The organism is Dokdonella sp., assembly GCF_019634775.1.
In the GTDB taxonomy this organism is placed as follows: Bacteria; Pseudomonadota; Gammaproteobacteria; order Xanthomonadales; family Rhodanobacteraceae; genus Dokdonella.
Window position 1 is genome coordinate 229,645 of sequence record NZ_JAHCAS010000002.1, and the last position, 57,671, is coordinate 287,315.

Genomic DNA, 57,671 nt, shown 5'->3' on the forward strand with positions numbered 1-57,671 from the left:
CGGCAATTTCGACGCCCAGATCGTCGGCCGCAACGGTGAAGTCCATTTCCCGATGGCCGACGTGGAAGCGAACTTCTATGGCGGCCCGACGCTGACCAAGCTCAACGGCAACTTTGCCGGCGGTTCGCCCACGACCGTCTATTACGACGATCGCGGCTACCGCGCTGCCAACGGCTTCCTCGTTGGCGTGCTCAACGGCCACCTGTGCGGTGCCACCAGCCCCATTTCCCAGCCCGCGCCGACCCACTCGCTGGTGGGCGTGGATTCCGCCGACCCCAACCTTGCGGGCCCCGGCAAGTACTACCGCTGGTGGACCGGCACGAGCGACACCAACACCGATTGCGCTGCCAGCGCGAACGAGTTCTTCGGCACCGCCAAGACGCTCGACCTGTGGGCGCTCGAAAAGACCGTCGAGTACTACCCGGAGATCGAGATCATCGACGCAGCGACCGGCGTGGATGTCGGCACGGCGGTAGCGGTCAGCCCGCTGGTGCTGCCGGGTGATACGGCATACGGCACCTTTACCTTCTACAACGCCGGCGACACCACGGCGACCGGCGTGACCTACGGCGTCACGATCGGCAATCCATCCTTGCCGGCCACGTGCCCGGCCAGCGTCAATATCACCGTGCCGAACCCGCCACCGGGCATCACCTACACCTACAACCCGGTGACCTGCGTAGTCACGCTGAACAACATGCCGGGGTCGCTGGCACCGGGTCAGACGTTGGGTTTCAGCTTCAACTATGTCGTCGCGCCGGCCAACCCGGGTCCGATCCCGGTCAACACCACGATCAGTGCCGGCAACGAAACCTGTGTGATCGTGAACGACTGTGCGCCCAACCAGGCACAAGCAATCACCAACATCGCCAAGCCGGTCATCAACGTCAGCAAGAGCTCCGTGCCGGCGCCCGGTACCAATGTGCTGATCGGCGACACCATCACCTACACGCTGACCGTCAACATCAGCAATGCGCCGCTGACCGGCAATCTCGTGCTGACCGACACGCTGGGCCCCGGCCTGAGTTTCGGCTCGGTGACCGCCAACCCGGGCAGCCATTTCACGCCCGACGTCTCCAATGCGCCGTTGCTGGAATTCGTCCTGCCGACTGGCAAGGGCATCGGCACGTACACCATCACCTACACCGCCATCGTCAACAGTTCGGCCGGGACGACGGTGGCGAATCAGGTCACCGCAATCGGCGGCGTCGATCCCAGCGACCCGAATCCCCCGCAACCGACCTGCGGTCCGTGCTCACTTGAGCACGATGTGCTGCGGCCAACGGTGACGGTATCGAAGGCCTCCAATCCGGCCAGCGGCACGGCGGTGAGCCCTGGCCAGACGATCACCTACACGGTGACGGTGGTGGTGGCGAACGCGGCGACGAATGAAGACGCGACGATCACCGACACGCTGAGCGCGAACCAGACGTTCGGCTCGGTGACGAGTTCGACCGGGTTCACCGGCTGCGTGGGCGCACTGACCTGCACGCTGCCTGCGGGCACGCTGCCGGGCACGTACACCCTGGAGTACACGGCGACGGTGAATGCCAACGCGACGGGTACGGTGGGCAACAACGTGGTGGCGACCAACCCGCCGGGTGGCGATCCGGACCCGACCTGTCCGACGACCTGCTCGACGACGCATCCGCTGGTTCCTGCGGTGACGGTGTCGAAGGCCTCGAACCCGGCCAGCGGCACGGCGGTGAGCGCGGGCCAGACGATCACCTACACGGTGACGGTGGTGGTGGCGAACGCGGCGACGAATGAAGACGCGACGATCACCGACACGCTGAGCGCGAACCAGACGTTCGGCTCGGTGACGAGTTCGACCGGGTTCACCGGCTGCGTGGGCGCGCTGACCTGCACGCTGCCTGCGGGCACGCCGCCGGGCACGTACACCCTGGAGTACACGGCGACGGTGAATGCCAACGCGATCGGTACGGTGGGCAACAACGTGGTGGCGACCAACCCGCCGGGTGGCGATCCGGACCCGACCTGTCCGACGACCTGCTCGACGACGCATCCGCTGAATCCGGCGGTGACGGTGTCGAAGGCCTCGAACCCGGCCAGCGGCACGGCGGTGAGCGCGGGCCAGACGATCACCTACACGGTGACGGTGGTGGTGGCGAACGCGGCGACGAATGAAGACGCGACGATCACCGACACGCTGAGCGCGAACCAGACGTTCGGCTCGGTGACGAGTTCGACCGGTTTCACCGGCTGCGTGGGCGCGCTGACCTGCACGCTGCCTGCGGGCACGCCGCCGGGCACGTACACCCTGGAGTACACGGCGACGGTGAATGCCAACGCGACGGGTACGGTGGGCAACAACGTGGTGGCGACGAACCCGCCGGGTGGCGATCCGGACCCGACCTGTCCGACGACCTGCTCGACGACGCATCCGCTGCTCCCGGCGGTGACGGTGTCGAAGGCCTCCAATCCGGCCAGCGGCACGGCGGTGAGCCCTGGCCAGACGATCACCTACACGGTGACGGTGGTGGTGGCGAACGCGGCGACGAATGAAGACGCGACGATCACTGACACGCTGAGCGCGAACCAGACGTTCGGCTCGGTGACGAGTTCGACCGGGTTCACCGGCTGCGTGGGCGCGCTGACCTGCACGCTGCCGTCGGGCACGCCGCCGGGCACGTACACCCTGGAGTACACGGCGACGGTGAATGCCAACGCGACCGGTACGGTGGGCAACAACGTGGTGGCGACGAACCCGCCGGGTGGCGATCCGGACCCGACCTGTCCGACGACCTGCTCGACGACGCATCCGCTGCTCCCGGCGGTGACGGTGTCGAAGGCCTCGAATCCGGCCAGCGGCACGGCGGTGAGCGCGGGCCAGACGATCACCTACACGGTGACGGTGGTGGTGGCGAACGCGGCGACGAATGAAGACGCGACGATCACTGACACGCTGAGCGCGAACCAGACGTTCGGCTCGGTGACGAGTTCGACCGGGTTCACCGGCTGCGTGGGCGCGCTGACCTGCACGCTGCCGTCGGGCACGCCGCCGGGCACGTACACCCTGGAGTACACGGCGACGGTGAATGCCAACGCGACGGGTACGGTGGGCAACAACGTGGTGGCGACGAACCCGCCGGGTGGCGATCCGGACCCGACCTGTCCGACGACCTGCTCGACGACGCATCCGCTGCTCCCGGCGGTGACGGTGTCGAAGGCCTCGAATCCGGCCAGCGGCACGGCGGTGAGCGCGGGCCAGACGATCACCTACACGGTGACGGTGGTGGTGGCGAACGCGGCGACGAATGAAGACGCGACGATCACTGACACGCTGAGCGCGAACCAGACGTTCGGCTCGGTGACGAGTTCGACCGGGTTCACCGGCTGCGTGGGCGCACTGACCTGCACGCTGCCGTCGGGCACGCCGCCGGGCACGTACACCCTGGAGTACACGGCGACGGTGAATGCCAACGCGACGGGTACGGTGGGCAACAACGTGGTGGCGACGAACCCGCCGGGTGGCGATCCGGACCCGACCTGTCCGACGACCTGCTCGACGACGCATCCGCTGCTCCCGGCGGTGACGGTATCGAAGGCCTCCAATCCGGCCAGCGGCACGGCGGTGAGCGCGGGCCAGACGATCACCTACACGGTGACGGTGGTGGTGGCGAACGCGGCGACGAATGAAGACGCGACGATCACCGACACGCTGAGCGCGAACCAGACGTTCGGCTCGGTGACGAGTTCGACCGGGTTCACCGGCTGCGTGGGCGCACTGACCTGCACGCTGCCTGCGGGCACGCCGCCGGGCACGTACACCCTGGAGTACACGGCGACGGTGAATGCCAACGCGACCGGTACGGTGGGCAACAACGTGGTGGCGACCAACCCGCCGGGTGGCGATCCGGACCCGACCTGTCCGACGACCTGCTCGACGACGCATCCGCTGAATCCGGTGGTGACGCTGAGCAAGAGCGCGAACCCGGCCAGCGGCACGGCGGTGGCGGCGGGCCAGACGATCACTTACACGGTGAGCGTGAACGTGGCCAATGCGGCGCTGCTGAGCGATGTGGTGGTGACCGACGCGATCGGTGCCGGCCTGACCTTCCAGAGCGTCTCGAGCTCAACCGGTTTCATTAACTGCCCGACGGGCGCCCTGACCTGCACGCTGCCCACGGGCACTGCAGTGGGCACGTACACCCTCGTCTACACGGCGACGGTCGATGCGGATGCAGTGACCAGTGTCAGCAACAGCGTCACTGCAACCGGCGGCGGCGATCCGGGCGATCCGAACAATCCGCAGCCTGGCTGCACGACACCGACCGGTTGCGCCACCAACCACCCGCTCAAGCCGACCGTGACGCTGAGCAAGAGCGCGAACCCGGCCAGCGGCACGGCGGTGGCGGCGGGCCAGACGATCACCTACACGGTGAGCGTGAATGTGGCCAATGCGGCGCTGCTGAGCGATGTGGTGGTGACCGACACGATCGGTGCCGGCCTGACCTTCCAGAGCGTCTCGAGCTCGACCGGTTTCATTAACTGCCCGACGGGCGCCCTGACCTGCACGCTGCCCACGGGCACTGCAGTGGGCACGTACAACCTCGTCTACACGGCGACGGTCGATGCGGACGCGACGGTGAGCGTGAGCAACAGCGTGACCGCGACGGGTGGCAACGATCCGAACGATCCGGCCAACCCGCAGCCGTCCTGCACGACGCCGACCGGTTGCGAGACCGAGCACCCGCTCGTCGCCAACGTGACGATCGTGAAGTCGGGTCCGGCCGAAAGCGGCGGCACGTCGAACGGCGTGGCCGAGCCGGGCGAGACGCTGACCTACACCATCACCCTGTCGAACAGCGGTGGGGTGAACTTCACGAACTACGGGTTTGTCGAGAACGTGCCCAATGGCGCGACGCTGACCTCGGTCACGGGCGCGGGCGTGACCGCGTGCGTGACGCCGGTGGTCGGCGTGGGTACCTGCAACATCACGGTTGCCAGCGTGCCGGCTGACGGTTCGACGACGGTCACGGTAGTCTTCCAGGTCGCCGACCCGATCCCGGCGGGCGTATCCGCGATCACCAACCTGATCACCGGTGGTGACATCCCGCCGAACTGCCCGAGCCCGAACGTCTGTACGGTGACGACGCCGACCGAAGGTCGCGTGGCGATCGCCAAGACCGTCGCCGATGCCAACAGCAACGGCATCGCCGAGCCTGGCGAGACGCTGACCTGGACGATCACGCTGACCAATGACGGCGGCGCGGCGGTCACCGGCTACGGCCTGACCGATCCGCTCGATCCGAACACGACGTTCAGCAGCGCGACCAACGGCGGCTCGCACAGCGCCGGCACGGTGACCTGGACGGGCCTGACGGTTCCGGCCCAGGGCACGCTGGTGCTGACCGTGGTCACCACGGTCAACAACCCGATCCCCGATGGTGTGACCGTGATCTCCAACCTGGTCCACGAGACCGGTGGCACGCCGCCGGATTGTTCGGCCACGCCGACTCCGGCGAACTGCGCATCGATCCCGACAGCGGCGAACGTGACGGTGGCCAAATCGCTGAGCGGCGAGAGCATCACCGCGGACGGCATCGCCGAGCCGGGCGAGCAGCTGACCTACACGATCACCCTGCGCAACCACGGCGGCACGGCTGCGATGAACGTGATCGTCAACGAGATCGTTCCATTGCACACGGTCTTCGTGTCCGGCACGCCGGGCTGGAGCTGCGTGGCGGGTTCACCGGCCGGCACGGCATGCGATTCGGTGGTCAACGTACCCCCTGCGGATGCTGGTGGCAGTCCGGGCGTGACGACGCTGACCTTCACCGTGCAGGTGGTCAATCCGCTGCCCGCTGGCGTCACCGAGATCGCCAACGCGGTTGCCATCGATGACGGCACGCCGCCGAACTGTGCAGTCACGCCGAATGATCCGGCCTGCGTGGTCACGCCGACGATCAACCTGAACTTCGTCAAGAGTGTGGAATCGGTGACGGCGATCGGCCCGGGCACCTTCTGGGTGGCCTATCGCATCGATCTGGCCAATACCGGCGGCAGCCCGATCACCTACACGCTGACCGATACCCCGGACTTCACGGCGATGGGCGTGACGTTCATCGGCAATGGCATCGCGGCGACCACCAACGGTGTGCTCAACCCGGGTCTGCCGGGCGGGGCCTTCACGGTGGTCAACGGCACGGCCGTGCAGATCTCGGCGAACGCCGTGACGCTCGCGGTGGGTGCATCGCACAGCTATACCGTGCGCATCCCGATCGCGGTGTCGGCGGGTAGTCTCGGCAATGCGGTCTGCACCGGTGCGCCGGGCAATGGCCTGTACAACAGTGCCGCAGTGACCGGTTCGTTCGTCCGCGACAGCAATGCCTGCGCTCCGGTGTCGGGCGACCAGCCGCTGATCCGCCTGGTGAAGTCCGTGCGCCTCGGCGTCGACAACAATGGCGACAACTATGGCAACGTCGGCGACGTGCTGCACTACACGTTCGTGATCAGCAACCCGGGCACGATGGCGCTGAGCGCGATCGACCTGATCGATCCGCGCGTGACCGACCTGCAGTGCGACGCGACGACGGCCTATGGCGAACCGTTGCGTGTGCTGCGAGGTGACGAGCTGTTCCTCGGCGTGTTCGAGGAACTGCTCGGCGGCTCGCTGGCCCCGGGTGACTCGATCATGTGCAGCGCGACGTATACGATCACCGCCCAGGACGTGATGAACCGGCGCGTGGTCAATTCGGCAACCACCCATGGAGCCAGCCCGGACGGTCAGGTCGTATCGTCGACGAGCACGGCGATCTACTCGAACATCCGCTGAGGACACCGGCATGAAGACGAAGATGATGAAAACCCGTTTCCTTGCCCTTGCGTTCTCCACCGCGTTGGCGGCGCCGGCGCTGGCGGCAGACGGCCTCGGCATTGAAGCGAATCGCGGCAGCAGCATGGATGGCGCGTTCAGTTTCACGATCGCCAACGACGGTGTCGATGCGTTGAGTGCAGTGCGCTGGTACCCGGTTTCCGGGTACCGCGCGCAGTGTTCGACGCAGACCACCGGCGGCCGTGGCTTCTCCTCCGATGGCGTGCTGCAATCCGGTGATCGCGTCGACTGCACGATGTGGCCACTCAACACCGCAGCGAACGCCCCGCGCAAGCGCAGTGCGGCCGTGGTCGTTTCCGCCCGCGACGCGGGTGGGGCGGTCAGCTTGCGCCATGCCGGCATGAGTCCGTTCGGCACGATCACTCCGGTACAGGGAGCCGCCGTCGTCATCGGTGGTGCCGTGCATGCGGACACCGACATCGATGGCCAGCTCGATGCCGGCGAGACGATCGCCTACGACTACACCGTGGTGAACGTCGGCACCGAACCGCTCTCGAGTCTGGCCCTGGTCGACATCACGGGGTCGGTTACGTGTTCGGGCACCACCCTCGCCGTCGATGCGTTCATGACATGCACCAGCAGCTACACGGTCAATGCGGGTGATGCCGGCAACGGTTTCGTGCTCGACACGGTCGACCTGACCGGCATGGCGGGCAGTCAGGCCGTGCAGGCGGCGGACGTGATCCTGACCTTGAATTCCGCGGGGACTGCGGGCATTCGCGTGTTCAAGAGCCCGTTGCTGGATGACGATGTCGATGCCAGTGGCTATGCCAGTGCCGGCGACGTGCTTGGTTACACCTTCCTGGTCAAGAACAGCAACGCTCAATCGCTGGCTTCGGTGAATCTGGTCGAGCCCGACCCGACTCTGATCGATGGTCCGATCGTCTGCGAGGGTACGACCCTCGGTGGCCAGGCCTTCGCTGGCCTCGGCAGCGGCACGCTGGCCAGCATGGATGTCCTGCGTTGCCGCGCGCAGCATACGATCACGGCCGCCGAAGCGGCCGCCGGCGAGGCGCTGAACCTGTCCGAAGCATCGGGCGTAGCTGCAGTCGGTGGCACCGTTTGGGGCACGGGCGCGTCCGCTGTCGGCATCCCAGGTGCCGGCCAGCTCGTCGTGACCAAGTCGGTGAACACGCCGACGACGACCTACGGCAACTACGTCACCTATACCATCACCGTGCGCAACGATGGCTCGACGGACATTCAGAACGTCACCATCACCGACCCGATTCCTGCCGGCATCGATTCGTTTGCCTGGACTTGCGTGGGTGCCGGTGTGGCTTGTCCGGCGGCGAGCGGTACAGGCGCCATTTCGGCGGTCATTCCGTTGTTCCCGGCCGGAGCACAGATCACCTACACGGTCAGCGCACTGGTCTCGTTCACCGCGCCGACGACTATCATCAATACGGTGACGGTGACACCGCTGTCGGATGTGCTGTGCGCTCCAGGTGGCAATCCACCGCCGTGCAATGCGACCGTTCCGCTCGGCATCGGCGAGGCCTTTGCGGTGCCGGTGGACGGCCGGATCGCCCTGATCCTCATGGCCGGTCTGCTCGTCCTCATCGCCGCCCCGCGCCTACGCGCACGCCGGCGCTGATCGCTGCGATACCACGCACCCTTCTCCCCGTTGGCGGGGAGAAGGGTGTTTTTGTGTCGACACTCTGCATCACCTCGGGCTCCTGCGGACGTATCCACCGTTGTTTCCCCGAGGTGATCCCCGCGCCAATCCCGTAAACCGGGAGCAGGGCGGTTAGAATGCCCGCGGGTGCCGCGCGGCCATGCTTCGCTCGGCAGGTTTTCGCGCAGGTCGGGCCGCCGCGCGGGAGTCTCGTGCGCATGTTTTCAGATCACCATCGTCCGCCCACGCGTGCCCAGCGCGTCGCCGAACGCGCCTTTCTTGCGGTCGAGCGCTTCCTGCATATCGAAGCGGCCAGCGGCATCGTCTTGCTGGGTGCGGCGATCATCGCGCTGGTCTGGGCGAACTCGCCGTGGGCACATGCCTATCATGCGCTGTGGCACCTGCCGGCCTCACTTGGCATCGGCGAATGGCAGTTTTCGCGCCCGCTGCATTTCTGGGTCAACGACGTGCTGATGACGGTGTTCTTCCTCGTCGTCGGCATGGAGATCCGTCGCGAGATCCACGCCGGCGCGCTGGCCGATCTGCGTTCGGCCGCTTTGCCGCTCGTCGCCGCTGCCGGCGGGGTGGTCGTGCCGGCGCTGATCTACCACGCGCTCAATCCGAGCGGGGCGGCGCTCGCGGGATGGGCGGTGCCGACCGCCACCGACATCGCCTTCGCGGTCGGCGTGCTCGCCCTGTTCGGGCGTTCGATACCGGGCAACGTGCGCGTGCTCCTGCTCGCCCTGGCGATCATCGACGACATCGCGGCTGTGCTCATCATCGCCATGTTCTATTCGGATGCGCTGGTCCATGTCGGTGCATTCGTCGCCGTTGGTGGCATCGCCATGGTGCTCGTGCTGCAGGCCGCCGGGGTCGGTACGGCGTATGCCTACGTGCTGCCGGCGATCGTCGTCTGGACCGGCTTGCTGGAACTCGGCATCCATCCGACTCTGGCCGGAATCGTGCTCGGCCTGATGACCCCGGTGCGCCCCACGCGTTCGCGTGAGGCCCCGCTGCAGATGGCCGTGCGTGCCGTGCAGGACATCGGCGCCACGGCTACCGGCTGGCAGGGCGATGGCATCGAGCATCCGCTGCGTCGCTTGCGCTGGGCGCAGCGCGAACTGCAACCGCCGGTCGTACGCGTGCAGGCAGCGCTGCATCCGTGGGTGGCCTTCGGGGTGATGCCATTGTTCGCTCTGGCCAATGCGGGAGTGAGCCTCGACGGCGTCGATGTCATCCAGGTCGGCACCAGCGCGGTCACGCTCGGTGTATTTCTTGGTCTGGTCGCTGGCAAGCCGCTGGGTATCGTTGCGGCGAGTTGGTTGGCGGTGAAGGCCGGCTGGTGCCGTTTGCCCGACGGCGTGTCGTGGGCCGGCGTGCTCCTGGTCGGTCTGCTCGGCGGCATCGGTTTCACGATGTCGATATTCATTGCCATGCTGGCCTTCAGCGACGAGGCACTGTTGGCGGCGGCCAAGCTCGGCATCCTGCTGGCTTCACTCACCGCCGCGTTGCTCGGATTTGCCTGGGCGATGGTGGCGATGCGGCGACGTGCAGGCTCGTAGGAAACGCCTTCAGGCGTGATGCTTTCTTCTTTGGGGCGTTGTACGGCAGGGGCATCGCGGCTGAAGCCGCTTCCTACAGCCGCTTCCTACAGCCGCTTCCTGCGGCTGCGTGCTGTGGTCGAATGCGCGGCCGATTATGTCTCGGATTTGCCTGGGCGATGGTGGCGATGCGGCGACATGCAGGCTCGTAGGAAACGCCTTCAGGCGTGATGCTTTCTTCTTTGGGGCGTTGTACGGCAGGGGCATCGCGGCTGAAGCCGCTTCCTACAGCCGCTTCCTACAGCCGCTTCCTACAGCCGCTTCCTACAGCCGCTTCCTACGGCCGCTTCCTACGGCCGCTTCCTGCGGCCGATTCCTGCGGCCGCGTCCTGAGGCTGCGTCCTGTGGTCGAACGTGCGGCCGCGTCCTGAGGCTGCGTCCTGTGGTCGAACGTGCGGCCGATTATGTCTCGGATTTGCCTGGGCGATGGTGGCGATGCGGCGACGTGCAGGTTCGTAGGGAGCGCCTTCAGGCGTGATGCTGTTTTCTTTGGGGCGTTGTACGGCAGGGGCATCGCGGCTGAAGCCGCTTCCTACAGCCGCTTCCTACGGCCGCTTCCTGCGGCCGCTTCCTGCGCTCGCATCTGTGGTCGAACGTGCGGCCGATTCCTGCGCTCGCGTCGTGCGCGGTCTCCTCTGGCGGCATCCATGGAAGCGGCTGCTGCGCATTGCCGCATTGCGACCATGGTCGTAGTCCGATGGATCTGGACTGGGCTTAGGATGGATCGTTCATGGTGCTGGAGGAACGGTCATGCGCTACGAGGACGTCTACCGTCGATCGATCGAGGATGCCGAAGCGTTCTGGGCCGAACAGGCTGAAGCGATCCACTGGCACGTGCGCCCGCGTGCGATCCTCGAGTACGACAAGCCACCGTTCCGGCGCTGGTTCGTCGGCGGTGAGACCAATCTCTGCTTCAACGCCGTCGATCGCCACCTCGAAGCGCGCAGCGAGCAGCTCGCGCTGGTTGCCGTGTCGAGCGAGACCGGCATCACGCGCGAACTGACCTACCGCGAGCTGCATCGAGAGGTGAATACCTTCGCCGCGGTGCTGCGCGCGCTTGGTGTCGGCAAGGGCGATCGTGTCGTCATTTACATGCCGAACATGGCCGAGGCGGTGTTCGCGATGCTCGGCTGTGCGCGCATCGGCGCGGTGCATTCGGTCGTTTTCGGTGGCTTCGCTGCGCACAACCTGTCCCTGCGTATCGACGATGCGAGGCCGAAACTGCTGATCGCTGCCGATGCCGGCATGCGTGGTGGCAAGGTGATCCCGTACAAGCCACTCGTCGACGAGGCGATCGGTGCAGCGAAGCATCCGCCGGCGCATGTGCTGGTCGTCGATCGCGGCCTCGATCCGGGCCGTGCCATGGTCGATGGGCGCGATCTCGACTACGCGACGTTGCGCGAACGCCACGCCGGCGAGGATGTGCCGGTCTGCTGGCTCGAGTCCAACGAGCCGAGTTACCTGCTGTACACCTCGGGCACGACCGGCAAGCCGAAAGGCGTGCAGCGCGATGTCGGCGGCCATGCGGTGGCGATGGCACTGTCGATGCGCACGGTTTACGACGTCGGCCCGGGGCAGGTCATGTTCTCGACCTCCGATGTCGGCTGGGCGGTCGGTCATTCCTACAACGTCTATGGCCCGCTGATCGCCGGCGCCACCTCGATTCTCTACGAGGGACTGCCGACAAATCCGGATCCCGGTGTGTGGTGGAGTCTGGTCGAGAAGTACGGCGTGCGCACGATGTTCTCGTCGCCGACCGGCATCCGCGTGCTCAAGAAACAGGATCCGTCATGGCTGAAGAAGCATGACCTGTCGTCGCTGAAATGGCTGTTCCTGGCCGGCGAACCGCTCGACGAGCCGACCGCGCAGTGGATCACCGAAGGAATCGGCAAGCCGGTCATCGACAACTACTGGCAGACCGAGACCGGCTGGCCGGTGCTGACCTTGCTGCCGGGCCTCGACCTGAAGCCGGTCAAGTTCGGATCGCCAGGACTGCCGAACCTCGGCTACCGGCTGCGCGTCATCAACGAGACGACCGGTGAGGATGCGAAGCCGAACGAGAAGGGCGTGTTGGTGATCGTGCCGCCGCTGCCACCGGGCTGCATGACCACGGTGTGGAACGACGACCAGCGTTTCCTCGCCAGCTATTTCGGCCACTTCCGCGAGTTGCTGTACAGCTCGCTCGATTGGGCCGTACGCGACGAGGACGGCTACACATTCATCCTCGGCCGTACCGACGACGTGATCAACGTCGCCGGTCATCGCCTCGGTACGCGCGAGATCGAGGAATCGGTGGCCACCCATCCCGGCGTTGCCGAGGCTGCGGTGGTCGGTGTGCACGATGAGCTCAAGGGCCAGGTGCCGATCGTGTTCGCCACCCTCAAGCAGTCGAACACGGAAACGCCCGAGGAAGTCGCGCGCGGAATGCTCAAGCGGGTCGTCGACCAACTCGGTGGTGTTGCCAGACCGGCGCGCATCTATGTCGTCAATGCGTTGCCGAAGACGCGCTCAGGAAAGCTGCTGCGGCGCTCGCTGCAGGCCCTGGCCGAACAGCGCGATCCGGGCGACCTGTCCACTCTCGACGATCCGAATGCGCTCGAGGAGATCCGCGGCAAGCTCGCGCGCGGACCGGATGGCGGCGGCTGAGCGCCACCCATGAAAAATACCCCGCAGGAGCCCCTTCAGGGGCGATGCCTTTTTCCCGCCTTCGAAAAGCATCGCCCCTGAAGGGGCTCCTGCAGGACTCCTGCCGGCGTGCCATCGGTGGATCAGGGTTCCGCCTTCACAGCCTCGCCTGCGTAGCGCGCGCGTGGGCGGATGAAGCCACCCTGCTCCTGTTGTTCGAGGGCATGTGCCAGCCAGCCGGCGACGCGGCTGGCGGCGAACAGCACGAGCGCGTGCGCAGGACCGAGCGCGTGCGTCCAGGCGATCGCGGCAAGCAGGAAGTCGATGTTCGGGCGCTGGCCGTTGAGGCTTTCGACATGGGTGACGATCGCCTCGACCTGTGCCAGCGCGCGCGAGCGTGGTCGCGCATCACGCAGCATGGCGAGCAACATTGCTGCGCGAGGATCGCCGTCTGCATAGAGGGCATGACCGAATCCGGGCAGGTCGTCACCGCGTCGCCAGCGTGCATCGAGCACGGCAGCGATCGAATCGCCGGCGACGGCATCGGCGATCAGCGCGTGCGCGCGCGCGGTGGCGCCGCCGTGGCGCGGCCCGGACAGTGCAGCGAGTCCGGTGCACACGGTGGCGTGCAGATGCGCGCCGGTCGAGGCGACCACGCGCGCGGCGAAGGCCGAAACATTGAGCTCATGATCGGCGGCGACGACCAGCGCGGCACGCACGAGGTCGGCGAAAAGCGCATCGCGCGGGCGCCAGGCGCGCGCGATCGTTGCGTGCACCGCGCGTGCTTCGACCTCGACGCCGAGGAGGAGCGCGGCATTCTGGCGCAGCAACCGCGCTGCGATGGCGCGGCGCATCGGCATCGCCGCGTCGAAGGAATGGCGTGCATCGAGGGCGAGCAGGGGCATCGCCGCCAGCGTGCGTTCGAGCGGCGGCAGGCGTGCGTTGCCGGCGATGCTTGCGACATGCGCCGACCATGGACCGGCCCGCAGGTCGGTGAACGGGTCGTTCGGGCCGCAATCCCAGAGGATGCGCGTGGCGTCTTCGAAGCTCGCGCCAGCACGAGCCAGCGCGACTGCCGAATGGCCACGGTAGTACGGGCCGTCGGGGCGGATCAGCGAGATGCGCGTTTCCAGCACCGGCAAGCCGCGGTCGAGGCTTTGTGCCGCACCGCGCGCGGCGCCGCGACCACTGCGCTTGCGTTCGGCAAGGCGCTCGATGTCGCGTCGTCGGTATAGGCGACTGCGTGGATCGTCGCCGGGTCGCGATTCGACCAGGCCACGGCTGACGTAGGCATACAGCGTCGCCGCGCTAATGCCCAGCCGGCGCGTAGCCTCACCCGCACTGAGGTAGTCGTCGTGCATGGACGATATATTGATTGAATCGATCAAGATTGATCAATGCATCACTTGCTGCCAGATTGCGTACCCGCACCGCCCATCCGAGGACCCCGTCATGAATCCGCAGGCATCTGCCGGAACCCGTTTCCGCGAAGCGCTCGCCGCCGAGTCGCCGCTGCAGGTCATCGGTGCGATCAATGCCAATCATGCGTTGCTGGCGCGGCGAGCCGGCTATCGCGCGATCTATCTTTCCGGCGGTGGTGTTGCCGCAGGTTCGCTCGGCCTGCCGGACCTCGGCATCAACACGTTGGATGACGTGCTCGTCGACGTGCGTCGCATCACCGATGTCTGTGAGCTGCCGTTGCTGGTCGACATCGATACCGGCTTCGGTCCGAGTGCGTTCAACATCGCGCGAACGGTGAAATCGCTGATCAAGGCCGGCGCCGCGGCCTGCCATATCGAGGACCAGGTCGGCGCCAAGCGCTGCGGCCACCGCCCTGGCAAGGAGATCGTCTCGCAGGGCGAGATGGCCGATCGGGTCAAGGCCGCCGCCGACGCCAGGACTGATCCGGCGTTTTTCCTGATCGCGCGCACCGACGCCATCCAGGTCGACGGCGTGGACGCGGCGATCGAGCGCGCGATCGCCTGCGTCGAGGCCGGCGCCGACGGCATCTTCGCCGAGGCCGCCTACGACCTTGGCACCTACCGTCGCTTTGTCGATGCGGTGAAGGTGCCGGTGCTGGCCAACATCACCGAGTTCGGCAAGACCCCGCTGTTCTCGCGCGACGAGCTGGCCAGCGCCGGCGTGGCGATCCAGCTGTTCCCGCTGTCGGCCTTCCGCGCCATGAACAAGGCCGCGGAGAACGTCTATCAGGCGATCCGCCGCGACGGCCACCAGAAGAACGTGGTGGATTCGATGCAGACCCGCGAGGAGCTGTACGACCGCATCGGTTACCACGCCTTCGAGCAGCAGCTCGATGCGCTGTTCGCGGCGAGTGGCAACAGGGCCGGCAAGTCATGAGCGAGGAAGGCGAGGGCGAACGCCGCAGCGGAGTCGGCTGGAACGGGCTGGCCGCAGTCATCGCTTCGATGATCGGTGCGCTTGCCCTGGGTGTCTCGGCCTACACCGCCTACCTGCAGCGCATGCAGGTGCGTGCGCAGGTCTGGCCGCACCTGATGCTGGTAAATTTCGATACGGAGCTCACGATCAAGGCACTCAACAAAGGGGTGGGGCCCGCGATCGTCAGGAGCACGCGCGTGACGGTGGATGGCAAGCCGATGCGCAGCTGGAGCGAGGTGATGGGGGCGCTCGGTCTCGAGAAGACTTCGTTTCGACTGTCGACCATTTCGAACAATGTCATCGCCGGTGGCGAGGTATTGCCAATCCTGGTGCTCGACGAGGCCGATGCATTTCAACAGGTTCGCATGGCGGCGGAGCAGCGCATTGTGGTCGAGATCTGCTACTGCTCGACATTGAACGAGTGCTGGGTGACCGGCGATGAAGCGACCAGCTCGCGGTGGGCGCAGACCCAGGTCGATGCCTGTCCCGTGATGGGTGCGGGCGAAGCCTTTGCCGACTGATGCGTTGCGAACATTTTCCCGGAAGAGAGAGACGACGATGAGCGATTCCACCACGCCCGGCTTCAAGCCGAAGAAATCCGTGGCCCTGAGCGGCACCGCTGCCGGCAACACCGCGCTGTGCACGGTCGGGCGCAGCGGCAACGACCTGCACTACCGCGGCTACGACATTCTCGACCTCGCCAATGCCTGCGAGTTCGAGGAGATTGCCCATCTGCTCGTGCATGGCAAGCTGCCGACGCTCGCCGAACTGGCCGGCTACAAGGCAAAGCTGAAGGCGTTGCGCGGCATCCCGGCCGGCGTGAAAGCCGCGCTCGAACAGTTGCCGCCGTCGGCACACCCGATGGATGTCATGCGCACGGCGGTTTCCGCGCTCGGCTGCGTTTCCCCCGAGAAGGACGACCACAATCACCCGGGTGCACGCGACATCGCCGACAAGCTCATGGCTTCGCTCGGTTCGATGCTGCTGTACTGGTATCACTTCAGCCACAACGGCAAACGCATTGACGTCGAGACTGACGACGATTCCATCGGCGGCCATTTCCTGCACCTGCTGCACGGCGAAGCCCCGCGCGAGAGCTGGGTGCGGGCGATGCACACCTCGCTGATCCTCTATGCCGAGCACGAGTTCAACGCCTCGACCTTCACCGCGCGCGTCATTGCCGGAACAGGCAGCGACATGCATTCGTGCATCGCCGGCGCAATCGGAGCACTGCGCGGCCCGAAACACGGTGGCGCCAATGAAGTCGCCTTCGAAGTGCAGAAACGCTACGAGTCGCCCGACGAGGCCGAGGCCGACATCAAGGCGCGCGTCGAGCGCAAGGAAGTCGTGATCGGCTTCGGTCACCCGGTCTACACCACCGGAGACCCGCGCAACAAGGTGATCAAGGAAGTTGCGCGCCAGTTGTCGGCCGAGCAGGCCAGCCCGAAGATGTTCGACATCGCCGAACGTCTGGAGTCGGTCATGTGGGACATCAAGAAGATGTTCCCGAACCTCGACTGGTTCAGCGCGGTGAGCTACCACATGATGGGTGTGCCGACTGCCATGTTCACGCCGCTGTTCGTCATCGCCCGCACCTCGGGCTGGAGCGCCCACGTCATCGAACAGCGCATCGACGGCAAGATCATCCGCCCGAGCGCGAATTACACGGGGCCGGAGGATCTCGCGTTCGTGCCGATTGGCCAGCGTTGAGGGCCACGGCTGAAAGAGCCTGAAACACGAGGGACACGAGGGAGAAGCTCTTGATCGAAAGGCTCTTCTCCGCGTGCTCCGTGTTCCAGGCTCCTGCTCCGGTCGCGATCAAGGCGAAAGCCTGAAACACGGAGCACACAGAGCACACGGGGAGCAGCCAACTCCCTGAAATGCTCCCCCTTCGTGTTCTTCGTGTTCTTCGTGTTTCAGTCTTTGCGGGACTTTCGCTCAGTCCATGCCGTTGTCGAAAATGCGATCCGGCAGCAAGGCCGGGCCGCCGACGAAAAGCACGTTGGCGGGATCGTTGCGGTAGTTGCCCTGGCGACTTGCGTCGATGGCGAGTTCCCAGGTCTGTGCGTCGATGCGGCGCGCGCCGGCGAACGTGTACCAGCCGAAGGTGTCGGCGTCGCCCGGCGTGCGTGGGCCGTAGTTACGCCAGGCCCAGGTGTCGTTGAACGCGGCGCCATGGAAGGTGACGCGCACGACGGCCGTGCTGCAGCCGGGCAGGGAGAAACTTGCCAGACCCCAGGGGTCGTGGCTGCCGGGGCCGCCGGTCGGGTCGGGCGGATACAGGGTCGAGGCGAGGCTGCTCGCGTCATTGATCTGGGTGCAGGCGCCGGGCATGAGCACGATCGTCGAGCCGGCGCTGCCGACACCCATGGTCAGCGGATCGGTCGGCCTGGCCATGGTCGTCGGCGCGCCGAGTGAGGCGACGTGGCGCTGCTGCGCGTCGGCGATGCCGTCGTTGTTGCCGTCGCCGCCGAGCACGCTGGATTCGACCGCACTTGGCGAGCCGTCGGCATCCTCGTCCGGCGCGGCGGTGTAGTCCCACACGCCGCTGTTGGTGCCGGCAAGGATGCGCGGTGCGGCGCCGGCGGCGCGTGCCGGCAAAGCCAGTGAGGTCGCTGCATACGCCGGCAGGCCGATGCTCAGCGAGTTCCAGCTTGCTCCGCCATTGGTCGAGCGGTACACGCCGCCACGATTCGCGCCGTCACCGCCGGTGCCGGCATAGATCGTCTCGCCGGTGGGGTCGTTCGGATCGATGAGCAGGGCACGCACGTCCTGGCCTGCGATGCCTGTGCTGGTCTCGAACCAGTTCGCACCGCCATCGGTGGTCTTGTAGACGCGACCATTGATCGGCGTTGAGTACAGGTTTACCACGGCCGCATACAGCACCTGCGGATTGACCGGATTGATAGCCATCGCCAGCACGCTGCCCTGCGAGGTGCCGGGGCCGAACAGGGGCGGCAGGCCGTTGCTGCTGTGTACCCAGTTGGCACCGCCATCGGTCGATTTGAAGACGCCGTTGGCGATGGTCGGATACGGGCCAGCGGCTGCGTCGAAGTACGCGTTGATGAAGGTGCCGATGTAGACCGTCTGCGTATCCGAGGGGTCATACACGATCGGATTGATGCCGCCCATCCAGGCGTAGTAGCCGGAACCGGCTGGAAGCTCCTGGCCGAGTGGCAGGCCAGTCTCCGATGCGGCCCAACTCGCGCCGGCATCGGTGCTCTTGTAGATGCGTGCCGAGCGGTATGGGGCTGTGAACGGGTTGCCGACTACTCCTGCGCCGCCGACGAGCAGAGTACGCAGCGGTCCGCCGCCGACAGGGCAGGGGCCACTTGGTGGCGGTGACAGGCATGAGCGTGGATCGAGCGCGATCGTGCGCACCGTACCCATGTTGGGCACGCCGTGGACGAGGGCAATGCCGTTGTCGATCGTCGTCCAGGTGTTGCCGCCGTTGGTGCTCTTGTACAGGCCGCCATCCTTCGGGCTCGGCCCGAGGTTGCGCTCCGAGTTGCCGACCGCGTAGACGGTGAACGGCTCGGCGGTCAGCGGATCGTTGTCGACCGTGGTGCGATCGATCGCGATCGAGCGGATCTGTTCGGCATTGAGACCCGCAATCGCGTCCTCCCAGGTCATCCCCGCGTCGGGCGACTTCTGGATCGTACGCGTGGTCGTGAACGAATCGCCCTGACCGGCGAGCACGATGCTGCCCGGGCCCGTGTCGAGCGGATGCGCGGCGAGCGCACGGATGTTGACCGACTGGTAGTTGTTGTTGATCGCGCTCCAGCTGGCGCCGCCGTTGGTCGTACGGAACAAGCCGCCGTACTGCGTGCCGACCCACAGGTTCTGAACGGCGGGGAACGAAGGATGGGCGACGACGACCGTCGCCTGCGCGGGATCGACACCGTTCGCGCTCAGGCCGTTGGTGACGCCCCAGGTAGTCCATGCCGGTACGGCAGCCGCGAGGTTGGTCGTTGCGTGGAGGCCGCTCGCACGGCAGGCGACGAACAGCCCCTGCGGATTCGTGGGATGGGAGAAAATGGCGTCGATCCTGATGCAGTTTGCCGCGCCGCCTGGCGCGCCGCGCGTGACCCAGGTCGCGCCAGCGTCGGTGGAGAAGGCGATCGTGGCGCCGTCCGAGAATGCGATGCGCTGGCTGTCGTTGGGCCAGGCCGCCATCGTCATCGCGCCGGACAGCGTGGGTGGCGTGGTCGGCGTACCCCCCCAGGTGATGCCGTCATCCGTGCTGCGGATCACGGCTGCACCGCCGAAAACGCTCGGATCGGGGGAGCTGATGCTCGCATGGAGTGTGCCGTCGGCGGCGTACGTGATGCCGGCAAAGTAGATGTTGGCGGTGCCGGCCGCTGGTCCGGACCAGCTGTTGCCGCCATTGGTCGAGGTGTAGATGCCGTTATCGCTGATGACCGCCAGATGCGTCGTCGAGCCGCGCTTGAGGGCGAGACCTTTTGCGTAGGTATCGGTTGGCAGCGCCGGCAAGGACACCCAGAGGTCGCCGGCGTTGCCCGAGCGGTACATGCGGTTGCCGCTGGCCAGGTAGAGCACCGGCGCATTCGTGGCGACGGCGATGTCGCTGTAGTACGCGCCACTGACCAGGCCAACCTCGATGCGCTGCCATGACGAGCCGCTGCTGACGCTGCGGAACACGCCGCCGCTGCCTGCGGCGAACAGCGTGTTCGGCGCGGCTTCGTAGACCACCACGGCGTTGACCGTTCCTCCATAGGGGCCGGTGGTGCTCCAACTGCCGACGGCGGCAATGGCCGGACCGGCGAGTGCTCCGAGGATGACGGTGGCCAGGCTGAGCCCGGCGTGAGGACGAGCGATCGGATGGCTGGTCATGGGATTCTTCATGGATGTGGTTCCCCAACCTAATACGCAAAACAGCAGGCGACCAAGACAGCATCGATTGGACGAGTGTGATCTGGTCGATATCCGGGTCGCACCGCGGTGCGCAATCGCCTTGCCGGAGACCCTTCAGGGGCGAAGAACGGTGACTCAGCGGGAAAGCATCGCCTCTGCCGAGGCTCCTTCGGCGGATACCACGAAATACTTGCCTTGGGGAGGTCTGATCAACTCCCTTCGCGGCTGAAGCCGTTCCCGCAAGGCCCTGATTTCGCGGGAGGACTTCGGCCGTGAAGGGCATAATCAGAGCATCTCGGGTGCCCTGATTCAGAGTCGGGCCGCCAACCGCGTTCCCTGGTCGATCGCGCGTTTGGCATCGAGTTCGGCGGCGACGTCGGCGCCGCCGATGACGTGCACGTTCATGCCGGTGGCGCGCAGGGCATCGGCCAGGTCGCGGTTGGGCTCCTGCCCCGCGCAGATGACGACGTGGTCGACCGCCAGCACGCGCGGCTCGCCATCGACGCGGATGTGCAGCCCCTCGTCGTCGAAACGCTCGTAGGCGACCCCGCCGAGCATCTGCACGCGCTTGGCCTTGAGCGTGGCCCGGTGCACCCAGCCGCTGGTGCGGTTGAGCCGGCGGCCCGGCGTGCCAGGTGAACGCTGGAGCAGCCAGACCTCGCGCGTCGGCGGTTCCGGCTCGGCAGGATGCAGGCCGCCGCGCTCGTGGTGATCGAGGTCGACGCCCCAGGCTTGGGTCCAGCGCACTACGTCGGTGGTTGGCGACGGGGCGGTGTCGACCAGGAATTCGGCGACATCGAAACCGATGCCGCCGGCACCAACGACGGCCACGCGCGGTCCCGGGACATGGGTACCGCGCAGCACGTCGAGATAGCCGAGCACGCGTGCATCGTCGCTACCCGGCCAGTCCACCGTGCGTGGCGTGACGCCGGTGGCGACGATCGCGGCGTCGAAGCCGGCCTCGACCAGGTCGCCAGCCTCGACATGTGTGCCAAGCTTCACTTCGACACCGGCATCGACGAGGCGATGACGGAAATAGCGGATCGCCTCGTCGAACTCTTCCTTGCCAGGGATGCGCCGAGCGAGGTCGAACTGGCCGCCGATGACCGTCGCGGCGTCGAACAGGGTCACCGCATGGCCGCGCTCTGCGAGCGTGCAGGCGGCGGCGAGGCCGGCCGGCCCGGCGCCGACCACGGCGTAGCGGCGCGCCACCGAGGCTGGCGCGATGACCAGCTCGGTTTCGTGGCAGGCGCGCGGGTTCAGCAGGCAGCTCGCGGTCTTCTGCGCGAACACGTGGTCGAGGCAGGCCTGGTTGCAGGCGATGCAGGTATTGATGCGGTCGCTGCGGCCGGCGCGCGCCTTCGCCACCCAGTCCGGGTCGGCGAGCAGCGGACGCGCCATCGACACCAGGTCGGCTTCGCCGTCGCGCAGGATGCGTTCGGCGACGTCCGGCATGTTGATGCGGTTGGTGGCCACGACCGGGATCGAAACCTCGGGCTTGAGCTTGTGCGTGATCGCGCTGAAGGCCGCGCGTGGCACGGAAGTCACGATCGTCGGCACGCGCGCTTCGTGCCAGCCGATGCCGGTATTGATGATCGTCGCGCCCGCCGCCTCGACCGCACGGGCGAGGGCGACGATCTCGCTCCACGCCTGTGCGTCGTCGACGAGATCGAGCATCGACAGGCGATAGATGATGATGAAATCGCGGCCGACCGCTTCGCGCGTGCGCCGCACGATCTCGACCGGAAAGCGCATGCGCCTCGCGGCGTCGCCGCCCCAGGCGTCCTCGCGGCGGTTGGTGCGCGCGGTGATGAACTGGTTGATGAGGTACCCCTCGGAGCCCATGATCTCGACGCCGTCGTAACCAGCCTCGCGCGCCAGTGCGGCGCAATGGGCGAAGTCGCGGATTGTGCGTTCGATGCCGCCCGCACTGAGTGCGCGTGGCATGAACGGTGTGATCGGCGACTTGATCCGCGACGGTGCGACCGAAAACGGATGGAAGGCATAGCGCCCGGCATGCAGGATCTGCAGGGCGATGCGCCCGCCCTCGGCATGCACGGCGCGCGTCACCTGGCGGTGGCGGGCGACCTGCCAGGGCATCGACAGGCGACCACCGAATGGTTTGAGCCAGCCCTCCATGTTCGGTGCGATGCCGCCGGTGACCATGAGCCCGACCCCGCCGCGCGCGCGTTCGGCGAAATAGGCGGCGAGCCTCGGATAGTCGCGTGCGCGATCCTCGAGGCCGGTGTGCATGGACCCCATCAGCACCCGGTTCGGCAGTGTGGTGAAGCCGAGGTCGAGCGGAGCGAACAGATGCGGAAAGTCCACGCGACGGGCCTGGCACGAACGGGGGGCCAGACTGCCTGTGGATGCGTGTCATTGGCAAGAATCCACCCGTCGCCACGGCACGTTGCCACTCGCCCCTCGCGGCAGGCGACAGCAGCCGATCGCCTGAAACGAGCCCGTGTCCCGGTCGGGCTTCGGGGGCGAAATCCGGCACGGGACGCTTTACAATCCGCGAGGCTGTGGACCGGTGATGCCCCTGGGGCGAAGGTTGGCGAACCGTTCAGCAATCTTTTTGATTTTTCGTTAAAATCCTGTTCGTTTAGTGTACGAGTGGCGTACCATTGACCCAGACAGGGTGACACGACTCCGCGTCGCATGGCGGCGTTCGGGTCTCAAGCAAAACCAAGAACAGAGGAGACTGCAATGAAACACAAGGCTTTGAGTGTGCTCATCGCCGCTGCAATGCTTGGCGGTGGTGCATCCGTCGCGACCGCACAGGATGGCAGCTGGTACCTTGCCCCGCGGGTCGGCGTCGTCGTACCGGACAGCAACCGCAACACCGATGAATCGCTCTACGTGGGCATCGGTATCGGCTGGTGGGTGAATCCGAATTTCGCGGTCGATTTCGAGTACGGCATCAACAACGCCGACTGGGAGAACAATTCTTTCCGCGATGGCCACGAGTGGGAGAGCGTCAGCCTCGGCGTGACTGGTCGCTGGTTCTTCGGTGAGCAGGGCTCGTCGTGGCGTCCGTATGTGCTCGCTGGAGTCGGTGCGCTGCGCCACGCCGGCTATTCGCAGTCCGTGCAGGAGCGCGGCTGGGATCCGATGGCCACCGTCGGTGGCGGTATCCAGTACAGCCTTTCCGACCGAATCGCCCTGCGCGGCGAGCTTGCTGCCCGCTACGACAAGGACAACAACACGCAGCGCGGCCAGTTCGTCGGCGCTGGTGACCACAACCACTACGTCGACGCCATCGCCACGATCGGCCTGACGATCGGCTTCGGTGGTGGTGCGGCCCCGGCTCCAGAGCCGGCCGCTGAGCCGCCGGCTGCCTACACGCCGCCGCCGCCGGCCGAGGAAGCGCCGGTCGCCACCCCGATCACGATTGACCTGCGCGGTGTGAACTTCAAGTTCGACCGTCCGAAGGCCGGTGAGTCGAACATCACGCCGACGCTGCAGGAGCCGACCGCCGACTCGATCGCGATCCTCGACCAGGCCGTCGATGTGCTGACCCGCAACCCGGAAGTCCGTGTCGAGCTCGCGGGCCACACCGACTCGATCGGCAGCGACGAGTACAACCAGAAGCTGTCGGAGCGCCGCGCGCAGATCGTCTACGACTACCTGACCTCGCATGGTGTCAGCGCCAGTCAGATCTCGGGCGTCGTTGGCTTCGGCGAGAGCCGTCCGATCGACACGAACGACACCCGCGAAGGCCGTGCGCGCAACCGCCGCACGGAACTGGGCGTCCAGCAGTAATACCGGCCTTCGGGTCGAGCGTCACGAAAAGGCCCCGCTCAAGCGGGGCCTTTTTTTTGTTGCGGGTGACGCACGGAACGAAGCTGCGTTGGTTGTGCGAGATGGCATGCCGATGATGACGCGGTGAGCGGGTACCGCGAGCGAAGTCGCTGCCGCCGCCAAGGCGTTCCCCGCGGGGATTCGCGTCAGCGAGCCAGCGTGGGGGGCAGTTCGGCGGAGATTGCCTTGACCATGCCGGCGACGACATGGATGCCGCCGGCAACGAGGTTGCCGGTTTCCGGGATGCCGTCGCGCCCGACGAAGTCGCAGTAGCGTCCACCGGCTTCACGCACGAGCAGGCAACCGGCCGCCATGTCCCAGGGCTTGAGGCCGATCTCGAAAAAGCCGTCGTAACGCCCGCTCGCCGCATAGGCGAGGTCGAGCGCGGCTGAACCACTGCGGCGAAGGTCTTCGGCTTCCGCGAGCAGGGCGCGCGTCATGCCGAGTTGGGCATCGAGGTGGGCGCGCTGGCGGTACGGGAATCCGGTCGCCAGCAGGGCGCCGCCGAGTTGCCCGCGCGAACTGGCACGGATGCGCCGGTCATTGAGGTAGGCGCCATCGCCACGACTGGCCGTGAACAGTTCGTCGCGCAGTGGGTCATAGACGACACCGTAGACCGGTTCGTCGTTCTCCAGCATCGCGATCGATACCGAGAAGTGCGGGATGCCGCGCAGGTAGTTGTGCGTACCGTCGAGCGGATCGATGACCCAAGTGTGCTTGGCCTTGCCCTGCGCGCCACTTTCCTCGGCGAGGATCGCGTGCGCGGGGAAGGCTCGCTTCAGCTCGCGTATGATCTCGGCTTCGGCGGCGCGGTCGACTTCCGACGCGAAATCCATGCGCTGCTTCTCGACGACGGCAAGCCCGTCGACGCGGTTCATGTAGCGCAGGATGATCTGACCTGCGGCGCGCGCGGCGCGCACGGCGACATTGACTGCGGGTCTTGCCATGGTCGGGGCGTCGGGTTCGGCTGGAAAAGAGCGCGCGAATGACGACAGCGCGACGGACAAGGGTAGCAAAATCACCTGCCTGCGGCCATGTGCGTGGCGCGTCGGCCGAGCTGGCAGTCTGGTCTGGGCGGAACATTCCGGGGGGGGGCGATGAACACTGACGAGGAACGCAATGCACGCTCTGCACGGGTGCGCTTCGTGCTCGTCAACACTTCGCATCCCGGCAATATCGGCAGCGCCGCACGGGCGATCCGCACGATGGGCTTCGACCGGCTCGGTCTGGTCGCGCCTGAATCGTTCCCACATGGCGATGCCTATGCGCTCGCCGCGGGCGCGCTCGATGTGCTCGATCGCGCCTGCATCTCGTCGACGCTGCAGCAGGCCGTGGCCGATTGCTCGCTTGTCATCGGTGCGACGGCGCGCTTGCGCGGTGTTTCGCTCGAGGAATGGTCGCCGCGCGAGGCTGCGACGCGTGTGCTCGAGGCCGCCGAGCGGGGGCGCGAGGTCGCGCTCGTGTTTGGCAACGAGCGTGTGGGGCTCAGCAACGACGAGATCATGCTGTGCCATGCCGCCGTGCACATCCCGAGTGATCCGGGTTATTCGTCGCTGAATCTGGCTCAGGCAGTGCAGGTGCTCGCCTACGAACTGCGCATGGCGCAGCTCGCAGGCGTTGCTGCACGCGTGGGCAATACCGATGCTCCGGCGACCAGCATCGAACTCGAAGGCTTTTTCACCCATCTCGCCACGACGCTGGACGACATCGATTTCCACAAGGGTCGTTCGCCGCGCACGATCATGCGTCGCCTGCGCAAGCTGTTCCTGCGCGCGCAGCCGGACCAGCGCGAGCTGCGCGTGCTCCGCGGCATCCTTGCCGACGCACAACGAATGGCACGTCTGGCAAAGGAACGGATTGATGATGAGTCCGATTGATCAGGCCCTCGGCTGGTGCAAGCCAGGCCGGTGCAATGCCCGATCGGTAGGCATCGATGGAGCCCCGTGAATATTCCGTCGTTGAGTCGGCGTGGTCGCCGCGTGGCTCGAACCGACCTACTACATCCCGGTCGAGCCGAGGGCCGGCCAGGACGGCGGCCTTGCTGGATGGCTGGCGCTGTCGCCATGCGCATGGCAGGCTCGGCATGTTGCAGACATGGCCCACCGGTGATGAACACCGATCCGCATGCCACCGAGCCCTCGTTCGCGAAGCCGCCCGTGGGCGTGCCAATGCCCGCGGTGCCGATCATCGTCGCCGTCATGGGCTTGCCGGGCGCCGGCAAGAGCATCGCCGCTCGAGCGCTCGAGGAACACCTGGGTCTGCGCCGCATCTGCCGCGACACGATCCGCGCGGCGATGTTTCCGGGCGGCGGTGACAGCTTCATCGAGAAGCGCGCGGCCTGGCGCAGCCTCCTGCTCGGGCTCGAGATCAACTGCATGCTTGGCATCGGTAGCGTCATCGATGGCGCTACCTTCTCCAGACGCAAGGAGCTCGAACGCGTTGCCGCAATCGGTGCGCGCCACCGCATCGTCACGATCCCGCTGTTCGTCGATTGTCCGCCCGACATTGCGCGCGAGCGCGTTGCCCGTGACTTCGCCACACGCAGTCACGTTGCTCGTGATCGCACTCCCGATCTCGTCAACGACGTACTCGCCCGCCGGGAACCACCTCCGCCCGAGGCCTTGCGCATCGATGGTTCACTGGCGGCAGGAGCGCTTCGCCGCGCTGCGGTCGCCGCGGTCCGTGAATCGATTGCCGCTGCGGTTGCAAGCGGAGACGCGCAAGGCTAGGGAATCGATAGCTTGGGGCCGTCCTGTGCGGGCGCAGTTCGGCGTTGCGCCGGCTCGACAGACGGCCAGTTTGCCTTTGCCGTCGCGCCTTGATCCGTGGCCGCACAGGACGGTGACGCCGTTGTGGGATTGATCGGAACACCCCTGGTGGAAAGTCGGCGAGTGAGGGCGCTCCGGCAAGGCATCGATCGAGCTTGGCCGTGATCAGCCCTACGTGGCGATGCAGCGCGCGAAGACGGTGATCTCCTCGCGGTCATGGTAGAGCTGGCGGGCGCGCCAATCGAGGCGACGACCGCTGGCGGCGACGGCTTGCTCGACGAGTCTGCGGCACAACATGACTTCTTCGTGGCGCTTCTTCATTGGCAGCTTCAGGTTGAAGATCGCCTGCCGACACCAGCCACCAACGAGCCATTCGGCCATGCGCTGGGCTACCTTGCGTGGCTGTTCGACCATGTCACAGACCATCCACTCGACCGGCTGCGTCGGGCGGTAGCGGAAACCGTCTTCGCGCAGGTGGGTGACGAGACCACCTGCGAGCAGGGCGGCATCCATTGGCCCGTTATCGACCGCGGTGACGTGCAGGCCGCGGCGGACGAGTTGCCAGGTCCAGCCGCCAGGTGCGGCACCGAGGTCGACGGCATGCAGGCCGGGCCTGAGCCAGCGTTCGCGCTCGCCGGCATCGAGCAGGGTCAGGAAGGCTTCCTCGAGCTTGAGGGTCGAACGGCTCGGTGCCGACGAAGGGAAGCGCAGGCGTGGAATGCCCCCGGGCCAGGGGGCGGCGTCGTCGATGCGTGTCGAACCGACGAACGCGGTGCGCGCGTCGACGAGACAGACGTGCAGGCGGCGCGACGACGTGGATTCGATGAGCCGTTCGCGCTTGAGCGCGGCGATGAGCGCATGGTTCAGCGAGCGGCACAGCGCGGCAAGTTCGCGCGCCGCGTCATTGTCGGGTGCTTCGATCCAGGCATCGCACCATGGTCCGCCGACAGCGCGGATTGCCGGCATCAGCACACCGAGGCGATCCCGCTCGGGCAGGCCGTCGATACGCGCGGCAAGCTGAAGGCGCTGGCGCGCGAACACGAGATCCCGCCAGCGCACCGCGGCATCGAAGCGATTCGCGGTATCGGCGTCGGCAAGGATGAATTCGACGAAGGCGCTGCCGGCGCGCGTGCGCGCGAAGCCACCGCAGGCCAGTGCGCGATCGTGGCCGCCGAGTTCCTGCGCGCACTCGCTCTCGAAGCCGGCGCGGCAATAGGCCAGCACACCATGCAAGCGCGTGACGGCTGCGACAGGATCAGTAGTGGCTGCCATCGCTGTCGCGGTAGAGGTGAAAGACCTCGCGCGCGGTCTGGCGCAGGATGTCGCGGCGCACGCGGATGCCTCTGCGTTCGAGCTCGCCGATCCAGTCGGCGGGCAGGGGGCCTTCGTCGAAGCCGCTCAGCTCCATCACGTCCTCGGCGCGTGCACCGATGAGCAATTCGTCGATACCTGCCCAGAAGCTCGCGCCATAGCACATTGCGCAGGGTTGCGCGCTGGTGGCGAGGATGTGGCGGCTGCCGGTCTCGTTGAGACGGAAGCGACGCAGGCGTGCCTGCGCGCTCATGAAGGCCATCATTTCGGCATGAGCCACCGAACAGGACTGCGGCACCACGCGGTTGACGCCGACCGCGACGAGTTGGCCGTCACCGTTGAACACGGCCGCGCCAAACGGCCCGCCCGTTCGCAACTCCACATTGCGCCGTGCCAGCGTAATGGCGAGGGCGACGCGCGTCTCGTCGTCGGGATAGGTCGCGCTCGAATCGATTTCCTGGTGGATCCACGCCGGCAGCGAGAGTCCGATCTGGGCGAAGAGCATTGGGGTGTTTCCGGTCGTGGTTGCGGATTCATTCGGTAGTGGCGACACGATTGCTGCAGCGGTGCTGTACGCAGGCACAGCCTTCGACGTTCGGGAAGCCGCAGACACCAGCCAGGCCCTTGCGCGCGCACTCGGCCTTCACGCGATCGGGGAACACCCGGCTGTCCCGGTTGACGCAGGCTGGGTAGTGGCCGCAGCAGTTGCCGACATTCTTGACCACGCAATCGCTGTCCACGTTGCAGCGGTAGTCGACTTCGTCGACCGGCATCACCGCTGTCGCGGGACGGGCCGTGCAGCAGAGCAGGAGCAGGACTGCGAAGGTGCGCATGGGAGGATCATAGCGCCGGGCGCGGCAGATGAGATTGGATGCCTCCGCGATTTGTTCTCCCGCAGCACGGGGAAAGCGGAATGGCCGTGCCGCGCAGGAATCGGATCAGCGCCCGGCGGTCCTCGCCCAGGTGTCGCGCAGGGTCACCACGCGGTTGAACACGAGCGCGTTGGCGTGGCAGTCGTGGCGATCGGCGACGAAATAGCCGAGACGCTCGAACTGCCAGGTCGATTCGGGGCTGACGGATGCCAGCGCGGGTTCGAGCCAGGCTCGCACGATGCGCCTGGAGTTCGGATTGAGATGGTCGCGATAGGTCTTGCCGTCGCTGTCATCGTCCGGGTCGGCGACGTCGAACAGGCGGTCGTACAGGCGCACTTCGGCGGCGATCGCATGTGGCGCACTGACCCAGTGGATCGTGCCTTTGACCTTGCGTTCGGCGCCGGATCGACCGGGACGTGTGTCGGCATCGAGTGTGCCGTGCAGCTCGGTGATCGCCCCGTCGGCGCTCTTGACGACGTCAACGCAACGCACGATACCGACGCCGCGCAGACGGACCTCGCCGCCCGGCACGAGGCGGTGGAAGCCCTTGACCGGTTCCTCCATGAAATCCTCGCGCTCGATCCAGAGTTCCCGCGAGAACGGTACTTCGCGGTCGCCGAAGCCATCGTTCTTCGGATGGTTGGGGAATCGCAGTACTTCTGCGTACTCTTCCGGCAGGTTGACGAGCACAAGCTTCAGCGGGTCGATCACACCGAGCCGGCGTGGTGCTTCGGCATCGAGTACTTCGCGCACGCAACCTTCGAGCACGCCGTATTCGATCACGGAGTTCTGCTTGGTCACGCCGGCACGTTCCCAGAACGTGCGCACCGCAGCCGGAGGGAAGCCACGCCGGCGCACGCCCGAGAGCGTCGGCATGCGCGGGTCGTCCCAGCCGTCGACAAGGCCGTCCTGCACGAGGGCCATGAGCTTGCGCTTGCTCATCACCGTGTAGTCGAGGTTGCCGCGGGCGAACTCGATCTGTCGCGGCCTGGCCGGTTCGCAGCTGAACCCGGCCTCGCGCAGCGGTTCGCTGAGCGCACGGTCGTTCGGCAGGTCGAGCTGGTCGAGGAACCAATCGTAGAGCGGGCGATGATCCTCGAACTCGAGCGTGCAAAGCGAGTGGGTGATCCCTTCAAGCGCGTCGGATACGCAGTGCGCGTAGTCGTACATCGGGTAGATCGGCCAGGTGTCGCCGGTATTCTGGTGGCTGAGCTTGCGGATGCGGTAAATGGCCGGATCGCGCATGTTGATGTTGCCGGCGGCCATGTCGATCTTCGCGCGCAGTGTGCGCGTACCATCGGCGAACTCGCCGGCACGCATGCGGCGGAACAGGTCGAGATTGTCGGAGATGCTGCGCTCGCGGAACGGTGAGTCGCGTCCCGGTTCGGTCAGCGTTCCCCGGTACTCGCGCACTTCCTCAGCGCTGAGATCGCAGACATAGGCCTTGCCGGTCTCGATCAGCTTGAGCGCGCAGCGGTAGAACACCTCGAAATAGTCCGACGCGTGGCGCAGTTCGGCCCAGTCGAAACCCAGCCAGCGCACGTCGTCCTTGATCGCTTCGACGTACTCGACATCCTCGCGCGCAGGATTGGTGTCGTCGAAGCGCAGGTTGCAGGTGCCGCCGAAATCACGGGCGATGCCGAAGTTGAGGCCGATGCTCTTTCCGTGCCCCAGGTGGAGATAGCCATTGGGCTCGGGCGGGAAGCGTGTGGCGACACGGCCACCGTGCTTGCCGCTGGCGTTGTCGTCGACGACGATCTGGCGGATGAAGTTGTTCGCGACGCTTGTTTCGTTCATGCGAAGTGGCCGCAAGGGCGGCCCCGGATCCCAGGCAAGAGCGGAAGTTTAGCCGAGTCGGCCTGCCGCGGCGATCAGCTGCGGACGGCGCTGCGCTGGCCGGGCAGGCTGCGCAGACGCAGGCGCACCGGACCGCGCGCATCGCGGATGTCGACAACGACCTCGCTTTGCAGGGCTTCCAGCATGCCGCGGTCGACAAGCTCGGACGCAACCGCGCGGATCGGGCGCATGAGGTCGTGCCAGTGCTGATTGCAACGCAAGCCCACGGCCTGCGCGACTTCGGCCACGGCGATCGAGCGGCCGTGGCCGCGTTCGTCAAGCAGCGCGAAGATGCATTCGCGTATGCGCTGGGCCAGGGTGTCCTCGTGGAGGTGCGCAGTCATGCGGAAGGGGTGTTCTCGGGTCTGCGGGTTCGGTTCGTGGCCGCTGCCGGTCCCGCAAGCCCCCTTCCGGATGCGACAGCTGGGGAGGGATGATAGCGTGTGCGCCCGGATTGTCGAGCGCGGTTGCCCCGAGGGCGCGGATACGCATGCGAATCGTTTACCACGCGGCGAGCATCATCGACGCCAACCTGGTCAAGGCGGCGCTCGAACACGCCGGCGTGCGCGCCTTCGTTGCCGGCGAGTACCTGACCGGCGGCATCGGCGAGTTGCCGTTGGGCGGGCTCGTGAACGTCATGGTCGCCGACATCGATGTCGAGCGCGCGCAGCCGATTGCCGATGCGCTCGATGCTGTATTTCGCGAGGAACCGGCGGGCGATGAACCGCTCGCCGGCCCTGACCTCGCCCCGCATTCCGCGTGAGTCGACCGCCCATGGACATGCATGCGCGGGGCCTGCCGAAGCGTGGCCTCATCGAGATGGTCGCCGGAGCTTCGCTGATCAGCCTCACCAGTGTGTTCGTCAAGCTCGCGCACGTCGGCCCGAGCGTATCGGCGTTCTACCGCATGGCGATCGGCGGGGTCCTGCTGTTCACCTTCCTGCTCATCGCTCGGCGCTGGCGGCCGCTGCGCGCACGCCAATTGCCGTGGATGCTCGTGCCGGCCGCGGCCTTCGCGGCGGATCTGCTGATGTGGCATCGGAGCATCCTCTACGTCGGCCCAGGCCTGGCGACGCTGATCGGCAACTTCCAGGTGTTCCTGATGGCGCTGGCCGGTTGGTTGCTCTACCGCGAGCGCCTGGGCCTCAACTTCGTCGTCGGTGTCATCCTGTCCTTGGCGGGCCTGTACCTGCTGGTCGGCCTCGACTGGGGCGCAATGGGTGGGGATTTCCGTCTCGGCGTAGTGCTCGGCATCGGCTCGGGCGTTGCCTATGCGGTCTACCTGCTGGCCACGCGCCATGCGCAGCGCAGTGGTGAGCTGCGTGTGCCGACCATGCAACTGCTGTGCGTGAGCACCCTGCTGTCCGCCATCGTGCTGGGCGGTGCAGTCGTCGTCGAAGGCGAGAGCTTCGCGATTCCCGATGCGCAGACCGCCTGGTCACTGGCCGGCCTTGCCGTGATCGGCCAGATCGTCGGTTGGGTGCTCTTGCTGCGGGCGATCCCGCAGTTGCCGGCTTCGTTGGTCGGCTTGCTGCTGTTGCTGCAGCCGGCACTGTCGTTCGTGCTCGACGTGCTGCTGTTTGACCGTGCGACGTCCGGCCTCGACTGGCTGGGGGTCGGTCTCGCCCTGGTCGGCATCTTCATGGGCTCATGGCGGCCGGCACGGCGAGCCGAGGGGGCAGAGACCGAGGCCTCCCTCGCGGCCGACGCCGCGCGCGAAACCCGGGGGCAATCCGGCTGACGATCGGCTGGCGCGATCCGGCCGCCGGCTCATTCGTGATTCCACGTGAAAGTTCCGCTACCGAGCCGTCGCGGCAGGGTGGTCGATGCGCCCCGTTGTGCAACCGGGCAATCAGGGCTCCCGGCGTCGCACATACACCTGCTTGCGCACGCGTGCGACCAGGCTGCCGTCAGTGGCTTTCACGTCGCAGTCGAACCAGCGCAGCACCTTGGCGCCGTTGGCGGCCGCGTTGCGCAGTTCCTCAAGCATGGCGTCGGTGACGACGAACTCGCAGCTCACGTCGCTGCGGCCTGGGGCGACGAATTCGATCGTTGCGGCCTGATCCCATACGCGATAGCCACGACCGAGGTTTTCGCCGATCAGGATCATCCAGAACGGGTCGGTCATGGCAAACAGGCTGCCACCGAAATGCACGCCGACATAGTTGCGGTTGTACCAACGCCGGCGCAGCACTACGCGTGCGCTGCGCCAGTCCGCGCCGATCGCCTCCACGCGCACGCCACTGAACAGGAATGGCGGCCACAGGTTCATCAGCAACCGCAGACGGGCCGGCGTTATCGTCATTGTGCGGGCGTGCCGTGCGCGGCGGTTCAGAACAGCAGCGACGACATGCGCCGCCGATAGGTGCCGACGAGGTCGTCATCGTCGATGACGTTGAACGCGGCGATCAGGCGCTTCTTTGCGAGACCTTCCTGCCATTCGCGGTCGGCAGCGAGATTGGCCAACAGCGCGTCGAGCCCGGCAGCCGGATCGCCAGCGACGATCAGGCGCACGCCGAGCAGGTCGCGTGAGGCGAGATCGGCCGGGTCGCGTTCGAGGCGGGCATGCAACTCGGCCAGCGATGGCGCACCCCTCAGCAGGGCGGCGAGTTCGAGCTGGTTGCGCAGGCGCTTGGCACGATCGTCGGCGGCGAGGTTGGCCGGCAACGCATCGAGTTCGGCTTCGGCTGCGGCGGATTCGCCGCTCTGCATCAAGGCGACCGCGAGGTCGAGCCTGAGTTCGCTGCGCTCGGGTTCGGCGGCGATGGCTTCACGCAGGCGCGTGATGGCCTCTGCCGGCGTCTCCTCGATCGCCGTGCCGGCATCCGCGTCCGCCTCGGCATCGAGCGGTTGCACGTGGCGCAGCAGGAATTCGCGCAGTTGACTCTCGGGCAGGGCGCCGGCGAAGCCGTCGACGATCTGGCCGCCCTTGATCAGGGCCACGGTCGGGATGCTGCGCACGCCGAACATGCCGGCGATCTGCTGCTCCTTGTCGACGTCGACCTTGGCCAGGCGCACCGCGCCATTGAAGCTTTCGACGATCTTCTCGAGCAGCGGGCCGAAGCTCCTGCACGGGCCGCACCACTCAGCCCAGAAGTCGACCAGGACGGGTCGGTCGAGCGAGGCCTGCAGTACGTCGACCTCGAAGTTGGCGGCGCTGGCGTCGAAGACGTGCGCAGAGGCGGTGGGAGAGTTGGTCGTCACGGGCGGTTCCTGCTGGCGGTCGTCCGGCTCCAGATCGGGCCGCGCGGCAGGATATCAAGCAATCCAACCGGTCCCCGAGAGGGCGGGCATGCATGGGAGAGGCATCGCCCCTGAAGGAGCTCCTGCATGCGTTGTTGCAGGGGGTGCGTGGAATCTGGCCGTTGTCATCGCGCTTTTACGTGGAATGGACGACGGCGTGCCCAGCGACGAAATCCCATGCAGGCCGCGAAGTAGGCACCTGCGCGGACGAGCGCCGGGAACCGCAGCCGTTGCGCAAGGTGCGGATCGACATGGACGTCGACCTGCATGCTCCACCAAGGAAACCACACCATGCGTCGATTCCCTCTCGTGGTTTTCACCCTGCTGCTGGCCTGCGCCTGCGGCCTCGCTTTCTCGCAGGTCGCCATCCCCGAACTGCGCACGCGCATCACCGACACCACCGGCACGCTCGATGCCGCCGCCATCGCGCGCATCGAAGCCCCGCTTTCCGCGCTCGAGGCCGGGCAAAGGCACCCAGATTGCCGTGCTGATGGTGCCCACCACGCAGCCTGAGACCATCGAAGCCTACGCGGTGCGTGCCTTCGAGCAGTTCAAGCTCGGGCGTGCCAGCGTGGACGATGGTGTGCTGCTGGTCGTCGCCAGGGACGACCGTGCCGTGCGCATCGAGGTCGGCTACGGACTGGAAGGCACGATCCCCGACGTGACAGCGCATCGGGTGATCCAGGAATATCTGGTGCCGAAGTTTCGTGAAGGTGACTTCGCGGGCGGTATTGCCAAGGCCACGACAGTGCTGGCGGAGTTGATCAACGGTGGATCGTTGCCGGCTCCGATGAGCGCGGCCGTTCAGCATGACTACACGACATCGGACAGTGACGATCCGATAGCCCGAGGCCTGATGGAGCTGATGTTCGCCGGATTCATCACTGCATTCATTGCCGCCGCATTGGGGGCTCACCTGTCCCGTCGAACGCTTGCCGTGATCTTCGCCATCGTTGCCGGGGTGGTCAGCTTCGGCATGTGGGCGCAGAGCGAAGGGGCCTACCCGTTCTGGTTCGTGTTCCTGGGCGCGGCGATGGGATGCGTGATCGGCTATGTGTTCGGCGCGTTGGCAGCATGGTTCGGAGGAAATTCCAACGGCTCCAGCCACGGTGGAAGGCGCTCCGGAGGCGGTCCGAGCAGGCGCAGCTCGAGCAGCCGCTATTCCGGTGGCGGCGGGCGCTCGGGCGGCGGCGGTGCGTCCGGGTCGTGGTGACGCAAGTATCGAGAGAGCCGAGCAAGGGCTGCTATTCCCAGGGATTGCGCAGGTTCACGCCCATGCCGGCGAAGCCTCCCACATCCCGCGTCGCCACACCCAGGCCGTGATGGACGGCCGTTGCGGCGATGATGAGATCGGGCTGCGAATGCGTGTGACCGTGTTTGCGGCCCGCTTCCACGAGCAGCCGCCAGGTCAGCATCACATCCTAGGAAACCTCCAGCGTGCGCTGCGCGAACAGGGGGCGCAGGCGCTGGTCCAGCCAGTGCCGCAGGTCGGCGCGCCTGGCCGCATCCGCCACCTGTTCGATGCCGAAACGGATCTCGGCGAAGGAGATGGTGCTGACGTAAAGCTGATCGAGCGAACAGCCCTGGATGAAGTTCACGACCTTCTTCTGCGGTCGTGGCCGGCGCAACTCGGAGAGGACGTTGGTATCCAGCAGCCAGCGGTTCACAGCGCGATGTCACGCACGGGCATCACGCTGCGTTCGGGGGTCAGGTCAATATCGCGATGCGGTGAATCCTGCATGGCCTGGACAAGTTCCCGCCAATCGCGTGTGCCGTGCAGCATCCGGTATTCCTCGGCGCCCACGATCGCCACGGCCTCGCGGCCATGCACGGTGACGTGCTGCGGGCCTTCGTCCTGCGCACGGCGCACCAGCTCGGAAAACCGCGCTTTGGCATCCTGCAGGGGCCAGGGCGTGACCGAAGCGGCTGCACGGATGCAGTGACGTTTTCTGGTCATGCTGACCGGATTACGGAATCTGCCCCGTTCAGGCAAACGGACCGCGCAGCACGATGCCAGCCGCTGCGCGAGGGCAGGCATGTGCGCGCGTCAACGCCGGGCGCGCGCCTTCTTCTTCGGAGCCTTCTTCGTTGCCGCCTTCTTCGCCGCCGGTTTGCGCGCCGCTGCCCTCTTTTTCGCCGCGGGCTTCTTCACGGCAGCCTTCTTCGCAGCGGGCGGCTTGGCTACGTTCACCCTGGCGGTGACGGCGAAGGTGGTCGGGATCGTGCCGCCGGCGCTGCGGATCACGTCGGCGCAATGGTCGCGCCAGGCAGCGAAGGCGTCATTGAGGCCTTTCGCGAACGTGGTCTGGTTGTTCACCGCCGTTTCGAGATTGCCGCGCAGCGAGGCGTCGGGTTCGAGGTTTTTCCAGAACGAATCGCCCGGCATCGCCGCGAGCGAGGTCCAGTCATTGGTCGTCAGCAGCTTCTCGGTCTGCGCCAGCGTGCGCTGGATCGCGTCATCGGTGCCGGCTACGCCGAGTTTCGTCCAGCGCTGCCGGTTTTCCTGCAGCAGGGCGCCGATGCGCATGAGCAGTTCGAGGTTTGCCTTGTACAGCGCCAGGGGGGTCTTCGCATCGAAAGCCATGGCACACCACTGTCAGGGAAGGTGCACCAAAGCTACCCTCGCCCGCGCCGCGTTGCCAGTGTCTGCGGCAGGGTGTCGAGGGTCATTCGGCCGTCGAGCCGGCGCCCTTGTGGATGACACCATCCTTCATGACGAAGGCCACGGCTTCCATCGCGGCGATCTGTTCGAGCGGATTGCCGGGCACGGCGACGATGTCGGCGAACTTGCCGGCGTCGAGGCTGCCGAGGTTTTCGCCCTGGTCGAGCAGTTCGGCGGCGTGCACGGTGGCGGCCTGCAGGGCCGCGGCCGGCGGCATGCCGGCGTCTACCATCAACACGAATTCGTGCGCGTTCTGCCCGTGCGGATAGACCGCGGCATCGGTGCCGAAGGCGATCTTCACCCCGGCCTTCCAGGCGCGCGCGAAGGTGCTCTGGATCTGCGGGCCGACAGCGAGCGCCTTCGGGCGCACGATCTCCGGGTAGTAGCCGGGTGTCTTGGCCTTGTCGGCGACGAAGGCGCCGGCACTGATGGTCGGTACGTACCAGGTGCCGTGCTTCTTCATCAGCGCGATCGTGGCATCGCTCATGAAAGTGCCGTGCTCGATCGAGTCGACACCGGCGACGACCGCACGGCGGATGCCTTCGTCGCCGTGCGCGTGCGCGGCGACACGCATGCCGTAGTCCTTGGCGGTGGCGACGATGGCCTCGATCTCGCTCACGGTGAACTGCGGGTTCTGGCCATTCTTCGCGTACGAGAGCACGCCGCCGGTAGAGGTGATCTTGATCAGGTCTGCGCCCTCCTTGTAGCGCTGGCGCACGGCCTTGCGCGCATCGTCGGCGCCATTGACCACGCCTTCCTTCGGCCCCGGATCGCCGGTCAGTTCGGCATTGCGGCCGTTGGTCGGATCGGCATGGCCGCCGGTGGTGGCGATCGACTTGCCGGCGGTGAAGATGCGCGGGCCGAGCACATGACCCTGGTCGATCGCGTTGCGCAGGGCGATCGAGGCATTGCCGACGTCGCCGAGGTTGCGGATCGTGGTGAAGCCGGCGAGCAGGGTGCGCCGCGCGTAGCCGACGCCGCGCAGCGCGTAGTCGGCCGAATTGAGTCGGAAGCCCTCCTCGTAGCCACGTGCGCTGGTTTCGCCGGTGATGTGGGTGTGCAGGTCGATCAGCCCGGGCAGACAGGTCATGCCGGCGAGATCGACAACGCGTGCGCCGGCAGACGGCTTGCGTCCGGCGATGACCGTCTTGATGCGTCGGCCTTCGACGAGGATCGTGGTCGCGCCGAGCAGCTTGCCGCTGGCTGCATCGAAGGCGCGCTCGCACAGCAGGGTGGTCGGTGCCGTCACCGTCGGTATCTCGGCTACAGCCGCCGGGCTGGCGATGGCCGCGAGCAGGGCGATGGGCAGACGCATGGGAATGCTCCGTTGACGGGAACCTGCATGGTAGCCCGGAACAATCGCTTGAATCCTTCCACCGCCGAAGCTCCATGGATTCGGCTTCGTGACCCCAGACTCGAAGGTGATCGATTCCGGCAACCTGCGCGGCGCTTGGACCCGCGGCGTCGCTGCGCTAGGCTGGCATACTTTTTTCGGCCCCTTGGCGCCTTGGGCGCAGCCCCGACATCATGACTCACGAGAACTACGATCCGCAGGCGATCGAAGCCGCAGCGCAGAACTACTGGACCCGCACGCACGCCTTCGAGGTGAAGGAGGACGACACGCGCGACAAGTTCTACTGCCTGTCGATGTTCATGTACCCGAGCGGTTCGATGCACATGGGGCATGTGCGCAACTACACCATCGGTGACGTCATCAGCCGCTACCAGCGCATGCTCGGCAAGAACGTGCTGCAGCCGATGGGCTGGGATGCGTTTGGCCTGCCGGCCGAGAACGCGGCGATCAAGAACAACGTCGCGCCGGCGCAGTGGACCTACGCCAATATTGAGCACATGCGCGGCCAGCTCCAGCGCCTCGGTTTCGTCTACGACTGGTCGCGCGAGGTCACCACCTGCCGGCCCGAGTACTACGTGCACGAGCAACGCATGTTCACGCGCCTGATGCGCAAGGGACTGGCCTATCGGCGCAACTCGGTGGTGAACTGGGATCCGGTCGACAACACCGTGCTCGCCAACGAGCAGGTCATCGATGGCCGCGGCTGGCGTTCCGGCGCGATCGTCGAGAAACGCGAGATCCCGCAGTGGTTTCTCAAGATCACGGACTATGCGCAGGAGCTGCTTGACGGCCTCGACCAGCTGCCGGGTTGGCCGGATTCGGTCAAGACCATGCAGCGCAACTGGATCGGTCGTTCGGAAGGTCTCGAAATCCGCTTCGACGTGGAGGGCGCGGACCCGGTGACCGTGTTCACCACGCGGCCCGACACCCTGATGGGGGTGAGTTTCCTCTCCGTTGCCGCTGAGCATCCGCTGGCGTTGCAAGCCGCCCGATCGAAGCCCGAGGTCGCCACCTTCATCGAGGAGTGTCGCCATGGCGGAACCGCCGAGGCCGACATAGAGACCGCCGAAAAGAAGGGCATCGACACCGGCCTGAAGGCGATTCATCCGGTCACCGGCGAGAAAATCCCGGTGTGGGTCGCCAACTTCGTGTTGATGAACTACGGCACTGGTGCGGTCATGGCCGTGCCGGCGCACGATCAGCGCGACTGGGAGTTCGCACGCAAATACGACTTGCTGATCCGCATCGTCATCGTGCCAGATGGTGTGCGTGATGCGATCCGCGAGCTGGGTCGTGACGCGCGCGAGAACACCGATCCGATGAGTGCGGCGCTCGGTGCGAGCAAGCCGATCGACGTCGTCGAGCCGGTCGCTGCCGTCGACCTGCTCGCAGACTTCGAACAGCGGATCATTACCGAAGGGGCCTACACCGAGCGCGGTACGCTGATCAATTCCGGCGAGTACGACGGTTTCGATTTCCGCCGCGCGTTCGATGCGCTGGCCGCGCGCTTCGAGAGCGAAGGCCGTGGAGCGCGTCGGGTCAACTTCCGTTTGCGTGACTGGGGCGTCTCGCGCCAGCGCTACTGGGGCTGCCCGATCCCGGTCATCTACTGCCCGACCTGCGCTGCCGTGCCGGTGCCCGAGGAGCAGCTGCCTGTCGTGCTGCCCGAGGATGTCGCGTTCGCGGGCGTGCAGTCGCCGATCAAGGCTGATCCCGAATGGCGCCGAACCACCTGTCCGCAATGTGGCGGTCCGGCCGAGCGCGAGACGGACACCTTCGACACGTTCATGGAGTCGAGCTGGTACTACGCGCGCTACACCTCGCCCGGCGCGGCCGACATGGTCGACGCACGCGTCAAGTACTGGGCTCCGGTCGATCAGTACATCGGCGGCATCGAGCACGCGATCCTGCATCTGCTGTATTTCCGCTTCTACCACAAGCTGCTGCGTGACGAGGGCTTGGTCGATTGCGATGAGCCCGCTGCCAATCTCCTGTGTCAGGGCATGGTCGTCGCCGATACCTACTACCGCGAGAACGCCGACGGCAGCCGCGAGTGGATCAACCCGGGCGACGTCGATGTCGCCCGCGACGAGCGTGGCCGCATCACCGGCGCGACCCTGCGCGCGGACGGCACCGAGGTGCTGGTCGGCGGCATTGAGAAGATGTCGAAATCAAAGAACAACGGCGTCGATCCGCAGGCCATGGTCGACAAGTACGGCGCCGACACGGTGCGCCTCTTTTCGATGTTCGCCGCCCCGCCGGACCAGTCCCTGGAATGGAACGAAGCCGGCGTGGAGGGCATGTCGCGCTTTCTCAAGCGACTCTGGCGCGAGCTGCACGCGCACGTGGCACAGCCCGATCATCCCGAGGTCGACACCACGGCGTTGACGCCGGACCAGAAAGCCCTGCGTCGTCAGATCCACGAAACGATCGCCAAGGTCACTGACGATTTTGGTCGTCGCCAGTCGTTCAACACCGCTATCGCGGCACTGATGGAACTGCTGAATGCGGTGGCGAGGTTTGCCGACATGAGCGACAACGGCCGCGCCGTCCGCCATGAGGCCTTCGAGACGATCGTGTTGCTGCTCAATCCGATCACACCCCACACCTGCCACGCCCTGTGGAAGGCGCTCGGCCACGCCGAAAGCCTGGTCGATGCCCAGGCCTGGCCCAAGGCCGATCCGGCGGCGCTCGTGCGCGATGCGGTCACCCTGGCCGTGCAGGTCAACGGCAAGCTGCGCGGCACGATCGAGTTGGCCGTGTCGGCCGGCAGGGAGGAAGCCGAGCAGGCTGCGCTCAGCGAAGCCTCGGTGCGTCCGCATGTGGAGGGCAGGACGATCCGCAAGGTCGTCGTCGTTCCCGGCAAGATCGTCAACATCGTCGTGGCGGATTGAGCGCACCGCAGCGGAAGCAGGTCCGGCAGCCGGCGTTCGTCCGCGCTGCAGGCAATCAGGACGAACGACAGCAATCGCGGACGCGTGTCACTTCGCGACGGCCTGCTCCAGCACGGCGAGCTGCTGCAGCGAGCGCGCCTGCGGAACCAGGGCAGCGCGCAACACAGGTGCCGCGCTGGCGACCAGTCTGCGCGCCTCCTCGACTTGCCCCGCCGCGTACAGCGTTTCGGCCAGGGCCAGCTGTTCCTGCGCATGACGCGGATGCCCCGGCGGCACTTGTCCGGCAGCGATTTCCAGCGCGTGACGACGTGCGGCGATCCGCTGCGACGCATCGGTCGGATCTTGCGCGAGTTGCGCGCGGAGGCGTTGCGCGGTTGCGCGTACGGAAGGTGTTATTCCGGGGTTCCTTGCAATCGCCGCTTCGACCCCGGCGAGCCGCGTCTGTGCCTCATCCCGGGCGTTGCGCTCCAGGGCGATCTGCACGAGCAGCAAGGCCGATTGAAGGACCTGCCGGTGTTCCGCGGGCAGCGCTGCGCTGCGTTGCCTATGGACATCCTCGGCCAGTGATTGCGCCTCGCCGATGCGTTGCGGCATCGACATCAGCAGGCGCGCCAGATTGTGTGCAGGTACCAGGCGACCGGGGTGGCCCTCGGGCATGAAGCGGTTGCGCAGATCGATGGACTTCCGATAGAGCTGTTCGGCGCCATCCAGATCGCCGCGCTCCTCCAGCAGGGAGGCGAGGTTGTTGTACTGCACGGCGGCCATCGCGCCATCGCCGTTCTCGAGCGCGCGCGCCAGATCCAGGGAGCGCTCGTAGTTGCGCTGTGCCTCGGCATAGCGCCCGGCGTCCTGTAGCGAGGAACCCAGTTCGTTCAGGGCGGCCTGCACCGGTTCGGCCGTGTCGCCGTACACGCGGATACTGCGTTCGAGCAGGTCCTCGAGCACCGCAATGGATTCGTCGTAGCGGCCCAGCGCGGCCAGGTTCTTGCTGCGCCCGTGCTGCGAGTTCAGGGTCTTGGGGTGATCGGGGCCCAGCGTGGCACGCTTGATCGTCAGGGCCTCGTCGTAGGCGGCCAGCGCCTCCGCCGGGCGGCCGTGCTGTTCCGCCAGCCAGGCCAGGTTGTGCACGACCGAGGCCACCTCGATCTGTGCTCCTGCCGATTCGAAATGCTGGCGCGCCTGTGCATAACTGGCTCTCGCATCGTCGAAGCGGCCCAGCGACTGCTCGGCCACGCCGCGAACCATCAGGGCATGCCCGAGCATGCGATCGTCGCGCGGCGACATCGCCTGTGCGTGGGCGAAGGCACGCACGGCGGCGGCGAGCGAGTCGTCGTGACGATCGAGCTGGTTGTAGGCGCGTGCCAGCGCGGTATCGGCACGGATCCGTTCGGCATCCGTGGGTGCGGCGGCGGCATCGTGCCGTGCCGCTTCCAGCAGTTCGATCGCGGGCCCCGGCTGGCCGGCGTTGGCGTAGATCCAGCCGAGGCTGCGTTGCAGGCGCGCGCGCACCGGCGCGCCGTCGGACGAGGCGAGGACATCGAGTCGCTCGCGGCCGAGATCGAGCAGTTCGCGCGCGCTGAGTGGCCGGCCCGGATGCAGTTCCGGGTCCAGTTCGGAAAACAGCTCCACCAGATAGCGACTGGTTTCGTTGGCGACCTCGGCTTCGCGCGTGGCACGCGCCTCGGCGCTCAACGCGCGATCGCGCTGCTGCACCAGATTGACGGCGAACACCACGGTGAGCGCCAGCGCCGCAGCCACCGCTGCGGTTGCCGCCCGATGTCGGCGCACCAGGCGTGAGAGCAGATACAGCGTATGACCACCCACCGCCGCGACCGGCCGTCCCGCCAGCCAGGCCTCGACGTCTGCTGCCAGCGCGAGGGCCGACGGGTAGCGCGCTGCAGGATCGGTGCGCACCGCGCAGCGCGCGATCGTGTCCAGATCGCCGCGCAGGCGGCGCGCGTCGGCGCGCATTGCAGGCAGGGCGGCGGTGGCGGCGAGCTGCGAAGGCGGCGGCAGTTCGACGCTGGCGGCCCGGATGGCATCGCCGCGTTCGGGGACGCTGCCGGCAAGCAGTGCATACAGCACCAGGCCAAGACCAAAGACATCGGTGGCGGTGCTGACCGGACGGCCGAGCAACTGTTCCGGACTGGCCCAGGCCGGCGTCATCAGGCGCGAGGCCGTGGCGGCATCGTCGTGCTCGGTTTCCAGCAGTTTGGCAATGCCGAAGTCGAGCAGCACCGGCTCGGCATCGGCTCGAACCAGGATATTGGATGGCTTGATGTCACGGTGGACCACCATGTGCTGATGCGCATGCGCGACCGCCCGGCACAGCGCCGCAAACAGGCGCAGGCGCGCTTCGAGACGCGGCTTCGCGCGTTCCAGCCAATCCGGCAGCGGTTCGCCTTCGACGTGGGCCATCACCAGGTAGGGTTCGCCGTCCACGTTGGTGCCGGCGTCGATGAAGCTGGCGATGTTCGGATGTTCCAGTCCGGCCAGGGTCTGCCGTTCGCGCAGGAAGCGCTCGCGCGCGCGTGCGGTCACGCGCCCACGGATCAGCTTGATCGCCACCTTGCGTTCGAACGCGCCGTCGGCGCGTTCGGCGAGCAGCACGGTGCCCATGCCGCCCTCGCCGAGCAGACCCAGGACGCGCCACGGACCGATCCGCTCGCCGCCGACGTCGGTGGCGCCCACCACCTCGCGCGCGACCTCGCCGATCAGGTCGGGGATCATGTCACCATCCTGCGCGGAGGCTTGGAGCATTGCTTCCACCTCGATGCGCAGTTCTGCTTCGACGGCTTCGTCTGCGTACACGGCCTCGCGCGCGTCGCGCCCGAGCCCGTGCACGCGATCGAACAGGGCCCGCAGGCGTGCATAACTCATCGGCTCAGGCGCCGTCGCAGCCAGGCCCGGCCGAATTGCAGGTCGCGTTCCACGGTGGCCACCGACACCTGCAACAGACGCCCCAGCTGGCTGGCCGACAATCCGCCGAAGTAGGTCAGTTCCAGCGCGCTGGCGCAGCGCGCATCCTCACGCGCCAGCACCTCCAGCGCCTCGTGCAGGTCGAGGAAGGCGTCGCTGTCCACCGTATCGGCGTCGGCGAGCGTGCTGTCCAGGGTGACCTGCAACCCACCGCCGCCGCGCTTGTCCGCCTGCCTGCGGCGGGCGTGATCGACCAGTACCGCACGCATCTGCAGCGCGGCCAGCGCGAAGAAGTGCTCGCGCGATTGCGCGTCCACGCTCGAATCCAGCATGCGCGCGACCGCTTCGTGGACCAGCGCCGTGGGATTGAGCGTGGCCGGCCCCGAACCGCCCAGACGACCACGCGCCATGCGTTTGAGCGTGGCATAGACCTCGGTGTCGATGGCCGCGCGCGCCGCCGCATCGCCTGCCTGGGCGGCTTGCAGCAGCCGGGTGGTGGCGCCTGGCGTGTTCATGCGGATGCTCGCCTTGGTGGCAGGGGCGGGATCGCCACCAGATGGCGACTGGCGCCGGAGCGCGAGCAATGCGCACTGATCGATGCGCTCGGATCGAGCATCCCGATCGGGCGGATGTTCCGCACCGGTTCGGTGCTGGGGGCCATGCTCATGTGCTGTCGATACCGTGCTGTCGTTGCCGTATGTGTGCCGTTGCCTGCTTCGACCATACCGGCGAAGGTCGTGCCGTCGGCTCGGAGTTTACCTGCCGGAACCGGCGTCGCAGCGGCGACGTTGCGCAACGCTGGGCGCGGGATGCCGCCGGCGGACCGCCGTATCCATGCGGACCCTGGCGACGTCGATGTCGCCCGTGACGAGCATGGCTGCATCACCGGCGCGACCCTGCGCGCGGACGGCACCGAGATGCTGGTCGGCGGCATCGAGACGATGTCGAAATCAACGAACAACGGCGTCGATCCACAGGCCATGGTCGACCAGTACGGCGCCGACCCGGTGCGCCTCGTTGGCGTTGACGCCGGACCTGAAAGCCATGCGTCGGCAGATCAACGAAACGATCGCCAAGGTCACTGACGATTTCGGTCACCGCCAGTCGTTCAACACCGCTATCGCGGCACTGATGGAACTGCTGAATGCGGTGGCGAAGTTTGCCGACATGAGCGACAACGGCCGCGCCGTCCGCCATGAGGCCTTCGAGACGATCGTGTTGCTGCTCGATCCGATCACACCCCACACCTGCCACGCCCTGTGGAAGGTGCTCGGCCAAGCCGAAAGCCTGGTCGATGCCCAGGCCTGGCCCAAGGCCGATCCGGCGGCGGCTTGCTGCGCGTTGCGCCGGTCACCGGCAGCGGAAATCGTCCTCGCCCACCGGCTCGCAACCGTCGCCCCAGCGGCCGGTCTGGCGCCAGTAGTCGGTGACGCCGGCTTCGGTCAGCAGACGCTTGAAGTCGGGATGTGCGCGCAGGGTGGAGTAGGGCGCGTTCCAGAACAGCACGTACGCCTCGTGATGCATGCCGCCTTCGCGGAATCCCGGCCAGGCTTCGAGCGCCTGGCGCAGCGCGGCGACGGCGAGGTCGGCCTCGCCGAGCGCGTCGGCCAGGTTGACGCTGAATTCCAGGTGGCGGGCGCCGCCGCCGTAGGCAGGGTCCGCCAGCGACTTGCGCACGAGGTCGAGCATGGCTGCGCGGTCGCCGAGCACGTCGCCCAGATCATGGAACAGCGGCGTATCGAAGGGCTTTTCCCCGGTGCGCAGCAGGCGCCCGTGCAAGGCCTGCAGTTCGCCAAGGCCGCCGGCCCGCTGGCCGGCAAGCTGGCGGATGAAGGCGACATAGTCGGGCTCGCGCTGGTTGCCTTCCAGTTCCTGGCCGCGCTGGTACTTGGCTTCGGCATCCTCGTAGCGGCGCGCGGCGGTGTAGTCGTATTGCAGGTCGCGCGACAGGAACAGCGCCCTCGGCTCGATCGCGCGCACGCGTTCGACGAGGGCGATGGTGTCCTCGATGTGGCCCATCGCGTAGAGCATGTAGGTGTAGTCCCATACGCGTTCCTTGGTCAGGGGGCCGGCGTCTACGATCGCCTTTGCCAGGGTGATCGCCTCGACACGCTTGCCGTCGCGCCACAGCGCATTCGTGCGGTCGCGCCGGGCCACCCAACTGTCCGGGGCGATGCGGGCAATGTGCTCGCGGGCCTGCCCCGCCTCGGCGCGCAGGGTTTCCGCCTGGGCGCCGCCGACTTCATGGGCGACCGCGTTTGCAGAAACGGCCAGCGCGTCGCGGCACAGCACGCAGGCCGGGTCGAGCGCAACCATCTCGCGCGCCAGCGCCAGGCGCTCGCGGTCGTGTTCGAGGTCGAACTGCTCGCGCATCACGATGTCGCGCCAGCGCAGATAGCGCTCGTAGGCTTCGACATGGGTCGTGCCGCCCTGCTCGCGGCTGTAGGCGGCGACGTCCAGCGTGACGCTGAGTGCAAGGGCGACGTCGGCGGAAATGTCCTCCTGCACGGCGAACACATCGCGCAGTTCGCGCGCGTAGGTCTTCGACCACAGGTGGCTGCCATCGTCGGCGCGGATGAGCTGCGCGGTCACGCGCAGGCGTTCGCCGTCGGCACGCGCGCTGCCTTCGAGCAGGTGGGCGGCGTCGAGCTGGCGGCCGATGTCGCGCAGGTCCTCGCTCCTGCCCTTGAACGAGAAGCTCGAGGTGCGTCCTATCACGCGCAGGGCCGGCGACTGCGCCAGTTGGTTGAGGATTTCCTCGGCGAGGCCGTCGGCGAGGTATTCGTGGTCGCGCCCCTGCGACATGTCGGTGAACGGCAGCACGGCCAGCGACGGCCGTGTCGATGTTTCCACGGGCGCCTGCCGCGTTCCCGGCGCTCCACTCTCGCTGGGTGAGCGTAACAGCCAGGGCGCGGCGACGATGGCCAGCACGACGAACGCGGCGATGGCTGGCCATCGCGGGCGCGCTGGCGCCGCGGCGGTGGGTGTGGCGAAGGGGGGTCGGAATCTTCGCCGCGGTGGGCGCTTCAGCGCTTGCCTCCACGGCTGCTGGGGCATTGGCGGGCGCGGTGATTGCGTCTGTCTCCGGCACGGATTCGGGCAGGTCGAAGCGATAGCCGACGCCGCGCACGGTGTGCGGCCGGCGCGGCTGCTGCGCATCTTCACCGAGTGCCTAGCGCAGCAGGCTCATGATCCGGTTCAGCACGCCTTCGGTGACGTGGCGGTGGCCCCAGACCGCATCGAGGATGTCGTCGCGGCCCAGCACCTGTCCCGGCGCGGCGGCCAGCAGCGCCAGCACGGCGAAGGCCTTCGGCTCCAACGCCTGTTCGATGCCTCCGCGCAGCAACCTGCGGCCGGCGAAATCGATGACCACGTCGTCGAACTCCAGGCGTTTCGAAACAGGTTGCGACATGCGTTCCTCCACCGGACCATCCCGGCACGGGCCAGTATAGGGAACCTCGATCGGCCCCGTTCTTGTTCGTCATCCCGGCCTGAGCAGCTTCACTGCCGGAAACCGCCGGGACGACGGGCTTCTCGACGCTGCCTGCACGAGCGATGGACACCCCCGCTCGCTGCGGGGGCGGCGCGCACCGTATGATCGACATCCCGCATGCCTGCCGATCCACTCCGGAACCCGTACATGATCCCGCGCCGAGTCTCGTTCGTTCTTGTCGCCCTCGCCACACTCGCGCTGAATGCCTGCGGCTTCCACCTGCGCCAGGAGGCGCGCCTGCCGTCCGGCATGCAGCGCGTGCAGATTCTCGGTGCTGAGCCGGTCAGCACGCTCGGGCGCGACCTCGCCAAGGCGCTCGCGCGTGCCGGCGCCGTGGTCGTCGACGCGGCGGGTGAGGGCACCGCGCAATTGCGCATCGGGGTCGACCGCACGAGCACCGACGTGCTGTCGGTCGGCAGCAATGCGCGCGCGAACGAATACACGCTGCGCTATCACGTCGAGTTCGACGTGCTTGCCGCCGATGGCGATCCGCTGGTTCCCAGGCAGGTGATCGAGCTCACGCGCGAGTTCACTTTCGATGCCACGCAGGCGCTCGGTGTGGCCGCCGAGCAGGATCTGCTGACCCGCGAACTGCAACGCGAGATGGTGCAGGCGATCATGCGCCGCATCGAAGCGGGTGCGGAGGCTGGCTGAGCCGGCGTCACCCACACATGCAGCGCAGGTCCTGGTCCGCTCCAGCGCACGGCACCACGTTGCTGGCGTGGCGCAACCTTACCAGCGACCGTTCACGCTTCGTCGTCACCCTCATCGGCGTCGTCTTCGCAGTGTTGCTGATGGGGGTCGAGCTCGGCCTGCTGGTCGGCTTCGCGCGCACGACCTCGGGTATCGTCGACCATTCCGGCGTGGACCTCTGGATCGTGCCGGCGGGGACGACCAACGTCGATATCGCCGGTCGCCTCGACGAGCGTCGCCGCTTCCAGGCGCTGGCCGTGCCGGGTGTCGTCGCGGTCGATCCGCTGATGATGCAGTTCGGCTTCTGGAAGAAACCCGATGGCGGCAACGAGAGCGTCGCCCTGGTCGGCATCGATCTGCACTCGCGCCGTGGCGGGCCATGGAATCTGGTCGAGGGTCGCATCGAGGACCTGCAGCAACAGGACGCGGTGATCATCGATCGCCTGTATGCGAGCAAGCTCGGCGTCGAACGGATTGGCGATTCGGTCGAGATCAACGCCCGGCGCGCGCGCGTGGTCGGCTTCACCTCGGGGTTGCGCACGTTCACGCAAAGCCCGTACGTGTTCATGACCCACCGCAATGCCGTGCACTATTCGGGCTTCCGTGCCGACCAGACCACCTATCTTCTGGTCACGCTCGAGCCCGGTGCCGACGCCGAAGCCGTGCGCCGGGCGATCCGCGAACGTCTGGTCACGGTCGACGTGTGGCACAGCGCGGCGTTTGCCCGACAGGCACAGAAATACTGGCTGATCACCACGGGAGCGGGTTCGGCACTGCTGCTCTCGGCGCTGCTCGGTCTCGTCGTCGGTGTGGTCATCGTCGGCCAGACCCTGTACGCGACGACGGTCGACCGCCTGCCCGAGTACGCGACCCTGCGCGCAATCGGCGCGCCGGCGGCCTATCTCAACCGCGTGATCCTCAAGCAGGCCGCGATCAGTGCCCTATTGGGTTTCGGCATCGGCACGCTCGCGGTGTATGCGCTGGTCGCGGCCACGGCCTCAAGCAACGTTGCGGTCATCATGCCGGCCTGGCTGGTCCTCGTGCTGGCACTGCTGACCATTCTCATGTGCGCGTTCGGCGCGCTGATCTCGGTGCGTCGCCTCGTGCGCATCGACCCGACCAGCGTGTTTGCATGAGCGCCGCGCCGGTCGTGCGCCTCGAGGAGGTCGGTGTGACCTATGGTCGCGGCGTGGCTGCATTGCGCGCGCTGAATGGGATCACGCTCGACATCGACGCCGCCGAAGTGACCTTGCTGCTTGGCCCGAGCGGATCCGGCAAGACGACGTTGCTGCAGGTGATGGGCTGCCTGCTGCGCCCGACCACGGGACGCGTCGCCCTGCTGGGGCGCTCGCTGGCGGACGCCACGCCTGAGGCGCTCGCGGCACTGCGGCTGGCCCACGTCGGTTTCGTGTTCCAGCACTACAACCTGTTTCCGACCCTGCGCGCCTGGGAGAACGTCGCCGTCGCTCTCGACCTCAAGGGCCTCGCGCCGGCCAGCCAGCGCGAAGAGGCGCTTGCCCTGCTCGAACGGCTCGGCCTCGATGATCGCGCGACGCATTTCCCGTCGGAACTCTCGGGAGGCCAGAAGCAGCGTGTCGCGATCGCGCGTGCGCTGGCCGGCACGCCGGGCCTGATTCTCGCCGACGAGCCGACCGCGGCACTCGACAGCCGTACTGGTCAGGACGTCGTGGCGACCTTGCGCGACCTCGCCCACAACGACGGCTGTGCCGTCGTCATCGTCAGTCATGACCCGCGCGTCGAGCGTTTCGCCGACCGCGTGCTGCATCTCGAGGACGGGCGTGTGCTCGACGACCGTCGCACGCATCCCAATGAGGCATCATGAGGCCCATGCCGCACCTCCTTTCCATCCGTGCCGCCATCGTCATGGCCGCGCTTGCCGTGACAGCGTGCTCGCCTGCGCGTGATTCCGCCGCACCGGCATCGCGTGCTGCGGCGTCGCCGACGATCCTCGCCGCCGGGGGCCTCGTCGAGCCCGCCAGCGAGGAGCGCATCATCATCCCGCAGTTGTCCGGACGGCTCGCGCGCGTGCATATCGAGGAAGGTGACGTGGTCCACGCGGGCCAGCTCATTGCCGAGATCGAGAACGCCGAGTACCGCGCCGCCCTCGATGCCGCAATTGCCCAGGTCGCGTTGCGCGAGGCCGAGCTTGCACGCCTGCGCAACGGCGCACGCCGCGAGGAACTCGCCGAAGCAGCCGCCGCGCTCGCCGCGGCGCAGGCGCGCGAAACGCTCGCGAAGGCGGACCGCGAACGCATCGAGCCGATGCTCGCGCGCAAGTTGGCGAGCCAGGCGCAGGTCGATGCCGCGCGTGCGCAGGCCGCCGCCGCGACGGCCGAACGCGACCGCGCCGCTGCCGCGCTGGCCCTGCTGCGTGCCGGTGCGCGTACGGAAGACCTGGCCATGGCCGAGGCGTCTCTCGCCACCGCACGCGCCGAGCGCGATCACGCGCAGGCGCTGTTCGACAAGTCGCAGATCCTCTCGCCGATCGACGGCCGCGTGCTCAAGCGCGACCTGCGCGAGGGTGAGACCGTCGTCGCCCTGTCGCCGCTGCCGCTCGCCCGGCTCGGCGATCTCACCCGGCGCACCGTGCGTGCCGATATCGAGGAACTCGACATCGGCCGTGTCGCGGTCGGGCAACGCGCGCACGTGAGCAGCGACGCATTCCCCGGGCAGCGCTTCGAGGGCCGCGTGGCGCGGGTGAGCCAGCGCATGGGACGACGCAACCAGACTTCCGGCGATCCGGCCGAGAAGCAGGACGCGAAGATCCTCGAGGCGCTGATCGAACTCGACGGCGAACCGCCGCTGCCGGTCGGCCTGCGCGTCGACGTGTTCATCGAAGCGCCGGCGCGCTGATCTACACTGCGCGCATGCCCGCCCGCCCCGCTGACCTGCCGAAGCTGCTCGCCGCGCCTGAACTGAAGCCCGTGTGGCTGATCGCCGGCGCCGAGCACCTGCTCGTGCTCGAGGCGGCCGACCGCCTGCGCGCACGCGCCAAGGAGCTCGGTTACCTCGAACGCGAGGTGTTCGATGCCGATGCACGCTTCGATTGGAACGAACTCGCCGCAAGCGGGCAGGCGATGTCGTTGTTCGCCTCGCGCCGCCTCATCGACGTGCGCCTGCCGACCGGCAAACCCGGCAAGGAGGGTGCGGCCACGCTCGCCGCCTGGGCAGCGTCACCGCCGCCTGACACCGTGCTGATGGTCACCGCGCAGGAATGGAGCAAGCAGCACGAAGCGGCCTGGGTGAACGCCTTCGAGCGTGCCGGCGTGGTGATGCCGATATGGCCGCTGCGGCGCGAGGAGATGCCGGCCTGGATCGGCTCGCGCTTCGCCGCGCGCGGCGTCAAGGCCACGCCGGATGCGGTCGAGCGCCTCGCCGATCGCGTCGAAGGCAACCTGCTCGCCGCCGCGCAGGAAGTCGACAAGCTCGTGCTGCTGCTGGATGGCGCGCTGCTCGACGTCGACACGCTCGAGGCCAGCGTCGCCGACGATGCGCGCTTCGATGCGTTTCGCCTGACCGATGCCGCGCTGGGCGGCGACGCCGCGCGCGCCTTGCGCATCGTCGCCGGCCTCAAGGCCGAGGGCGAAGAAGCGATCCCGCTGGTTGGCTGGGTGTTGACCCAATTGCGCGCCCTGCATCGGCTGTCGACGGCTGGCACGAACCTCGCCCAGGCGTTTCGCAGCGAGCGCATCTGGGACGCGCGCCAGCCGTTGTTCCGGCGCGCGCTCAAGGCCGGCGACACCGCGCACTGGGAACGCTGCCTCGTGCAGGCCGCGCGCATCGACCGCATCGCCAAGGGCCGTGGCGACGGCGACGTCTGGCGCGAGATCGAGCGCCTCGTCGCGGCGATCGCCGCGCCACGCCGCACCGCCGAACTCATCGCGCGCTGATGCGCCCGCTGGCGATCCTCGGCGGCACCTTCGATCCGGTCCACGTCGGTCACCTGCGCGTGGCCTGGGAAGCCGCCGACGCACTCGACGCGGAGGTGAAGCTCGTGCCGGCGAACGTACCGCCGCATCGGCCACAACCGGTGGCCACGCCGGCTCAGCGCGTGGCGATCCTCGAGGCCGCGCTGGCCGGGCAGTCACGCCTCGGTCTCGACCTGCGCGAACTTGCACGCAGCGGGCCTTCGTACACGATCGACACGCTGGCCGAGCTGCGCGCCGAGATCGGTGCGCGTCCGCTCGTGCTGTTGATCGGCGCGGACGCCTACGGCCACCTGCCGACCTGGCACCGTTGGCACGATCTGTTCGGGTACGCGCACATCGGCGTGCTGACGCGCGGCGGTGTTCACGCAACCGTACCCGACGAGCTCGTCACCGAAGTCGCCGGGCGTCGCGCGATGGATGTCGCCGACATCCGCACCACCGCGGCCGGCCATGTCATCGACCTGCCGGTGACGGCACTGGCGATATCGGCCACGCGCATCCGTACCCTGCTTTCGGCGGGCGCGGAACCGCGCTGGCTGGTGCCGGATGCGCTGCTCGCCGATCCGGCGCTGCTGGCGCCGTATCGCGTGGCCAGGCAGGAATCGACCTCAGGAACCACCCGCAGGAACCACCCGTAGGAACCGCCCGCAGGAACCGCCCGCAGGAACCGCCCGCAGGAACCACCCGTAGGAACCACCCGTAGGAACCGCCCGTAGGAACCGCCCGTAGGAAGCGGCCGTAGGAAGCGGCCGTAGGAAGCGCCTGTAGGAAGCGGCTTCAGCCGCGATGCCCCTGCCGTACAACCCCCCACCGAAGAAGCATCACGCCCGAAGGCGTTTCCTACAACGCGTCGATGCAGAATAAGCATCACGCCTGAAGGCGTTTCCTACAGGCACCAAACCCACCCCACCCCGCAGGAACCACCCGTAGGAACCGCCCGTAGGAAGCGGCTGTAGGAAGCGGCCGTAGGAAGCGCCTGTAGGAAGCGGCTTCAGCCGCGATGCCCCTGCCGTACAACCCCCCACCGAAGAAGCATCACGCCCGAAGGCGTTTCCTACAACGCGTCGATGCAGAAAGAGCATCACGCCTGAAGGCGTTTCCTACAGACACCAAACCCACCCCGCAGGAACCGCCCGCAGGAACCGCCCGTAGGAAGCGCCTGTAGGAAGCGGCTTCAGCCGCGATGCCCCTGCCGTACAACCCCCCACCGAAGAAGCATCACGCCTGAAGGCGTTTCCTACAACGCGTCGATGCAGAAGAAGCATCACGCCTGAAGGCGTTTCCTGCAACGCGTCGATGCAGAAGAAGCATCACGCCTAAAGGCGTTTCCTACAACGCGTCGATGCAGAAGAAGCATCACGCCCGAAGGCGTTTCCTACAACGCGTCGATGCAGAATAAGCATCACGCCTGAAGGCGCTTCCTACAACGTCGCCCTTCGCGGGAAACGATCTCAGGCCGCGGCAGCCTGCTTCGCGGTTGCGCTGAGGCGCGGTCCTTCGACGAGGGCGCGGCGCACGCCGTTGACGAGCAGGTCGACCTCCGCGCTGGTGACGGCGAAGTGCGGGGTGAAGCGCAGCGAGTTGGCGCCGCCGTGGATGACCCCGTAGCCGTGTTCGCGCAGCCACTCCTCGGTGCTGTTGGCGCCATAGCACTTGAAGACCGGCGCCAGCTCGCACGAGAACAGCAGGCCGGTGCCCTGTACCTTGGTGATCGTGCCGGGCAGTTCCGCGGCGAGCGCCTCGAGCTTCTGCACGAACTCGCGGCCGCGCGCGCGGATGTTTTCGCGCAGGGCCGGGGTGAGCTGGTCGAGCACGGCACAGGCAACGTCAAGCGCGCGGGGGTTGGTCGTCATCGTGTTGCCGTAGATGCCCTTGCGGTACAGCGCGGCAGCGCGGTCGTTGACGGCAAGTACGGACAACGGGTACTGGCCGGCATTGAGTGCCTTGGAATAGGTTTCCATATCGGGCGCCTCGATGCCCTCGAAGCCGGGATAGTCGACGATCGAGAGCACGCCGTGCGCGCGCAGGCCGGCCTGGATCGAGTCGACCAGGAGCAGGCTGCCGTGCGCTTTCGTCAGCTCGCGCGCGGCGTTGTAGAACTCGACCGAGACTGCACGACCGGGGTCGCCTTCGCCCATCACCGGCTCGAGGAACATCGCCTCGATGAAACAGCCGTTGCGGTCGGCATCGGCGAACACCTGGCGCAGTTCGGCGACATCGTAGGGTGTCACGGTGATCAGGCTGTGCTCGTCGCGGAAGCTGGCGAGGTGCTGCTGGTAGGCCTTGCGCGAGGAGTCCGAATACAACGCAGGGCGTTCGGTGCGGCCGTGGAAGGCGCCCTTGACGGCGATGCGTTTGATCTCGCGGCCGGCGTATCGTGCGCCGGTGTCGGTGAGCAGCTTGGCGTTGACGTCGGCGATGCGCGCGGCCAGCGAGACCGACTCCGAACCCGAATTGAGACAGAGCAGTTTCGCGTAAGGCGAGCCGCCGCGGGTATGGCCGAGCTCGCGCTGGATCGCTTCGGCGAAACGCAACTGGGCCAGATTCGGCGTCATCACGTTGGCCATCACCTGCGGGCGCATCAGTGCCTCGAGCACGGCCTTCGGTGCGTGCCCGAAACCGAGCATGCCGTAACCACCGGCATCGTGAATAACCGCACCCTTAAGGGTGACGATCCACGGGCCGCGCGCGGCGAGGGCGACGTAGGGATTCACGCCGTCGTCGGGATAGAAGTTGACGTAGCTGGCCTGCACGAGATCGATCTGCGTGGCCTCGTCGAGCGCGACCAGTTCCGGCTGGCTCGAGCGCAGGGTGAGGAAGGCTGCATGGGCCGCCTCGATGGCTTCGACAAGCTCCGCATGTGATGCGGCCATGGTGGCGACGACCGCGTCGGCCAGCCCCGGTGTGCGTATGGCACCGCCGGCGTTGCGCATCTCGTCCAGTTTCGTCTGCAGGGCGTTCATGGCGATCTCCCAAAAGCACAGGCCCGCGCCGTGTCCGTCGCGGGCCTTGTGTCGTTAGCTATTGATTGAATTGAAAAAACGTGTGCGAAGGTTACCACGGCAACAGAATCGGCGGTACCCCTTCGAGTGTGGTTGCGGGGACGGTTGCCGTTGTTTCCCGCAGGAGCCCGTTCACGGGCGATAGGGCGCGGGTCCGGGCTGGCGAAAGGCATCGCCCCTGAAGGGGCTCCTGCAGCGGCGGTGGCGGGGCGGAAACGAAACGCCCGTCGGGAGACGGGCGTTTCCGGGATGTTGCGGTTTGCGCAGCGCAGATCAATCCCCGCCGAAGCCGTCGGCGAACAGGCGGTCGGTAGCCAGCCGCACGACGAAGCCGTCATGGTCGGAAACACCGACGGCGTTCGTGCTGAGGCGGATGGTCTGGTCGGCGGCGTCGAGGTTGGCGCGACCGTAGGCGAAGCCGGCAAACCAGTGACGTGCGGCCGTATTGAGCAGGGCGTGGTCGAGCACCTGCGTGACCGGCACGTCACGTCCGGTGTAGCCGAACACCGCGCCGAAGTTCTCGGTGAACAGGAACGAGTACTGCTCGTTCGCCGGCAGCGAGGTCACCGCGTTCCACAACGGTGGCGAAACGATGTTCGGGCTGGCAAGGTCGATGACGTTCTTGTCGTCGTCGTAGGTGCCCTGGATGAGGCCGGTCATGTGCACGAAGCCGTCACTTTCGACGTAGTCGTTGAAGTCGCCGATCACGAGCAGCGGTCGGTCGGCGGCCTGCTGTTGAATCTCCTGCACGCGCAGGGCCATCGACCTTGCCTGGTTGAAGCGCTTGAGGCGGTTGCGATCGACATTGGCCTGGGTGCAGTTCGAACCGGTCGGCCGGTCGACGCAGCTGCGCGACTTCGGGTGCACGACGAATACGGTGAACGGCTGGCTCTGGAACGTCGCTTCGAGGCGCAGCAGCGGACGATCGTGCAGGGTGTCCATGGCATTGTCGTCCGGGTCGAACCACAACTCGTCCTTGTCGAGCTGGGTGACGACGACATCGCCGACGCGATCCGCGCGGACGAGGTAGCCGACGTCGATACCGCCGATGTCGTTGCCTTCTTCGAGGTAGGCCGTGTAGGTCACGCCGTGGTCGCTGCCGATCTTCGTGGCGAGCAGTTGCAGCACGGCGAGGTTCTCGACCTCGACCATGCCGAGCACGTCTGGCAGTTCGAGCACGTTGCCGATGTAGTCGGACAGGCGCGCAAGCTTCAGGTCCAAGGCGGCCTGATTCGGCTCACCGCCATCGCCGCAGGTTCCAGTCGTGTTGTTCGGGTCGGTGTCGCACAGGCGCAGCACATTGAAACCGCCGATGCGCAGCTCGGCACTGCCCTGGCCGGCTGGCACGGCGCGTGGTACGGGTGCCGCTTCGATCACGCTGAACGTGGTCGGCAGGAAGTCGTAGTCGCCGAAACTGAAGGTCAGCACGCCGGTGGCGCTGAAGCGCGTGCCGCCGGTGATTTCGGTATTGGCCGGCACGGCACCGAGCGCGTCGGCATCCAGTTCGAAGATGTGCGGATTGCCGCTGAACCTGCCGGCTGCTGGGTTGCCGACACCCGGAACCAGCGGATACAGCGTGCCGGGGCCGCGCAACGAGCGCTCGGGCCCGGCCGAGACGAACACCTGGCCGTAGTTGTCGGTGCTGAAATACTGGTTGCCGCGCGCGACGATGCCTTCGGCGATGTTGATGCGCATGCCTTCGAAGCATTCGAGGTTGCTCAGTGTGCCGCAGCTCAGGTTGTCCGGGTCGGGCGAGGGCGTGGCCGCGTCGAACTCGATCGCCGCCGGCAGAGTGTTGCCGCTGCTGGTCACGACGAGGCCGCTGACCGAGGTCAGTTCGGTCAGGTCGAAGTACTCGGTGACCGTGCCGAAGAGGGTCACCGCGTCGCCGACGGCGACGGTCGGCGCGCTGCCGGTGAACGCGTAGATGCCTTCCGAGGTCAGCGGATCGTTGTCGGTTGCGTCGTCGGGCGTCTGCATCCAGAAGCCCTGCGGGCCGATCGCGGTGACGATGTTGCCCTCGGTGCGCGCGCGCTGGCCGACGATCGGCGAGGCGAGGCCCGAGCCCTGGATCTGGTGGATGGCATAGGTGGCGATGTCATCGTCCTGGATCGTGCCGGTCGCGCTCAGCGTGGCCGGAACGGCACCGCTGATGCCGGTCAGGCTCAGGCTGAACGTGCGGTTGGGTTGCGGCGTGGTATTGGCGATCACGTCGATGGTGATCGTGGTCGAGGCGTTGCCCGCGCTGATCGTGCCGTTGCCGCTGCTGGCGACGTAGTCGGTACCGGCGATGGCCGTGCCGTTGGCGGTCGCGTAGGCGAACGTGACATCGCTGGCCGGGGTCGTGCTCAGCGAAACGGTGAACACGAACGGCGTGGTGCCGGTATCGCCTTCGGGCAGGCTGACGTTGGCCATCGAGGCGGTCGGCAGGGCAGGGCCGCCGCAGAGGTTGGTTGGCGACTGGGAATTGCGCGGATTCACCGGTCCGGTAGTGAAGTCGGCGCCGTTGTCGTCGCTGTCGGTGCAGCCGCCGTCGAGGCGTGAGATCGAGGTCGTGTTGCCCGGTGCCGGCGCAGGGGCCGCGCCTTCATGGAAGTTCGCCGTGCCGAAGCCGACGAGATCGACGATCTGGCCGAGCTGGGTCGGGTTGCACGCCGTCGAGCCGCCATTGCAGGCGATGTTGCTGTCCACGTTGGCGAGGATGACCTTGCCGTTGGTGGAGTTCATGGCCGAGGTGCCGGTTGCATCGGGCGTCGGCAACGGGGCGCCGTTGGTGCCACCCGACATCTGCACGAGGTAGTAGCCGCCCGGCGGGATACTGCCGGTCAGCGTCGCGCCGATGGCGAAGTTGCCGTTTCCGGTGGCGCTGGTGTACTGCACCGACCAGCCGGCGAGG

Annotated in this window: 41 protein-coding genes and 2 pseudogenes (2 of these 43 only partly in view); 21 read left to right on the forward strand and 22 right to left on the reverse strand. The window is 67.0% G+C overall.

What is annotated here, in order from left to right; all coding sequences use genetic code 11:
- The 4 genes from KF907_RS11910 to prpE form a co-directional block, all read left to right on the forward strand.
- Window positions 1–6,799, forward strand: partial view of a beta strand repeat-containing protein gene (locus KF907_RS11910; protein ID WP_291220641.1) — the 3' portion only. It extends 1,313 nt beyond the left edge of the window; the window shows 6,799 of its 8,112 coding nt (coding positions 1,314–8,112); its start codon lies off the left edge, out of view; it ends in the stop codon at window positions 6,797–6,799.
- Window positions 6,800–6,809: 10 nt separating this feature from the next.
- The gene (locus KF907_RS11915; protein WP_291220642.1) at window positions 6,810–8,456 is read left to right on the forward strand and encodes a DUF11 domain-containing protein; all 1,647 of its coding nucleotides are present in this window, start codon (window positions 6,810–6,812) and stop codon (window positions 8,454–8,456) included.
- A gap of 239 nt (window positions 8,457–8,695) precedes the next feature.
- The gene (gene nhaA / locus KF907_RS11920) at window positions 8,696–10,039 is read left to right on the forward strand and encodes a Na+/H+ antiporter NhaA (protein ID WP_291220644.1); all 1,344 of its coding nucleotides are present in this window, start codon (window positions 8,696–8,698) and stop codon (window positions 10,037–10,039) included.
- Window positions 10,040–10,828: 789 nt separating this feature from the next.
- Complete coding sequence (gene prpE / locus KF907_RS11925; protein WP_291220645.1) at window positions 10,829–12,724, forward strand: propionate--CoA ligase; 1,896 nt, start codon at window positions 10,829–10,831, stop codon at window positions 12,722–12,724.
- 122 nt (window positions 12,725–12,846) lie between these two features.
- On the opposite strand, the gene KF907_RS11930 is transcribed toward prpE, so the two are convergent.
- A complete protein-coding gene (locus KF907_RS11930; RefSeq protein ID WP_291220647.1) occupies window positions 12,847–14,091 on the reverse strand; it encodes a citrate synthase family protein in 1,245 nt (414 codons plus the stop codon).
- A 64-nt stretch (window positions 14,092–14,155) separates the two neighbouring features.
- On the opposite strand from KF907_RS11930, the gene prpB reads away from it, so the two are divergent.
- From prpB to prpC, 3 genes are read left to right on the forward strand one after another with little or no spacing between them, the layout of a single operon-like run.
- Window positions 14,156–15,061 (forward strand): methylisocitrate lyase, encoded by a 906-nt coding sequence (gene prpB, locus KF907_RS11935; RefSeq protein WP_291220649.1) that lies wholly within the window; start codon window positions 14,156–14,158, stop codon window positions 15,059–15,061.
- Entirely contained in the window at window positions 15,058–15,621 is a 564-nt protein-coding gene (locus tag KF907_RS11940; protein ID WP_291220651.1) for a hypothetical protein, read from the forward strand. Before prpB ends, KF907_RS11940 begins: the two co-directional genes overlap by 4 nt.
- 37 nt (window positions 15,622–15,658) lie before the next feature.
- On the forward strand, window positions 15,659–16,810 hold the full coding sequence (prpC, locus tag KF907_RS11945; RefSeq protein ID WP_291220653.1) for a bifunctional 2-methylcitrate synthase/citrate synthase: 1,152 nt from the start codon (window positions 15,659–15,661) through the stop codon (window positions 16,808–16,810).
- Window positions 16,811–17,038: 228 nt separating this feature from the next.
- On the opposite strand, the gene KF907_RS11950 is transcribed toward prpC, so the two are convergent.
- Window positions 17,039–19,966 carry a WD40/YVTN/BNR-like repeat-containing protein gene (locus tag KF907_RS11950; RefSeq protein WP_291220654.1) on the reverse strand — a complete coding sequence of 976 codons (2,928 nt, stop codon included), beginning with the start codon at window positions 19,964–19,966 and terminating at the stop codon, window positions 17,039–17,041.
- 318 nt (window positions 19,967–20,284) lie between these two features.
- Window positions 20,285–22,303, reverse strand: a complete 2,019-nt coding sequence (locus KF907_RS11955; RefSeq protein ID WP_291220656.1) for an NADPH-dependent 2,4-dienoyl-CoA reductase — start codon at window positions 22,301–22,303, stop codon at window positions 20,285–20,287.
- A 381-nt stretch (window positions 22,304–22,684) separates the two neighbouring features.
- Here KF907_RS11955 and KF907_RS11960 point away from each other — a divergent pair, with 381 nt between their 5' ends.
- A complete protein-coding gene (locus KF907_RS11960; protein WP_291220658.1) occupies window positions 22,685–23,740 on the forward strand; it encodes an OmpA family protein in 1,056 nt (351 codons plus the stop codon).
- Between the two features lie 185 nt (window positions 23,741–23,925).
- On the opposite strand, the gene KF907_RS11965 is transcribed toward KF907_RS11960, so the two are convergent.
- Window positions 23,926–24,726, reverse strand: coding sequence for an inositol monophosphatase family protein (locus KF907_RS11965; RefSeq protein ID WP_291220660.1), 801 nt, complete (start codon window positions 24,724–24,726; stop codon window positions 23,926–23,928).
- A 150-nt stretch (window positions 24,727–24,876) separates the two neighbouring features.
- Between KF907_RS11965 and KF907_RS11970 the strand changes: the two genes are divergently transcribed.
- Together KF907_RS11970 and KF907_RS11975 are read left to right on the forward strand one after the other, a co-directional pair.
- Entirely contained in the window at window positions 24,877–25,656 is a 780-nt protein-coding gene (locus tag KF907_RS11970) for an RNA methyltransferase (RefSeq protein ID WP_291220662.1), read from the forward strand.
- Window positions 25,657–25,887: 231 nt separating this feature from the next.
- Window positions 25,888–26,508, forward strand: a complete 621-nt coding sequence (locus KF907_RS11975) for a P-loop nucleotide/nucleoside kinase family protein (RefSeq protein ID WP_291220664.1) — start codon at window positions 25,888–25,890, stop codon at window positions 26,506–26,508.
- 210 nt (window positions 26,509–26,718) lie between these two features.
- Here KF907_RS11975 and rlmM read toward each other — a convergent pair whose 3' ends face one another.
- The 5 genes from rlmM to KF907_RS12000 form a co-directional block, all read right to left on the reverse strand.
- Window positions 26,719–27,780, reverse strand: a complete 1,062-nt coding sequence (gene rlmM / locus KF907_RS11980; protein ID WP_291221229.1) for a 23S rRNA (cytidine(2498)-2'-O)-methyltransferase RlmM — start codon at window positions 27,778–27,780, stop codon at window positions 26,719–26,721.
- 22 nt (window positions 27,781–27,802) lie between these two features.
- Window positions 27,803–28,363, reverse strand: a complete 561-nt coding sequence (locus tag KF907_RS11985; RefSeq protein ID WP_291220666.1) for a nucleoside deaminase — start codon at window positions 28,361–28,363, stop codon at window positions 27,803–27,805.
- A gap of 28 nt (window positions 28,364–28,391) precedes the next feature.
- Entirely contained in the window at window positions 28,392–28,691 is a 300-nt protein-coding gene (locus KF907_RS11990) for a hypothetical protein (RefSeq protein ID WP_291220667.1), read from the reverse strand.
- A gap of 105 nt (window positions 28,692–28,796) precedes the next feature.
- Window positions 28,797–30,527, reverse strand: a complete 1,731-nt coding sequence (locus tag KF907_RS11995; RefSeq protein ID WP_291220669.1) for a glutamine--tRNA ligase/YqeY domain fusion protein — start codon at window positions 30,525–30,527, stop codon at window positions 28,797–28,799.
- A gap of 74 nt (window positions 30,528–30,601) precedes the next feature.
- Window positions 30,602–30,910 carry a DUF3253 domain-containing protein gene (locus KF907_RS12000; RefSeq protein ID WP_291220671.1) on the reverse strand — a complete coding sequence of 103 codons (309 nt, stop codon included), beginning with the start codon at window positions 30,908–30,910 and terminating at the stop codon, window positions 30,602–30,604.
- 146 nt (window positions 30,911–31,056) lie between these two features.
- Here KF907_RS12000 and KF907_RS12005 point away from each other — a divergent pair, with 146 nt between their 5' ends.
- On the forward strand, window positions 31,057–31,329 hold the full coding sequence (locus tag KF907_RS12005; RefSeq protein WP_291220673.1) for a putative signal transducing protein: 273 nt from the start codon (window positions 31,057–31,059) through the stop codon (window positions 31,327–31,329).
- Complete coding sequence (locus tag KF907_RS12010) at window positions 31,326–32,306, forward strand: DMT family transporter (RefSeq protein WP_291220675.1); 981 nt, start codon at window positions 31,326–31,328, stop codon at window positions 32,304–32,306. The genes KF907_RS12005 and KF907_RS12010 overlap by 4 nt, the downstream gene beginning before the upstream one ends.
- A 111-nt stretch (window positions 32,307–32,417) precedes the next feature.
- On the opposite strand, the gene KF907_RS12015 is transcribed toward KF907_RS12010, so the two are convergent.
- Together KF907_RS12015 and trxA are read right to left on the reverse strand one after the other, a co-directional pair.
- Entirely contained in the window at window positions 32,418–32,837 is a 420-nt protein-coding gene (locus tag KF907_RS12015) for a DUF4442 domain-containing protein (RefSeq protein WP_291220677.1), read from the reverse strand.
- Window positions 32,838–32,896: 59 nt separating this feature from the next.
- A complete protein-coding gene (gene trxA, locus KF907_RS12020) occupies window positions 32,897–33,769 on the reverse strand; it encodes a thioredoxin (protein ID WP_291220679.1) in 873 nt (290 codons plus the stop codon).
- A 330-nt stretch (window positions 33,770–34,099) separates the two neighbouring features.
- On the opposite strand from trxA, the pseudogene KF907_RS15450 reads away from it, so the two are divergent.
- Window positions 34,100–34,604 (forward strand): annotated as a pseudogene (locus tag KF907_RS15450) (TPM domain-containing protein); the annotation flags it as partial.
- A 448-nt stretch (window positions 34,605–35,052) separates the two neighbouring features.
- Here the strand turns inward: KF907_RS15450 and KF907_RS12035 are convergent.
- The 5 genes from KF907_RS12035 to KF907_RS12055 form a co-directional block, all read right to left on the reverse strand.
- Entirely contained in the window at window positions 35,053–35,223 is a 171-nt protein-coding gene (locus tag KF907_RS12035) for a PIN domain-containing protein (protein ID WP_291220683.1), read from the reverse strand.
- A gap of 6 nt (window positions 35,224–35,229) precedes the next feature.
- The gene (locus tag KF907_RS12040; protein WP_291220684.1) at window positions 35,230–35,475 is read right to left on the reverse strand and encodes a PIN domain-containing protein; all 246 of its coding nucleotides are present in this window, start codon (window positions 35,473–35,475) and stop codon (window positions 35,230–35,232) included.
- Window positions 35,472–35,846: a type II toxin-antitoxin system Phd/YefM family antitoxin gene (locus KF907_RS12045; protein WP_291220686.1), complete on the reverse strand. Its 375-nt coding sequence runs from the start codon at window positions 35,844–35,846 to the stop codon at window positions 35,472–35,474. The genes KF907_RS12040 and KF907_RS12045 overlap by 4 nt, the downstream gene beginning before the upstream one ends.
- A gap of 9 nt (window positions 35,847–35,855) precedes the next feature.
- Complete coding sequence (locus KF907_RS12050; RefSeq protein ID WP_291220688.1) at window positions 35,856–36,392, reverse strand: phasin family protein; 537 nt, start codon at window positions 36,390–36,392, stop codon at window positions 35,856–35,858.
- A gap of 82 nt (window positions 36,393–36,474) precedes the next feature.
- Window positions 36,475–37,785: a metal-dependent hydrolase family protein gene (locus tag KF907_RS12055; protein ID WP_291220690.1), complete on the reverse strand. Its 1,311-nt coding sequence runs from the start codon at window positions 37,783–37,785 to the stop codon at window positions 36,475–36,477.
- 212 nt (window positions 37,786–37,997) lie between these two features.
- Between KF907_RS12055 and leuS the strand changes: the two genes are divergently transcribed.
- Window positions 37,998–40,718: a leucine--tRNA ligase gene (leuS, locus tag KF907_RS12060; protein WP_291220692.1), complete on the forward strand. Its 2,721-nt coding sequence runs from the start codon at window positions 37,998–38,000 to the stop codon at window positions 40,716–40,718.
- A gap of 87 nt (window positions 40,719–40,805) precedes the next feature.
- Here the strand turns inward: leuS and KF907_RS12065 are convergent, their stop codons facing one another.
- Together KF907_RS12065 and KF907_RS12070 are read right to left on the reverse strand one after the other, a co-directional pair.
- On the reverse strand, window positions 40,806–43,598 hold the full coding sequence (locus tag KF907_RS12065; protein ID WP_291220693.1) for a serine/threonine-protein kinase: 2,793 nt from the start codon (window positions 43,596–43,598) through the stop codon (window positions 40,806–40,808).
- On the reverse strand, window positions 43,595–44,152 hold the full coding sequence (locus tag KF907_RS12070; protein ID WP_291220695.1) for an ECF-type sigma factor: 558 nt from the start codon (window positions 44,150–44,152) through the stop codon (window positions 43,595–43,597). Before KF907_RS12070 ends, KF907_RS12065 begins: the two co-directional genes overlap by 4 nt.
- Before the next feature lie 324 nt (window positions 44,153–44,476).
- On the opposite strand from KF907_RS12070, the pseudogene KF907_RS12075 reads away from it, so the two are divergent.
- A pseudogene (locus tag KF907_RS12075) lies at window positions 44,477–44,966 on the forward strand (class I tRNA ligase family protein); the annotation flags it as partial.
- A 21-nt stretch (window positions 44,967–44,987) separates the two neighbouring features.
- Here KF907_RS12075 and KF907_RS12080 read toward each other — a convergent pair.
- Together KF907_RS12080 and KF907_RS12085 are read right to left on the reverse strand one after the other, a co-directional pair.
- A complete protein-coding gene (locus KF907_RS12080; RefSeq protein ID WP_291220697.1) occupies window positions 44,988–46,490 on the reverse strand; it encodes a hypothetical protein in 1,503 nt (500 codons plus the stop codon).
- Window positions 46,491–46,809: 319 nt separating this feature from the next.
- Window positions 46,810–47,049 carry a winged helix-turn-helix domain-containing protein gene (locus KF907_RS12085; RefSeq protein WP_291220699.1) on the reverse strand — a complete coding sequence of 80 codons (240 nt, stop codon included), beginning with the start codon at window positions 47,047–47,049 and terminating at the stop codon, window positions 46,810–46,812.
- Between the two features lie 228 nt (window positions 47,050–47,277).
- Between KF907_RS12085 and KF907_RS12090 the strand changes: the two genes are divergently transcribed.
- The 6 genes from KF907_RS12090 to nadD are packed head-to-tail and all read left to right on the forward strand — an operon-like array spanning window position 47,278 to window position 52,411.
- Entirely contained in the window at window positions 47,278–47,784 is a 507-nt protein-coding gene (locus KF907_RS12090; protein ID WP_291220701.1) for an LPS-assembly lipoprotein LptE, read from the forward strand.
- Between the two features lie 17 nt (window positions 47,785–47,801).
- Window positions 47,802–48,959: an ABC transporter permease gene (locus tag KF907_RS12095; protein ID WP_291220703.1), complete on the forward strand. Its 1,158-nt coding sequence runs from the start codon at window positions 47,802–47,804 to the stop codon at window positions 48,957–48,959.
- Complete coding sequence (locus KF907_RS12100) at window positions 48,956–49,666, forward strand: ABC transporter ATP-binding protein (RefSeq protein WP_291220704.1); 711 nt, start codon at window positions 48,956–48,958, stop codon at window positions 49,664–49,666. Before KF907_RS12095 ends, KF907_RS12100 begins: the two co-directional genes overlap by 4 nt.
- Window positions 49,667–49,671: 5 nt before the next feature.
- Window positions 49,672–50,697: an HlyD family secretion protein gene (locus KF907_RS12105; RefSeq protein ID WP_291220706.1), complete on the forward strand. Its 1,026-nt coding sequence runs from the start codon at window positions 49,672–49,674 to the stop codon at window positions 50,695–50,697.
- A 14-nt stretch (window positions 50,698–50,711) separates the two neighbouring features.
- Complete coding sequence (gene holA / locus KF907_RS12110) at window positions 50,712–51,734, forward strand: DNA polymerase III subunit delta (protein WP_291220708.1); 1,023 nt, start codon at window positions 50,712–50,714, stop codon at window positions 51,732–51,734.
- Window positions 51,734–52,411 carry a nicotinate-nucleotide adenylyltransferase gene (gene nadD, locus KF907_RS12115; protein WP_291220709.1) on the forward strand — a complete coding sequence of 226 codons (678 nt, stop codon included), beginning with the start codon at window positions 51,734–51,736 and terminating at the stop codon, window positions 52,409–52,411. Before holA ends, nadD begins: the two co-directional genes overlap by 1 nt.
- An 813-nt stretch (window positions 52,412–53,224) precedes the next feature.
- Here nadD and KF907_RS12120 read toward each other — a convergent pair.
- Together KF907_RS12120 and KF907_RS12125 are read right to left on the reverse strand one after the other, a co-directional pair.
- The gene (locus KF907_RS12120) at window positions 53,225–54,736 is read right to left on the reverse strand and encodes an aminotransferase class III-fold pyridoxal phosphate-dependent enzyme (RefSeq protein WP_291220711.1); all 1,512 of its coding nucleotides are present in this window, start codon (window positions 54,734–54,736) and stop codon (window positions 53,225–53,227) included.
- Window positions 54,737–55,048: 312 nt separating this feature from the next.
- Window positions 55,049–57,671 carry the 3' portion of a lamin tail domain-containing protein gene (locus KF907_RS12125; protein ID WP_291220714.1) on the reverse strand. 170 nt of this gene lie beyond the right edge of the window, so only the last 2,623 of its 2,793 coding nucleotides appear in the window; its start codon lies beyond the right edge, outside the window — the gene reads right to left on this strand; its stop codon occupies window positions 55,049–55,051.

Coding starts and splice junctions, on each gene's coding strand:
- KF907_RS12095 (WP_291220703.1), top strand. CDS start 47,802: ATGCAGCGCAGGTCCTGGTCCGCTCCAGCGCACGGCACCACGTTGCTG.
- KF907_RS11990 (WP_291220667.1), bottom strand. CDS start 28,691: ATGCGCACCTTCGCAGTCCTGCTCCTGCTCTGCTGCACGGCCCGTCCC.
- KF907_RS11965 (WP_291220660.1), bottom strand. CDS start 24,726: ATGGCAAGACCCGCAGTCAATGTCGCCGTGCGCGCCGCGCGCGCCGCA.
- prpB (WP_291220649.1), top strand. CDS start 14,156: ATGAATCCGCAGGCATCTGCCGGAACCCGTTTCCGCGAAGCGCTCGCC.
- KF907_RS11950 (WP_291220654.1), bottom strand. CDS start 19,966: ATGAAGAATCCCATGACCAGCCATCCGATCGCTCGTCCTCACGCCGGG.
- KF907_RS12090 (WP_291220701.1), top strand. CDS start 47,278: ATGATCCCGCGCCGAGTCTCGTTCGTTCTTGTCGCCCTCGCCACACTC.
- KF907_RS12105 (WP_291220706.1), top strand. CDS start 49,672: ATGCCGCACCTCCTTTCCATCCGTGCCGCCATCGTCATGGCCGCGCTT.
- KF907_RS12045 (WP_291220686.1), bottom strand. CDS start 35,846: ATGCCTGCCCTCGCGCAGCGGCTGGCATCGTGCTGCGCGGTCCGTTTG.
- KF907_RS11995 (WP_291220669.1), bottom strand. CDS start 30,527: ATGAACGAAACAAGCGTCGCGAACAACTTCATCCGCCAGATCGTCGTC.
- KF907_RS12070 (WP_291220695.1), bottom strand. CDS start 44,152: ATGAACACGCCAGGCGCCACCACCCGGCTGCTGCAAGCCGCCCAGGCA.
- KF907_RS12005 (WP_291220673.1), top strand. CDS start 31,057: ATGCGAATCGTTTACCACGCGGCGAGCATCATCGACGCCAACCTGGTC.
- KF907_RS11985 (WP_291220666.1), bottom strand. CDS start 28,363: ATGCTCTTCGCCCAGATCGGACTCTCGCTGCCGGCGTGGATCCACCAG.
- KF907_RS11915 (WP_291220642.1), top strand. CDS start 6,810: ATGAAGACGAAGATGATGAAAACCCGTTTCCTTGCCCTTGCGTTCTCC.
- holA (WP_291220708.1), top strand. CDS start 50,712: ATGCCCGCCCGCCCCGCTGACCTGCCGAAGCTGCTCGCCGCGCCTGAA.
- KF907_RS12120 (WP_291220711.1), bottom strand. CDS start 54,736: ATGAACGCCCTGCAGACGAAACTGGACGAGATGCGCAACGCCGGCGGT.
- leuS (WP_291220692.1), top strand. CDS start 37,998: ATGACTCACGAGAACTACGATCCGCAGGCGATCGAAGCCGCAGCGCAG.
- nadD (WP_291220709.1), top strand. CDS start 51,734: ATGCGCCCGCTGGCGATCCTCGGCGGCACCTTCGATCCGGTCCACGTC.
- KF907_RS11960 (WP_291220658.1), top strand. CDS start 22,685: ATGAAACACAAGGCTTTGAGTGTGCTCATCGCCGCTGCAATGCTTGGC.
- KF907_RS11970 (WP_291220662.1), top strand. CDS start 24,877: ATGAACACTGACGAGGAACGCAATGCACGCTCTGCACGGGTGCGCTTC.
- prpE (WP_291220645.1), top strand. CDS start 10,829: ATGCGCTACGAGGACGTCTACCGTCGATCGATCGAGGATGCCGAAGCG.
- KF907_RS12050 (WP_291220688.1), bottom strand. CDS start 36,392: ATGGCTTTCGATGCGAAGACCCCCCTGGCGCTGTACAAGGCAAACCTC.
- KF907_RS12085 (WP_291220699.1), bottom strand. CDS start 47,049: ATGTCGCAACCTGTTTCGAAACGCCTGGAGTTCGACGACGTGGTCATC.
- KF907_RS11940 (WP_291220651.1), top strand. CDS start 15,058: ATGAGCGAGGAAGGCGAGGGCGAACGCCGCAGCGGAGTCGGCTGGAAC.
- nhaA (WP_291220644.1), top strand. CDS start 8,696: ATGTTTTCAGATCACCATCGTCCGCCCACGCGTGCCCAGCGCGTCGCC.
- KF907_RS11975 (WP_291220664.1), top strand. CDS start 25,888: ATGAACACCGATCCGCATGCCACCGAGCCCTCGTTCGCGAAGCCGCCC.
- KF907_RS12015 (WP_291220677.1), bottom strand. CDS start 32,837: ATGAACCTGTGGCCGCCATTCCTGTTCAGTGGCGTGCGCGTGGAGGCG.
- KF907_RS12100 (WP_291220704.1), top strand. CDS start 48,956: ATGAGCGCCGCGCCGGTCGTGCGCCTCGAGGAGGTCGGTGTGACCTAT.
- KF907_RS12055 (WP_291220690.1), bottom strand. CDS start 37,785: ATGCGTCTGCCCATCGCCCTGCTCGCGGCCATCGCCAGCCCGGCGGCT.
- KF907_RS12035 (WP_291220683.1), bottom strand. CDS start 35,223: ATGCTGACCTGGCGGCTGCTCGTGGAAGCGGGCCGCAAACACGGTCAC.
- KF907_RS12065 (WP_291220693.1), bottom strand. CDS start 43,598: ATGAGTTATGCACGCCTGCGGGCCCTGTTCGATCGCGTGCACGGGCTC.
- KF907_RS12000 (WP_291220671.1), bottom strand. CDS start 30,910: ATGACTGCGCACCTCCACGAGGACACCCTGGCCCAGCGCATACGCGAA.
- prpC (WP_291220653.1), top strand. CDS start 15,659: ATGAGCGATTCCACCACGCCCGGCTTCAAGCCGAAGAAATCCGTGGCC.